The organism is Halomonas sp. EF61 (assembly GCF_040147045.1).
Classification (GTDB): Bacteria; Pseudomonadota; Gammaproteobacteria; order Pseudomonadales; family Halomonadaceae; genus Halomonas; species Halomonas litopenaei.
The window spans coordinates 1-57,671 of the sequence record NZ_JAMSHM010000004.1; the positions used below are offsets into that span (position 1 = coordinate 1).

50 protein-coding genes and 1 tRNA gene (1 of these 51 running past the window's edge) are annotated in these 57,671 nt (G+C 64.2%); 25 read left to right on the forward strand and 26 right to left on the reverse strand.

Annotated elements, in window-relative coordinates; genetic code table 11:
* Window positions 1-120: 120 nt before the first annotated feature.
* From NFI08_RS19565 to folE, 3 genes are all read right to left on the reverse strand, one after another.
* On the reverse strand, window positions 121-1,581 hold the full coding sequence (locus NFI08_RS19565) for an NAD-dependent succinate-semialdehyde dehydrogenase (protein WP_349591302.1): 1,461 nt from the start codon (window positions 1,579-1,581) through the stop codon (window positions 121-123).
* A gap of 129 nt (window positions 1,582-1,710) precedes the next feature.
* Window positions 1,711-2,130 carry a dihydroneopterin triphosphate 2'-epimerase gene (folX, locus tag NFI08_RS19570; RefSeq protein WP_045993970.1) on the reverse strand — a complete coding sequence of 140 codons (420 nt, stop codon included), beginning with the start codon at window positions 2,128-2,130 and terminating at the stop codon, window positions 1,711-1,713.
* 85 nt (window positions 2,131-2,215) lie between these two features.
* Window positions 2,216-2,773, reverse strand: a complete 558-nt coding sequence (gene folE / locus NFI08_RS19575) for a GTP cyclohydrolase I FolE (RefSeq protein ID WP_045993969.1) — start codon at window positions 2,771-2,773, stop codon at window positions 2,216-2,218.
* 445 nt (window positions 2,774-3,218) lie between these two features.
* On the opposite strand from folE, the gene NFI08_RS19580 reads away from it, so the two are divergent.
* Complete coding sequence (locus NFI08_RS19580; protein ID WP_349591303.1) at window positions 3,219-3,800, forward strand: TraB/TrbI/VirB10 family type IV secretion system protein; 582 nt, start codon at window positions 3,219-3,221, stop codon at window positions 3,798-3,800.
* A 46-nt stretch (window positions 3,801-3,846) separates the two neighbouring features.
* On the opposite strand, the gene NFI08_RS19585 is transcribed toward NFI08_RS19580, so the two are convergent.
* Both NFI08_RS19585 and NFI08_RS19590 read right to left on the reverse strand, forming a co-directional pair.
* Window positions 3,847-4,839 (reverse strand): serine/threonine protein kinase, encoded by a 993-nt coding sequence (locus NFI08_RS19585; RefSeq protein WP_349591304.1) that lies wholly within the window; start codon window positions 4,837-4,839, stop codon window positions 3,847-3,849.
* A 51-nt stretch (window positions 4,840-4,890) separates the two neighbouring features.
* A complete protein-coding gene (locus tag NFI08_RS19590; RefSeq protein ID WP_240184240.1) occupies window positions 4,891-5,691 on the reverse strand; it encodes a ComF family protein in 801 nt (266 codons plus the stop codon).
* A 60-nt stretch (window positions 5,692-5,751) separates the two neighbouring features.
* On the opposite strand from NFI08_RS19590, the gene bioB reads away from it, so the two are divergent.
* From bioB to NFI08_RS19640, 10 genes are all read left to right on the forward strand, one after another.
* On the forward strand, window positions 5,752-6,846 hold the full coding sequence (bioB, locus tag NFI08_RS19595; RefSeq protein WP_045993967.1) for a biotin synthase BioB: 1,095 nt from the start codon (window positions 5,752-5,754) through the stop codon (window positions 6,844-6,846).
* 63 nt (window positions 6,847-6,909) lie between these two features.
* On the forward strand, window positions 6,910-8,082 hold the full coding sequence (bioF, locus tag NFI08_RS19600) for an 8-amino-7-oxononanoate synthase (RefSeq protein ID WP_108448994.1): 1,173 nt from the start codon (window positions 6,910-6,912) through the stop codon (window positions 8,080-8,082).
* Window positions 8,079-9,023, forward strand: coding sequence for an alpha/beta fold hydrolase (locus NFI08_RS19605; RefSeq protein ID WP_349591305.1), 945 nt, complete (start codon window positions 8,079-8,081; stop codon window positions 9,021-9,023). The genes bioF and NFI08_RS19605 overlap by 4 nt, the downstream gene beginning before the upstream one ends.
* Complete coding sequence (locus tag NFI08_RS19610; RefSeq protein ID WP_349591306.1) at window positions 9,020-9,997, forward strand: methyltransferase domain-containing protein; 978 nt, start codon at window positions 9,020-9,022, stop codon at window positions 9,995-9,997. Before NFI08_RS19605 ends, NFI08_RS19610 begins: the two co-directional genes overlap by 4 nt.
* 84 nt (window positions 9,998-10,081) lie before the next feature.
* Window positions 10,082-10,774, forward strand: coding sequence for a dethiobiotin synthase (gene bioD, locus NFI08_RS19615; protein WP_108448991.1), 693 nt, complete (start codon window positions 10,082-10,084; stop codon window positions 10,772-10,774).
* A gap of 150 nt (window positions 10,775-10,924) precedes the next feature.
* Window positions 10,925-11,009: transfer RNA gene (locus tag NFI08_RS19620), tRNA-Leu, on the forward strand.
* A 332-nt stretch (window positions 11,010-11,341) separates the two neighbouring features.
* Entirely contained in the window at window positions 11,342-11,746 is a 405-nt protein-coding gene (locus NFI08_RS19625) for a DUF3302 domain-containing protein (RefSeq protein ID WP_108132880.1), read from the forward strand.
* The gene (locus tag NFI08_RS19630; protein ID WP_349591307.1) at window positions 11,746-12,873 is read left to right on the forward strand and encodes an HlyD family secretion protein; all 1,128 of its coding nucleotides are present in this window, start codon (window positions 11,746-11,748) and stop codon (window positions 12,871-12,873) included. Before NFI08_RS19625 ends, NFI08_RS19630 begins: the two co-directional genes overlap by 1 nt.
* A 153-nt stretch (window positions 12,874-13,026) precedes the next feature.
* Window positions 13,027-13,752, forward strand: coding sequence for a hypothetical protein (locus NFI08_RS19635; RefSeq protein WP_349591308.1), 726 nt, complete (start codon window positions 13,027-13,029; stop codon window positions 13,750-13,752).
* A 360-nt stretch (window positions 13,753-14,112) separates the two neighbouring features.
* Window positions 14,113-15,132, forward strand: coding sequence for an IS30 family transposase (locus NFI08_RS19640; RefSeq protein ID WP_349589945.1), 1,020 nt, complete (start codon window positions 14,113-14,115; stop codon window positions 15,130-15,132).
* 128 nt (window positions 15,133-15,260) lie between these two features.
* Here NFI08_RS19640 and NFI08_RS19645 read toward each other — a convergent pair whose 3' ends face one another.
* Both NFI08_RS19645 and NFI08_RS19650 read right to left on the reverse strand, forming a co-directional pair.
* Window positions 15,261-16,211: a hypothetical protein gene (locus NFI08_RS19645; protein WP_349591309.1), complete on the reverse strand. Its 951-nt coding sequence runs from the start codon at window positions 16,209-16,211 to the stop codon at window positions 15,261-15,263.
* Window positions 16,212-16,228: 17 nt separating this feature from the next.
* Window positions 16,229-16,714 (reverse strand): hypothetical protein, encoded by a 486-nt coding sequence (locus NFI08_RS19650; protein WP_349591310.1) that lies wholly within the window; start codon window positions 16,712-16,714, stop codon window positions 16,229-16,231.
* Between the two features lie 302 nt (window positions 16,715-17,016).
* Here NFI08_RS19650 and NFI08_RS19655 point away from each other — a divergent pair, with 302 nt between their 5' ends.
* A complete protein-coding gene (locus NFI08_RS19655; RefSeq protein WP_045993062.1) occupies window positions 17,017-18,603 on the forward strand; it encodes an SLC13 family permease in 1,587 nt (528 codons plus the stop codon).
* 47 nt (window positions 18,604-18,650) lie between these two features.
* On the opposite strand, the gene NFI08_RS19660 is transcribed toward NFI08_RS19655, so the two are convergent.
* A complete protein-coding gene (locus NFI08_RS19660) occupies window positions 18,651-19,250 on the reverse strand; it encodes an HD domain-containing protein (protein WP_348814452.1) in 600 nt (199 codons plus the stop codon).
* Window positions 19,251-19,423: 173 nt separating this feature from the next.
* On the opposite strand from NFI08_RS19660, the gene NFI08_RS19665 reads away from it, so the two are divergent.
* Window positions 19,424-20,698 (forward strand): O-acetylhomoserine aminocarboxypropyltransferase/cysteine synthase family protein, encoded by a 1,275-nt coding sequence (locus NFI08_RS19665; protein WP_222569749.1) that lies wholly within the window; start codon window positions 19,424-19,426, stop codon window positions 20,696-20,698.
* 152 nt (window positions 20,699-20,850) lie between these two features.
* On the opposite strand, the gene NFI08_RS19670 is transcribed toward NFI08_RS19665, so the two are convergent.
* On the reverse strand, window positions 20,851-21,909 hold the full coding sequence (locus NFI08_RS19670; RefSeq protein ID WP_349591311.1) for a DUF1214 domain-containing protein: 1,059 nt from the start codon (window positions 21,907-21,909) through the stop codon (window positions 20,851-20,853).
* A 174-nt stretch (window positions 21,910-22,083) separates the two neighbouring features.
* A complete protein-coding gene (pmbA, locus tag NFI08_RS19675) occupies window positions 22,084-23,424 on the reverse strand; it encodes a metalloprotease PmbA (protein WP_045993060.1) in 1,341 nt (446 codons plus the stop codon).
* Between the two features lie 150 nt (window positions 23,425-23,574).
* Between pmbA and yjgA the strand changes: the two genes are divergently transcribed.
* Window positions 23,575-24,078 (forward strand): ribosome biogenesis factor YjgA, encoded by a 504-nt coding sequence (gene yjgA / locus NFI08_RS19680; protein WP_045993059.1) that lies wholly within the window; start codon window positions 23,575-23,577, stop codon window positions 24,076-24,078.
* A gap of 163 nt (window positions 24,079-24,241) precedes the next feature.
* On the opposite strand, the gene tldD is transcribed toward yjgA, so the two are convergent.
* From tldD to NFI08_RS19715, 7 genes are all read right to left on the reverse strand, one after another.
* Complete coding sequence (gene tldD / locus NFI08_RS19685; protein ID WP_222569747.1) at window positions 24,242-25,693, reverse strand: metalloprotease TldD; 1,452 nt, start codon at window positions 25,691-25,693, stop codon at window positions 24,242-24,244.
* Entirely contained in the window at window positions 25,690-29,616 is a 3,927-nt protein-coding gene (locus NFI08_RS19690; RefSeq protein WP_349591312.1) for a YhdP family phospholipid transporter, read from the reverse strand. The genes tldD and NFI08_RS19690 overlap by 4 nt, the downstream gene beginning before the upstream one ends.
* A gap of 4 nt (window positions 29,617-29,620) precedes the next feature.
* On the reverse strand, window positions 29,621-31,084 hold the full coding sequence (gene rng / locus NFI08_RS19695; RefSeq protein ID WP_045993056.1) for a ribonuclease G: 1,464 nt from the start codon (window positions 31,082-31,084) through the stop codon (window positions 29,621-29,623).
* 189 nt (window positions 31,085-31,273) lie between these two features.
* Window positions 31,274-31,924: a Maf family protein gene (locus NFI08_RS19700; protein WP_349591313.1), complete on the reverse strand. Its 651-nt coding sequence runs from the start codon at window positions 31,922-31,924 to the stop codon at window positions 31,274-31,276.
* A 46-nt stretch (window positions 31,925-31,970) separates the two neighbouring features.
* On the reverse strand, window positions 31,971-32,459 hold the full coding sequence (gene mreD, locus NFI08_RS19705; protein WP_045993054.1) for a rod shape-determining protein MreD: 489 nt from the start codon (window positions 32,457-32,459) through the stop codon (window positions 31,971-31,973).
* Window positions 32,459-33,355, reverse strand: coding sequence for a rod shape-determining protein MreC (gene mreC / locus NFI08_RS19710; RefSeq protein WP_045993053.1), 897 nt, complete (start codon window positions 33,353-33,355; stop codon window positions 32,459-32,461). The genes mreD and mreC overlap by 1 nt, the downstream gene beginning before the upstream one ends.
* A 77-nt stretch (window positions 33,356-33,432) precedes the next feature.
* On the reverse strand, window positions 33,433-34,470 hold the full coding sequence (locus tag NFI08_RS19715) for a rod shape-determining protein (RefSeq protein WP_045993052.1): 1,038 nt from the start codon (window positions 34,468-34,470) through the stop codon (window positions 33,433-33,435).
* 177 nt (window positions 34,471-34,647) lie between these two features.
* On the opposite strand from NFI08_RS19715, the gene gatC reads away from it, so the two are divergent.
* The 4 genes from gatC to NFI08_RS19735 all read left to right on the forward strand — a co-directional run bounded on the left by gatC (window position 34,648) and on the right by NFI08_RS19735 (window position 38,529).
* Complete coding sequence (gene gatC / locus NFI08_RS19720; protein ID WP_045993051.1) at window positions 34,648-34,935, forward strand: Asp-tRNA(Asn)/Glu-tRNA(Gln) amidotransferase subunit GatC; 288 nt, start codon at window positions 34,648-34,650, stop codon at window positions 34,933-34,935.
* A gap of 54 nt (window positions 34,936-34,989) precedes the next feature.
* On the forward strand, window positions 34,990-36,450 hold the full coding sequence (gatA, locus tag NFI08_RS19725) for an Asp-tRNA(Asn)/Glu-tRNA(Gln) amidotransferase subunit GatA (RefSeq protein WP_349591314.1): 1,461 nt from the start codon (window positions 34,990-34,992) through the stop codon (window positions 36,448-36,450).
* Window positions 36,450-37,904, forward strand: a complete 1,455-nt coding sequence (gene gatB / locus NFI08_RS19730; RefSeq protein ID WP_349591315.1) for an Asp-tRNA(Asn)/Glu-tRNA(Gln) amidotransferase subunit GatB — start codon at window positions 36,450-36,452, stop codon at window positions 37,902-37,904. Before gatA ends, gatB begins: the two co-directional genes overlap by 1 nt.
* 73 nt (window positions 37,905-37,977) lie before the next feature.
* The gene (locus NFI08_RS19735) at window positions 37,978-38,529 is read left to right on the forward strand and encodes a cupin domain-containing protein (RefSeq protein ID WP_045993048.1); all 552 of its coding nucleotides are present in this window, start codon (window positions 37,978-37,980) and stop codon (window positions 38,527-38,529) included.
* Window positions 38,530-38,749: 220 nt separating this feature from the next.
* On the opposite strand, the gene NFI08_RS19740 is transcribed toward NFI08_RS19735, so the two are convergent.
* Window positions 38,750-40,246, reverse strand: a complete 1,497-nt coding sequence (locus tag NFI08_RS19740) for an aldehyde dehydrogenase (RefSeq protein ID WP_349591316.1) — start codon at window positions 40,244-40,246, stop codon at window positions 38,750-38,752.
* Window positions 40,243-41,646 carry an aspartate aminotransferase family protein gene (locus NFI08_RS19745; RefSeq protein WP_349591317.1) on the reverse strand — a complete coding sequence of 468 codons (1,404 nt, stop codon included), beginning with the start codon at window positions 41,644-41,646 and terminating at the stop codon, window positions 40,243-40,245. The genes NFI08_RS19740 and NFI08_RS19745 overlap by 4 nt, the downstream gene beginning before the upstream one ends.
* Before the next feature lie 319 nt (window positions 41,647-41,965).
* Between NFI08_RS19745 and NFI08_RS19750 the strand changes: the two genes are divergently transcribed.
* Window positions 41,966-43,867 carry a Na+/H+ antiporter NhaC family protein gene (locus tag NFI08_RS19750; RefSeq protein WP_349591318.1) on the forward strand — a complete coding sequence of 634 codons (1,902 nt, stop codon included), beginning with the start codon at window positions 41,966-41,968 and terminating at the stop codon, window positions 43,865-43,867.
* A 235-nt stretch (window positions 43,868-44,102) separates the two neighbouring features.
* On the opposite strand, the gene NFI08_RS19755 is transcribed toward NFI08_RS19750, so the two are convergent.
* A complete protein-coding gene (locus NFI08_RS19755) occupies window positions 44,103-44,444 on the reverse strand; it encodes a hypothetical protein (RefSeq protein WP_349591319.1) in 342 nt (113 codons plus the stop codon).
* Between the two features lie 374 nt (window positions 44,445-44,818).
* Entirely contained in the window at window positions 44,819-45,559 is a 741-nt protein-coding gene (locus NFI08_RS19760; protein ID WP_349591320.1) for a gamma-glutamyl-gamma-aminobutyrate hydrolase family protein, read from the reverse strand.
* A 249-nt stretch (window positions 45,560-45,808) separates the two neighbouring features.
* Here NFI08_RS19760 and NFI08_RS19765 point away from each other — a divergent pair, with 249 nt between their 5' ends.
* A complete protein-coding gene (locus NFI08_RS19765; RefSeq protein WP_349591321.1) occupies window positions 45,809-47,185 on the forward strand; it encodes a glutamine synthetase family protein in 1,377 nt (458 codons plus the stop codon).
* Window positions 47,186-47,548: 363 nt separating this feature from the next.
* Window positions 47,549-49,042, forward strand: coding sequence for a Na+/H+ antiporter NhaC family protein (locus NFI08_RS19770; RefSeq protein ID WP_045994500.1), 1,494 nt, complete (start codon window positions 47,549-47,551; stop codon window positions 49,040-49,042).
* 49 nt (window positions 49,043-49,091) lie between these two features.
* Here the strand turns inward: NFI08_RS19770 and NFI08_RS19775 are convergent, their stop codons facing one another.
* Genes NFI08_RS19775 through NFI08_RS19790 form a run of 4 tightly spaced genes read right to left on the reverse strand, consistent with a single transcriptional unit; the run spans window position 49,092 to window position 53,096 of the window.
* A complete protein-coding gene (locus tag NFI08_RS19775) occupies window positions 49,092-49,814 on the reverse strand; it encodes a GntR family transcriptional regulator (protein ID WP_349591322.1) in 723 nt (240 codons plus the stop codon).
* A 12-nt stretch (window positions 49,815-49,826) separates the two neighbouring features.
* Window positions 49,827-50,873, reverse strand: a complete 1,047-nt coding sequence (locus NFI08_RS19780) for a Gfo/Idh/MocA family protein (protein WP_349591323.1) — start codon at window positions 50,871-50,873, stop codon at window positions 49,827-49,829.
* A gap of 59 nt (window positions 50,874-50,932) precedes the next feature.
* Window positions 50,933-52,039, reverse strand: coding sequence for an isocitrate/isopropylmalate dehydrogenase family protein (locus NFI08_RS19785; protein ID WP_349591324.1), 1,107 nt, complete (start codon window positions 52,037-52,039; stop codon window positions 50,933-50,935).
* A 40-nt stretch (window positions 52,040-52,079) separates the two neighbouring features.
* Window positions 52,080-53,096: an SMP-30/gluconolactonase/LRE family protein gene (locus NFI08_RS19790; protein ID WP_349591325.1), complete on the reverse strand. Its 1,017-nt coding sequence runs from the start codon at window positions 53,094-53,096 to the stop codon at window positions 52,080-52,082.
* 216 nt (window positions 53,097-53,312) lie between these two features.
* Here NFI08_RS19790 and NFI08_RS19795 point away from each other — a divergent pair, with 216 nt between their 5' ends.
* The 4 genes from NFI08_RS19795 to NFI08_RS19810 all read left to right on the forward strand — a co-directional run bounded on the left by NFI08_RS19795 (window position 53,313) and on the right by NFI08_RS19810 (window position 57,203).
* The gene (locus tag NFI08_RS19795) at window positions 53,313-54,314 is read left to right on the forward strand and encodes a tripartite tricarboxylate transporter substrate binding protein (protein ID WP_124803790.1); all 1,002 of its coding nucleotides are present in this window, start codon (window positions 53,313-53,315) and stop codon (window positions 54,312-54,314) included.
* Between the two features lie 110 nt (window positions 54,315-54,424).
* Entirely contained in the window at window positions 54,425-55,228 is an 804-nt protein-coding gene (locus tag NFI08_RS19800) for a tripartite tricarboxylate transporter TctB family protein (protein WP_349591326.1), read from the forward strand.
* 12 nt (window positions 55,229-55,240) lie between these two features.
* A complete protein-coding gene (locus tag NFI08_RS19805) occupies window positions 55,241-56,803 on the forward strand; it encodes a tripartite tricarboxylate transporter permease (RefSeq protein ID WP_213227270.1) in 1,563 nt (520 codons plus the stop codon).
* Between the two features lie 112 nt (window positions 56,804-56,915).
* Window positions 56,916-57,203: a putative quinol monooxygenase gene (locus NFI08_RS19810; protein ID WP_349591327.1), complete on the forward strand. Its 288-nt coding sequence runs from the start codon at window positions 56,916-56,918 to the stop codon at window positions 57,201-57,203.
* A 29-nt stretch (window positions 57,204-57,232) separates the two neighbouring features.
* Here the strand turns inward: NFI08_RS19810 and nhaB are convergent, their stop codons facing one another.
* On the reverse strand, window positions 57,233-57,671 hold the 3' portion of the coding sequence (nhaB, locus tag NFI08_RS19815; protein ID WP_349591328.1) for a sodium/proton antiporter NhaB. Its footprint extends 1,103 nt past the window's final position; the window shows 439 of its 1,542 coding nt (coding positions 1,104-1,542); its start codon lies beyond the right edge, outside the window; it ends in the stop codon at window positions 57,233-57,235.

Sequence of the window (57,671 nt, forward strand, 5' to 3'; positions counted from 1 at the left end):
CTACGCCCCAATCTCCCCGCAAATCTACGACAGGCGCCCCGACGCATGCGTCGGGGCCCTTGTGTGTGTGCTATCGCTGAGCGGTCTGCCGCCACCTGCAGGATGGCGGCAGACAGCGACTTACTCGCCGAGATCGATGCACAGGTACTTGGTCTCGAGGAACTCGGCCAGGCCCTGGTGCCCGCCTTCGCGACCGAGGCCGGAGGCCTTGACCCCACCGAAGGGCGCCGCGGCGTTGGAGATCAGGCCGGTATTGATGCCGACCATACCGTACTCGAGGGCGTCGGCCACTCGCCACACCCGGCCCAGGTCCTTCGAGTAGAAGTAGGCCGCCAGACCGAACTCGGTGTCGTTGGCCAGTTCGATGGCGTCCTCCTCGTCATCGAACGGGAATACCGCCGCCAGCGGACCGAAGGTCTCTTCCCGGGCCACCTTCATCTCGCTGGTGGCACCGCTGACCAGGGTCGGCGTGAAGTAGTTGCCACCCAGCGGATGGGGATGGCCACCGATCCACAGCTCGGCACCCTTGTCCACCGCGTCCTGGACATGCTCGTTGACCTTGCCCACTGCCTTGTCGTCGATCAGCGGTCCGATGTTGACACCCTCGGCGGTGCCGTCGCCGACCGTCAGTTCGCTGTTCATGGCCACCGCCAGCTTCTCGCTGAAGGCGTTGATGACGCTGGACTGCACCAAAAAGCGATTGGTACACACGCAGGTCTGGCCGGCATTGCGGAACTTGGCCGCCATGGCGCCGTCCACCGCCGCGTCCAGATCGGCGTCCTCGAACACAATGAACGGTGCGTTGCCGCCAAGCTCCAGCGAGATCTTCTGGATATGCTGGGCCGCCTGGGACATCAGGGTACGCCCCACCTCGGTGGAACCGGTGAAGGTGATCTTGCGCACCACCGGTGATTCGGTCAGGGCCGCGGCGATCTCGCTGGCCGACCCCGGCACCACGTTGAACACCCCACGCGGTACCCCGGCGCGCTCGGCAAGCAGCGCAAGCGCGGTGGCCGACAGCGGGGTCTGACTGGCCGGCTTGACCACGATGGTGCAGCCTGCCGCCAGGGCCGCGCCAGCCTTGCGGGTGATCATGGCGGCGGGGAAGTTCCAGGGCGTGATGGCGCCGCAGACACCCACCGGCTGCTTGGTCACCACGATACGCTGGTTGGCCTTGGCCGCCGGAATGGTCTCACCGTAGACCCGGCGTCCTTCCTCGGCGAACCAGCGCAGGAAACTGGCGGCATAGACGATCTCGCCGGCGGCTTCCTTGAGCGGCTTGCCCTGTTCGAGGGTCATGATGGTGGCCAGCTCGTCCTGATGTTCGAGCATCAGCTCGTACCACTTCATCAGGATGTCTGCCCGCTCCTGGGCCGTCAGCGCGCGCCAGGCCGGCAAGGCGGCGTCGGCCGCGTCGATCGCCGCCTCGGTCTCGGCGCGACCCAGGCGAGGCACCTGGGCGATGGTCTCGCCACTGGCCGGATTGACGATGTCGATCTGCTCCCCGCTGTCGGCCGCCACCCAGCTTCCGTCGATATAGGCAAAGGGGCGAAACAGCGGCATGTCGTTAAGGGCTTTCATGAAGGCTCCTAGCTCGGGCTTGACGGAAAACTGCATTGACTTGCGACGACGCTTCAGCGACTGCGCGACGACCATATAGCTTTCATGCTAAGCGTTCCGCTGGCCGATCGCCAACTCGAAGCCGTCGCCTCAACTCACCGAATCCTGATCCCGCGGTGCCCTCGAGGCCGACAGCGTGATCGACACCGAGTCGGCAAAGCGCAGCGCATGGGGCTTGTCGATCTCCACCTGGGTGGTCAGCACCTGCTCGTGACTCATGATCAGGTCCAGCACTTCGCGGGTCATCCGCTCCAGCAACTGAAAGCGGTTCTCCTCCACCAGCGCGATCACCTGCTTGGTGATGGTGCGGTAGTTGAGCGCCTGTTCGATATGATTGAACGCCACCGCCTTGTCGGCGCGGTAGCGGATCACCGCATTGATCACCACGTCCTGGCGATTGAGGATCTCCTCCTCCTTGATGCCGATGAAGGTCCTCAACCGCAGGTTCTTGATGCGGATGGTGGCAAGGTCGTGATCCAGATGCTGGTCACCCAGTACATGCAGGGACATGGCCCCTCCCGTGCGTCATGCTTGAAAGCGGTAAACGAAAAGCATCGGCTTCAGCGCTTCGTGCGGCGGCCGTAGAACCGGCCCCTCAGCGGCTGTTGACCAACGTCAGGAACTCCTGACGGGTGCTCGGCTTCTCGCGGAAGGCCCCCAGCATCACCGAGGACGTCATGCTGGAATTCTGCTTTTCGACCCCTCGCATCATCATGCACAGGTGTCGCGCCTCCACCACCACGGCCACGCCCCGGGCATCGGTGACCTGCAGCACGGCATCGGCGATCTGACGGGTCAGATTCTCCTGGATCTGCATGCGGCGGGCGTACATGTCGACGATCCGGGCAAACTTGGACAGTCCCAGCACCTTGCCGTTGGGCAGGTAGGCGATATGGCACTTGCCGATGAAGGGCAGCAGGTGATGCTCGCACATGGAGTACAGCTCGATGTCCTTGACCAGCACCATCTCGTCGGTCTCGGACGAAAACACCGCACCATTGACGATCTCTTCCAGCGACTGGGTGTAGCCGCGGTTGAGAAACTGCATGGCCTTGGCAGCACGCTTGGGCGTATCCACCAACCCTTCTCGCTCCGGGTCTTCGCCCAGTTCCTCAATGATGTGTCGATAGTGATTGGCGAGTTCGTCAGTCATGATCCAGCCCTTCAGGGGAGTCGTCGGCTCGGGCGAACACCAGGCGGCCCGCCTGGCTCCACAAAACCTGTACAAAGAATTTTTGAAGTATAGCTTTTGCATTGCGTGAGCGATAGTCTACCGCAGCGTGTCGCCTTCCGCAGTTCGCCTGGCGTTTTTGCCCACCGTCACCCCCCATCATTGGCGAGAAATCGGCGCGACACCCGATCTTGCCACAGCCTGCTGCAAAAGCCCGTTGCCGAGGCCTATTGGGAGATTGCCGTCACCGTCGCGACGAGGTACGTGACAGAGTGTCGCGCAACGAGAGCGATAGCTGTCCACCCGACAGCCCTGTGCTATCGTCATCAGGTTGTCCATGTGCCAGGCGACACTGTCGGTGGCATGCCTCCATGCAGCTACCCGTCCTGTTGCCCGCATTTCGCCAGCCATATCGCGAGAATCGCCAATGCCTGCCCTTCGCCGCCTGCTTGCCCGGCCCAGCACGCCCCTCGTCGCCATTCTGACCTTCAGCGCCCTGACCAGCATGACGCCCGCTATGGCGGACAGCCTGGAGCTACCCGCCCAGGCACGCATCGATGTCAGCATTATCGAAGGCATCGACCTCGACTCCGCCGGACAGCGGCTCGATGATGTCATGCTCAAGCCCGCCGCCGATGCCGAGGGACGCACCGACCTGCCCCACTACTGCGTGCTGGTCGGCGACGCCAAGCGCGATGGCCAACGCCTGCGTATCACCACCGAGGCCCTCACCTGCGTCGAGACCGATGGCGGCGAAAGCCACATCTACTCCGGCGAACTCATCGCCGGCGCCTATGACGAGGATGGCCAGTTCGGCATCGCCGCCTGCGATGACGGCGGCTGCCGCCTGGACGCCGACCGCGTGTTTCAGCTGGAACTGACCGAACCGCTGGCCATCGAGCAGATGCCCAATCCGTCTGCGCAGCTTAACGCCGAACGTCGTGGCGAAGACGCCGACACCGAAACCAAGCAGGCCACCCCGTCGAGCCAGACCACTCCGTCCGAGTAGCGGCACCTATGGCGGACAGCACACGGCGTCCGCCAGACCCCATCTGTCAGCCACCCGCCAGCCAGCGCTCGGAATCCGCCAGGGCCAGACGTTGATGCTCCAGCTGGCGGATGTGCTCGTCCCAGTAGCCGGCGTCGGCGACCCAGGGAAACGCCCGGGGAAAGGCCGGATCGTCCCAGCGCGCCACCACCCAGGCGCTATGGCGCATCAACCTCAGGGCGCGCAGCGGTTCGATCAGGGCGAGCTGCTGGCGATCGAAATCGATCACCTGCTCGTAGCCCTCGATCACCTCCGATAGCTGCATCGCCCTTTCCTCCGGCCCCTGGGCGGTGAACAGCATCCACAGGTCCTGTACCGCCGGCGCCATCATCGCGTCGTCGAAATCGACCAGCGCAAAGCGATCCTCCCGCCCCAGCATATTGCCGATATGGCAGTCGCCGTGAACCCTCTGCATGGGTGCGCTGACACCCGCGGGTGGTGCCAGCGCCTCGATCAACTGCTGCGAGATGCGCTCGTAGGCCTTGCGCTGACGCTCGCTCAACCAGGGACTCTCGAGTACCGTGCGACGAGCCTGTTCGGCCATGGCGCGGGGCTCCTGCCGACAGCGATGGGCGAACTCGCCGCGCCGGCCCACCTCGTGCACGCGTCCTATCAGCTCACCCAGGGCGAACAGATGGTCGGGGTTCTCGAGCTCAGGCGCCTGGCCGGGCAGGTGGGGAAACAGCGCCACGCGGTAGCCCCCCGCCCGGTGCAGACTCTCGCCAGCGTCGTTGCGCCAGGGGGCCGCCACCGCCACCCCGGCATCGTCGAGCTCACGCAGGAAGGCGTGCTCCTCGCCGATGGCCTCATCGCTCAACCGGTCGGGGCGGTAGAACTTGGCCACCCAACGCTTGCGGTCATCGTCCTGCACCAGATAGACGCGGTTCTCGTAGCTGTTGAGCGCAAAGGGCTCGCCGGGCAGCCACAGGCCCAGTGATTCGATCGCCTCCACCACGCGCTGCGGAGAAAGTTCACTGAAGGGCGTGGGGGTCGTGGTCATGGGGGCTCCGGGTAAAAGCACAAATATCAAACGAGGCGAGAGGCGCCGAGCTTAACAGAGCCAGGGTGGCGGCGTCCTCGCCAGCGCCCAGGCGTCCACCCGGCGTGCCCCCGCCCGGCGACAGGCCTGCGCCAGCCGCTCAAGGGTGGCCCCGGTGGTCATGACGTCATCGACCAGCGCCACGTGCCGAGGCAGCCCTGACGCGATACCAAACATGCCCGACGCGATGCGACGGCGGGCCCGCGAACCGAGCTCATGCTGGGGGCGATCATCGCGACGCCGCCAGGCCCGCCTCACCGGCACGCCGAGCCGGCGCCCCAGCTCGCAGGCCAGCCACTGGCCCTGATCGAAGCCAAAGCGCCTGGCCCTGACGGGATGACGCGGCACCCCGATCAGAGCGTCAGGCACGCCATTCTCGCCCGCGAGTGACGCCTCGAGAAACAGTGCGACCAGCAACTGGGCGCTGGGCAGATGGGCCTCGGCCTTGAAGCGCTGGACGAGACGCCTGATCTCGTCGCGGTAGATCAGCGGCGTCCGCACCTCATGGAAGCTGAAGGGCTCCACCAGACAGCGACCGCACAGGCGTTCACCCGCCGGACGCCGCCAGCGGTGCTCGGGCAAGGGTTCGCCACAGCCCTCGCAGGGACAACGATTGAGGTCAAGCCCTCGGCGGCAGGGATCACACAGCAGGACGGACACAGGACCCGGCGCAGCAATCACCGCGAGCCCCGATCTTGACCCTGACCCTGGTCCTGGCGCCAGGGTCGCCAGGCAGAACAGGCAGCGATCCGCCATCAGTTTCGCCACGCCATGGTCAACCTTGCCGATCACGCAGGTTGACAGCTTCGCCACACCACTTATCCTTGTCGTCAACCAATCCGATTTTAAAAAGTTGACCATAGCGAGACACCCATGTCTGCCGACTCGACGTCCACAGTTTCCACCCTAGCCGCCGATGCCGCCCCCCGTCACGACTGGACGCTCGATGAGATCGAAGCGCTGTTCGCCCTGCCCTTCAATGATCTGCTGTTCAAGGCCCAGTGCGTCCACCGCCAGCACTTCGATGCCAACGCCGTTCAGGTCTCGACCCTGTTGTCGATCAAGACCGGCGCCTGCCCCGAGGACTGCAAGTACTGTCCTCAGTCTGGCCACTACAACACCGGCCTGGACAAGGAGAAGCTGCTCGAGATCGAAAAGGTGGTGGAGCAGGCGAAGTCCGCACTCGATGCCGGTGCCAGCCGTTTCTGCATGGGCGCCGCCTGGCGCAGCCCGCGCCAGCGGGATCTCGAGGTGGTCATCGAAATGGTGAAAAGGGTCAAGGCGCTGGGGCTCGAGACCTGCATGACCCTCGGCATGGTCGACGAAGCCCAGGCCCATCAGCTGGCCGATGCCGGCCTCGACTACTACAACCACAATCTGGATACCTCGCCTGAGTACTACGGCGAGATCATTACCACGCGCAGCTACGCCGATCGCCTCGACACCCTGGGCAATGTGCGCCAGGCCGGCATGAAGATCTGCTCCGGCGGCATCCTCGGCATGGGCGAGACCGCCCGTGATCGCGCAGGACTGCTCAGGCAGCTGGCCAACCTGTCACCGCACCCGGAGTCGGTACCGATCAACATGCTGGTCAAGGTCCCCGGCACGCCCCTCGAGGACGTCGAGGACCTCGACCCCATCGAGTACCTGCGCGCCATCGCGGTGGCCCGCATCATGATGCCGAAGAGCCACGTGCGACTGTCCGCCGGGCGGGAGCAAATGGACGAGTCGACCCAGGCACTGGCCTTCATGGCCGGCGCCAACTCGATCTTCTACGGCGACACCCTGCTGACCACCGGCAACCCACAGGTCGAGCGCGACCGCGCGCTGTTCGACAAGCTTGGCCTGCATCCGGAACGTCGCGACACCTGTGCCAGTGACGACGAACGCGAACAGGTCCTGGCCCGGCAGATCGAGCGCCAGGCCAGGGAAGCCAGCAGCGCCCAGTTCTATGACGCTGCGGTCTAGCCCCATGTGCGCCCGCTGCCAGCCCTGCGCTAGTGCGGCGCATCACTGCCAGGAGCCCACCCCATGAGCGCAGACTGGCATTCCCACCTGCGCCAGAGTGCCCAGGCACGCCACGAGGCGCATCGCTGGCGCCAGCGCCGTGTCCATCGGCAGGACGCGCAGCGACTCGACATGGCCGGCAATGACTATCTCGGTCTGGCCGCTGACCCGCGTCTGGCCGAGGCCGCCGCCGATGGTGCGCGGCGCTTCGGCGCCGGGGCCCGTGCCTCACATCTGGTCACCGGACACAGCACGGTGCACGAGGCGCTCGAAGAAGCCCTGGCACGCCTCACCGGACGCCCCCGGGCGCTGCTGTTCTCCACCGGCTACATGGCCAACCTGGGGGTGATACAGGCGCTCTGTGACAGCGGCGTGCATCTTCTGCAGGACCGGCTGAATCACGCCTCCCTGATCGACGGTGCCCGGCTGTCCGGCGCCCGCTCACGGCGCTATCACCACAACGACCTTGATGACCTGGCGCGCCTGCTGGATCGGGTGCCGGACGCCAGCCGCCGCCTGGTCATCAGCGACGGTGTCTTCAGCATGGACGGGGACTGCGCCGACGTCGACGGCCTTGCCGCACTCAGCCGGCGCCACGGCGCCTGGCTGATGATCGACGATGCTCACGGCATCGGCGTGCTGGGCGAAAACGGCGACGGCAGCGTCGGGCGACGACTCGGCTGCGAGCGGGTCCCCGTGCTGGTCGGCACCCTGGGCAAGGCGCTCGGCACCGCCGGTGCCTTCGTCGCCGGCGATGACGCCCTGATCGAGCATCTGATCCAGTTCGCCCGCCCTTACATCTACACCACCGCCCTGCCCCCGCCGGTGGCGGCAGCGACGCTTCAGTCTCTCGAGATACTGGCCGGCGAACCCGAGCGTCGCCGCCATCTCGATGGGCTGATCGCGCGATTCCGCCGCGAGGCCACCAGCCTGAAGCTGCCGCTGATGGCGTCGGCCACCCCCATCCAGCCGATCCTGCTCGGCGATGAGCAGCGCACCCTGGACTGGGCCGGGACCCTCGAGGACGCTGGCATCCGGGTGGGTGCCATTCGCCCGCCGACGGTCCCCGCCGGTGCCTCGAGGCTGCGTGTCACCCTGAGCGCCGCCCATGACGACCACGACATCGACCGTCTGCTCGAGGCGCTCTTGACGTGCCAGAAGCAGGAGTCGGCCACCTGCGCAGGGGCATCCCGATGATCCGGCTGGTCCTGCTGTCCGGTTGGGCCATCGACGCCAGAATCTGGTCACCGCTGGCGAGCCATTGGGGGACCTCGGTGACGGTGGAGGCCATCGACTGGCCCGGCATGGGCGGCAGGCCCGCGCTTGCAGACGCAGACGCCTCGGACGCAGACGCCTCGGACGCAAACACGGGGCTTTTCCAGCAGCAGGCACACCCGTCCTCTGGCATTCAGACGCTGGCGAAGGCCATGGGCCCTTCCCTGTCGTCCCGCGACGGCGAGCCGGTCATCTGGGTGGGCTGGTCGCTCGGTGCGTTGCAGGCCGCCGCGCTGACCCGGCACCTGCCCGCCCCCGATGGCCTGGTGCTGCTCGGCATGGGCCCGACCTTCTGTCACCCGAACGGGGTGACAACGTCCGCGCTGGCTGATTTTCGCGCCGCCTTCCGCCGCAACCCGACCAGGGCCAGAGAGCATTTCCTGCGCTGGCAGCTGTCCGGCGAGCCCTCGCCCCGTGACGCCCTGCGCCGGCTGCGCACCCTGCTGACGCCTGACATCGGCGCCGATCACGCCACCCTGGAGCAGGGCCTCGCCACCCTGGCAGGCGCCGATATCGGTGACCTGCTTGGCGGCGTGCCAGGCCATGTCTCAGGCCAAGCGCCGGATAATGCAACTCCCGTCCCCATCACGTCCCTGTGCGGTGCCACGGATCCCTTGCTGGCGCCTGCCGTACGCGCGGCCATGGACGAGCGTATCGAAGGCGCCGGGCACTGCCCGATGCTGAGCCAGCCGGCCCGTCTGGCCGAGGCGATTCAGCGACACGCCTTGCGGATGCTAGATGGAGGAAAGGCACCCACCAGCCGCCGCGGGGCTCACTATGGTGACCGCGAAGACGATGATGCCGACCGCGAAGCAACCGATGCCGACCGCGAAGTCCAGGGGTTTGACGAGGTGACGCCATGAACGCTCCGCTAGTGCAGCGCCAGCTCGAGCCCGCGCGCTCCAGCGACACGGCCACGGCCGCGCCGGACCAGAGGGGCGTCTCCGCAGCGCCCGATGCCACACCCGGTGACTGGCAGCGACGGGTCGCCCGGGCGTTCTCGCGGGCAGCCCCGCGCTACCGAGAACTGGCGCGCGCCCAGATGGCCATGGCCGAGACGCTGTGGCCCCACCTGCCAGATCACGCCGAGCGGATCCTCGATCTGGGTTGCGGGCCCGGCGACCTGACCCGAAGAGTGGCCGAGCGCTACCCTGACGCCAGCGTGCTGGGGCTGGATCTGTCCGCGGCGATGCTGGCACAGGCTCGCCAGACGCTGGTTCAACAGACACTGACCCAACAGACACCGACCCAACAGACACCGACCCGACCAGCCCAGGACCACCGAGGCACCGAGCCACGTCGACAAGAGGCATCACCTCATCCGCGCGCCACGGCGTGCGCCTGGGTCTGCGCCGACGCCCAGGCGCTGCCGCTGGCCGATGCCAGTCTCGACCTGGCGATATCCAATCTGGCCATCCAGTGGTGTCCCGACCTGAAGCAGGTGCTGGCGGAACTCCATCGCGTCCTGGCGCCTGGGGGACGGGCGGTACTCAACACCCTGCTGCCCGGCACCCTGGCAGAGATCGGCCAGGTCTGGCGTCAACCGGGCAAGGCCAGTGGAGTGCTGGACTTCGCAAGCCTCGACGACCACCGGCGTGCAGTGCTTTCCCGCCCCTGGGCCGCCACCGCCTTCGAGCAGCGTGCCGAGCGCTTCTACTACCCGGACCTGGACGCCGTGATGGCCTCGGTCAAGGGCGTCGGCGCCCAGGTCGCCCGTCCCGGCGCCCGTCTGAGCCGTCAGGATATAAGACAGGCGCGGGCCCGCTATGAACACCTGCGCAGACCCGAAGGACTACCGGTGACCTACCAGCGGCTGACCTTGATTCTCGATCGCTGACGCCTGACCACCGCGCCCCTGAGTGAGGTGCCCCATCGTCGTTTCACCGCCACCAAACTTGCAGCACAGGATCCCGCACTCGCCATGCCAAGCTACTTTGTGACCGGCACCGACACCGACGCCGGCAAGACCCTGGCAAGTTCCGGCCTGCTGGCCCTGGCACGCCGCCAGGGCCAGACCACCCTCGGCCTCAAACCGATCGCCTCGGGGTGTGAGTCCACCGCCGAGGGCCTGCGCAATATCGACGCCCTGACCCTGCAGGCCCAGAGCGTGCCGTCTGTACCCTATGACGACATCAACCCCTTCGCCTTCGCGCCCCCCATCGCGCCACACCTGGCGGCTCGCTATGCCGGCGTGGACCTGTCCCTCGACAGGCTCTGCCACACGCTGGGGGGAAGCCTTGAGCTCCCCCGTGATCTGATCCTGGTCGAGGGAGCCGGCGGCTACCGGGTCCCGCTCAACGACCAGGAGGACCTGGCGGGGCTCGCCACACGCCTTCAGCTTCCGGTGGTCCTGGTGGTGGGACTGAAACTCGGCTGCCTGAACCACGCCCTGTTGACCGCCGAAGCCCTCAAGGCAGATGGCGTCACTTGCGCCGGCTGGATCGGCAACCTTGTCGATCCCGGCTTCGCCGAAGATGAAACCCTCTACCGGGACAACCTCGATCACCTGAAAGCCAGACTGCCGGGGCCCTGCCTCGGCATCATTCCGCGCCTCGATGGCAGCGACCATCGGGCACTCGCCGATCAAGCCGCCGATCATCTTTCGCTGCCATAGCTCGAACTCACAAGCCTCAGCCCCGCCCCCGAGCCGCTCGCAGCGTCCGGGCGGATAGCGGGGCCCAGACTCGATCGAAGCGAGCGAACCTCACGGAAGTGTTTGACTTGCCAGGCCGGCAACGTAAAATATGCCCCGCCTACCCCGCGTGCGGATGTGGTGGAATTGGTAGACACGCTAGATTTAGGTTCTAGTGCCTTAGCGCGTGGGAGTTCGAGTCTCCCCATCCGCACCATCTTTTCGGACCCGTCGAGCGAGCACACTTCATTCGACCTCAGGTCCAGCATTCTTCTTGACCTTCCTCCTGTCGGCTCGGCCCCTGGCCCTTGCTTCGACACGCCCTAGCTTCGACACGCCCTAGCTTCGATACGCCCTAGCTTCGATACGCCCTAGCTTCGATACGCCCTAGCCTCGACGCGCCCTAGCTTCGACACGCCTAGCTCCCCGTTGACGCCGCCTAAGCATCCGTTGGCTTTGTCAGGGCTCGATCCTGCTATCGTTACATGCATGTTCCATGATTGAAATCGACCTCGCACGTTGCGCAGGTCCGCGAAAAAAGGTCATTGCATGCTGAACTACTTTGCCCTCGGCATCCTGTGCTTCGTGGTGTTGACCCTGTTCTACGGTGTCATCGTCATCCACGACATCCCCTACGGTATCGCCAAGAAGCGCGACCACCCGCACCAGGACGCGATCCACGTCGCCGGCTGGGTCAGCCTGTTCACCCTGCACGTGCTGTGGCCCTTCCTGTGGATCTGGGCCACCCTCTATCGGCCCGATCGCGGCTGGGGCTTCAAGCAGATCGAGGAAGAACAGGCGCGAGAGCGCAGCGAGATCGACGAGTTACGTCTCGAACTCGACCACCTGCGCCAGCGGCTCGACGCCCAGGAGGCCTCAGCGCCGTCGCTCAAGGCCGAGCAACCGGCTCGCGCCCAATATACGTCCGGCAATACCCAGGGGGGTCAGGACTGATGGATCTGCTTATCGTGCTGACCTATGCGGCGCTGTGTATCGCCGTGTTCAAGATCTTCCGCATCCCGCTCAACAAGTGGACGGTCCCCACTGCGGTACTCGGCGGCATCATCGTGGTCGCGACCCTGGTGCTGCTGATGAACTACAACCATCCCTTTACCCGCCAGGTTCGCCAGGCCTACGCGGTGACGCCGCTGGTATCCGAGGTCCGGGCCCGGGTCAGCTCCGTCGAGGTCGACCCCAACACCCTGGTCGAGGCCGGTACCCCGCTGTTCATCCTGGACGCCACCCAGTTCGAGTCCCGGGTAGAGCGGCTGACGGCGGAGCTGGAAGACGCCCTGCGCAATTCCGACAGTCGCAGCGCCGGCGTTGCCGAGGCCGAGGCCAACCTGGTGGCGGCCCAGGCCGATAGAGATCAGGCCAGTCGGACCCTGGCACGTTATCAGGCCGCCTCCTCGGCCTTCAGCCGTCAGCAGATCGACGAAGCCTCCCAGAACGCCCAGACCGCGGCTGCACGTGTCGCCCAGGCCGAGGCTGCCCTCGAACGGGCCCGCGCCGAACAGCGCCCCGACGGCGATGACGAGGACCCGCTGGTCGTCGCCAAGCGCGCCCAACTGGCCGAGGCACAATATGATCTGCAAAACACGGTCATCCGCGCACCCACGGACGGCTTTCTGACACAGCTCGCGGTGCGCCCGGGAATGATGGCGGTACCGTTGCCGCTGAAGCCACTGGGGGTCTTCGTGCATGACGAACCCGGCCGCTTTACCGGCGCCTTCCGCCAGCAGGCGCTCAACCGCATCCAGCCAGGCGACGAGGCCGAACTGACCTTCACCGCCCTGCCGGGCCAGGTGTTCGCCGCCGAAGTCATCGAGGTGCTGCCGGCCATCGCCGAGTCCCAGGTCGCCGCCGGTGATCGACTGCTGGGCGCCGACGCCTTCGCCAGGACCGACGCCCCTGCGCTGGTGACCCTGAAGCTCGCCCCGGGCCAGGATATGCCGGACATGCCGCAGGGCATCGGCGCCCAGGCAGCGGTCTACACCGAGCACTTCCACCACGTCGCCATCATGCGCAAGGTGCTGTTGCGCATGCTCGGCTGGCAGCACTATGTCTACATCGACCACTGAGTCGACAGGCGTTTCGCCGACGCTGACCCGCTGCTAGGCTGGCCCCAGTCAGGTTCGCCCAGCGTGGCGAACCAGGGAGCGACAGACAGCACCCAGCCTTTCCTGGTGTACCCGACGAAAGGCACACCAGGTGGCTGGGGGCGGGGGGCAAGGATGCACAGCAGGAAGGAATCAACGCGCACCAATACCTGGGTGGCACTGGTGATCGTCATCGCCAGCGCCGCTCTGAGCTACTGGCTGCTGGACAGTCGCGACGACGTCAATGGGGGTGCAGCGGTATCGCTGTTCTCGTTGGGTCTCGTCAGCGCGCTGGTGATCGGCTATTCCCGTTCGGTCAGTCAGATCAACGCCCTCGGCGCCCAGGTCAAGTTCAACCGCCTAAGCCAGGAAGCCGACGCCACGCGCAAATCGCTGGAGCGCGACCGCCTTCATCTCTACCGCATGCTGATACCGCTGACGCTGAAGCACCCCGAAGGCGAACACGCCATCCACGGCGTCGACCCCCGTGTACCGGCACTGCTGGAACTTGACGACAAGGTCGCTACCGAAGGCCTTCAGGCCGACCTGTCACAGGAACTCGCCCGCGCCCTCCATCGCCTGCTGCATAGCCAGTACCACCGCATCGTGGAACTGCTGCCGCAGGACGCCTCCCTGCCAGCGTCACAACGGACATCATCGGGCCACGACTTTACTCCCGCCCAGCTTGGCGAGCTGCTGGATCGGGCCGAAGCCTGTCTCGAGAGCCAAGGCGAGGCGTCGACGTCCAATGACGACAGACAGCGGCTTCACAACAATGTTCGCGTCAGCCGCCGCCTGCTGGCCAGTTACCATCGGCTCGATGACGTCACCCCAAAAGCCCCGTCTGACGCCGTTGTCTGAGGTCCGCAGACAGCCTCTCGCTTCTCGTCTCTCACCTCTCACCTCTCGCCTCTCGCCTCTCGCCTCTCGCCTCTCGCCTCTCGCCACCTGGTCCCCGCCCGAGCGAATGACCGATCAGGCTGTGCCAGTTCGCTCCATCCTGTTCCCCGACGTCGGCCCCAAACTCGGCGTCCCTGGCCCTCGTCTACGCTGAGATGGCGGTACATCACCGCAGTGTCACATCCATCTTCGCGATCGGCGGGAGGCCCCATGGCAAAGCCATGTCACACGACAACACCCTCGCGGGTTCTAGTACACAGGAGTGGGAGGGCGGTCTCAATGAGCAAGTGCAACACCTGATCGATCAGGTACGCTATCGCTATGACTCATTGCTACCACCACCTTACTGCTGAAGAACGTGCCACCATCATGCTGATGCGTGAAGGTCACTCGATACGCTCCATCGCCAAGTTCCTTGGGAGAGCTGCCAGCACGATTTCTCGAGAACTGGCTCGGCATGCGGTACCTTCTCATGCTGGCTATGACGCCAGTCTGGCGGGTTTCAGGGCCACGCTGACGCGACATCGAGCACGACGACAATCTAAGTTGCGCCTTGGTACGCCTCTCTTCGATCTGGTGACCTACCTGTTGCGCAAGTACTGGTCTCCTAGGCAGATAGCCATCACACTGAAGCGCATGTATCCAAATGACCCTACACGTCAGGTCTCCCACGAGGCCATCTACAACGCGCTCTATGTGATGCCCCGAGGCTCGCTGAAAAAAGAGCTCATTGCTTGCCTTCGGCAGGGGAAGGGAAAGCGGCGTCCACGCAGTCGTGGCAAGGATCGTCGCCGCCAAATTCCTGACTTGGTCAGTATTCATCTCCGGCCGCCTGAGATCGAAGATCGGTTGATGCCCGGGCATTGGGAAGGCGACCTCATCATGGGGGCCAGCAACCGTTCTGCCGTAGGCACGTTGGTTGAGCGCACGACACGCTTCGTCATCCTGGTGAAAATGGACGGTACGACCGCGACGGATGCGATGGTCGGCTTTAGTGACAAATTGAACCGTGTTCCACGCTCACTACGGCTGTCGATGACCTACGACCAAGGGAGCGAGATGGTCAAGCATGCCGAAATAACCCAACGTACCGGGACAGCCATCTACTTCGCCGATCCACACAGCCCGTGGCAACGTGGGTCTAACGAGAATACCAATGGTCTGCTTCGACAGTATCTGTCCAAAGGAACAGACCTATCGACCTACACCCAGGAGGAGCTCGATGAGATCGCAGACTCACTCAATACCAGGCCTAGAGAGACGTTGAACGCCAAGACGCCTCTGGAGGTATACGCGGAGGTTCTCCAGAAGTCAGTGCCCGGATCTCCGGCACTCCAATAGTGTTGCGCTTGTAGGTTGAGACCGCCGAGTTGCAGCAAAAAAACCTAAGAGAACCTAACAATTCGCCGTAGCGTATTTACCAATACGTCTGACGCTTTCCGGCAAGGAAGTAACGCTCAACCAGGCAGTTACTCCAGCCCCCACTCTCCTTCAAAAACTATTTGGGGGGTGCCTCTATAACTCTCTACTACGCCACGAACGCACAACGTATCCCCAACTCTTACAGACGACAGAAAACTAGAAAAATTTTCAGCATCCTTTCCCCATATAACAACATCCAGCCTTTCTTCGCGTGGAAACTTATTTCCCAAATTAATCCATGTAGGATGACCAGTCACATCTGGACGACTTACAATGTCCGCGACCCCTCCAGACACAAACACCATTTCTCCGAGATGATTCACACTATCCTTCCAATGTAAAGATCCGTCGCAACCCTCATTCCAAAGCCCATGATTGAAGTGACTATCTATCATCACCTTTATATCAGAAAAAACCTTAGTCGAAGACATATTAAAGATAAAATATACAAAAAAACAAAACAGCAAAGCAAACATGACGATCGATAGTATTATCTTTCTCGATTTTCTTTTTTTAGAATATCTATTACTCCATGAATTTTTCTCGAGAACACTCCCTTCGATGCGCTTATCAAACTTATCTTTATTCCTTGATTGCTCTAACAATGAAGCTAATATTAGAGCACATCGTCTGGGATGATCACGAACATCTCTATTAGCAAACCGAACGACATCCCACCCCTGACACACCAAGGCAGCATGCCTTCTTTGCCAATCAACGAATTCCTCATGCGACATACCCGAGCCAACACCACGTTTATCATAACCGTCTATTTCTATGGCAATTCTAACGTATTCCCCTTCCGTAATCGTGAAATCACAATAGCGCCGGCCCCCATCAACATCATAAAATTCAACCTGTGTAGACAAAGAGGAAAAGCTAAAATCTCTCAGCCGTGCAACAACATTTTCAACAAACATTTTCTCATATTTACTCCCCATGTTATTTTCATTTTCATTAAGCCATGCCTCAGCAGTGTCAATATTACGACTCCCCATAAATTTACAGCCTCATACTACATAATAAAAACTATATTATACTTTCCGCAACGCATCGACACTGGCAGATAACCCTTCTCCCCCTCGAACGTCAACTTAACCTCCAACAAAGAAACGCCCCAATCGCCCACAACGTACCGGACACCATTCAGTATTCTAGGACATTCATACTCGGCATTGTTCTCATTAAAACCGTCCTCCCAGCGGTACAACTCTTGATAAACCTCACTCGAGTAATCATTATCAATAGAAATTATCACACTAGAACTGAGGTTTTCGTCGTTGTGTTCGAAGGAAAAGACATTCCCACGTAGATCTCTTTTAGCCACATATATAAGTGCTTCTTCAAACCTGTCCCAATCGATTAAGCGTCGCGGACTTTCCTTTTCATCGCCGAAAGAGAAGATCCGCTCCATCGACATAGCCAACGCCAGCACAGCCACAACAAACAAAATAGGGCCCCATCCAAACCTCCCTAGGCCAACAACAATTTTTTTTCTCACCCGTCACCCCGCGTCGCAATAGGCCACACACCAATGAAACGTTTAAATAACGTCCTCTATTCATGAGACCGAAATTATATTTTGTTACTTAAGGATATATGAATATGGATTGCCAGTGAATTTTTTCCGCAGGCAGCCTCTCGCCCCCGCCCGATCGAATGACCAATCAGGCTGTGCCGGTTCGCTCCGTCCTGTTCCCCGACGTCGGCCCCCAAACTCGGCGTCCCTGGCCCTCGTCTACGCTGAGATGGCGGTACATCACCGCAGTGTCACATCCATCTTCGCGATCGGCGGGAGGCCCCATGGCAGAGTCACTTACACAACAACAGGACGTTGACAGCGACAGCGGCGGACGCTCGCCTCGGCTGATCTGGTCGTTGCGGGCCTTCGGGCTGGCCGGTGCGGCCATGGTCTGGGTGGCCCTTGGGGGTGCCGAGTCGATGTCGCCAGATGCCCGCTGGGTGGCCGCCATCGGCACCCTGATGGCGATCTGGTGGATGACCGAGGCGATCCCGCTGTCGGTCACCTCGCTGCTGCCCATCGTGTTGATTCCCATGCTGACCGAACGCTCGGTGTCCGAGGCCACCGCTCCCTACGCCAGCTCCATCGTGTTTCTATTTCTCGGTGGCTTTCTGATCGCCATCGCCATGGAAAAGTGGCAACTGCACCGGCGTATCGCCCTGACCACCCTGCATCGCGTCGGGGTCGAACCTCGTCGTATCGTGCTCGGCATGATGCTGGCCACCGGTTTTCTGTCCATGTGGGTGTCCAACACCGCCACCACCCTGATGATGCTGCCGATTGCGCTGTCGGTGCTGACCCTGGTGGTGGAACGCTCGAGCTCACAGGACAGTGACGCGGTCGGAGAAGACCTGCACAAGGGCGGCCGCGTCTCGGACATCATCAAGGATGACAACATCCGCAGCTTCGGTGTCTGCCTGGTACTGGCCATCGCCTGGTCGGCTTCCATGGGCGGGCTTGGCACCCTGCTGGGCTCTCCCCCCAACGCCATCGTCGCCGGCTACGCCGCCGACGAACTGGGCCGGGACATCGGGTTCCTGCAGTGGATGATGGTCGGTCTGCCCCTGGCGCTGACCTTTATCCTGATCGGCTGGGTACTCATGACCCGGGTGCTCTATCGCTTCAAGCTCGATGAGATTCCCGGCGGCAAGGCGATGATCGAAGACCAGCTCGATCACCTGGGACCGCTCGGCCAGGGCGAACGCATGGTGATGTTCGTGTTCGCCGGCGCGGCCTTTCTGTGGGTGGTGCCGGGGCTGATCGCCAGCCTGCCGCTGATCGGCGACTGGTTTTCGTTCCTTGACGCCTTGAATGACACCGCCATCGCCATCGGCGCCGGTATCGTGCTGTTTTTCCTGCCGGGCAACGCCAAGGGCGACATGGTGCTGGACTGGCAGGACGCCGAGGATGGCCTGCCCTGGGGCGTACTGTTGCTGTTCGGCGGCGGCCTGTCGCTGGCCAGCGCGGTGGCAGCGTCAGGGCTCGACGGCTGGTTCGGCGAACAGGTCAGCGCGCTGGGAGCGCTGCCGATGGTGGCGCTGGTGGTGGCGGTGACGACGATCGTGCTGTTTCTTACCGAGATCACCTCCAACACTGCCACCGCCGCGACCTTCATCCCGGTGCTGGGCGGGGTCGCCGTCGGCATTGGCGCCGACGCCATGACGCTGCTGATACCTGCCGCCTTCGCCGCGACCTGCGCCTTCATGCTGCCGGTGGGCACGCCGCCCAACGCCATCGTGTTCGGCTCCGGCGCCGTCACCATCTCGCAGATGGCCCGTGGCGGGATCGTGCTCAACGTGATCGGCGTCGCCCTGATCACCCTGTTCTGCTACGTACTCGGGGGGCTGGCCCTGGGTCTGCGTTTCTAGGCCGGTCCGAAAGGGCTCGGATTGAAGGGCGGGATAAACCAGGAGCCTCACCTGCCGGTGGGGCTCTCTCCCGGTTGTCGGCGCTGTCGAAGACGGGCCTCGGCCTGCTCAAGCACCTCCCAGGCCAAGCGACGAAGGCCGACCTCCCCCTCGGTCATGGCCTCGAGCAGGGCTCGCTTTTCCTTCAGATAGAGGCGTGCAAATCCCGGGTCATGCTCGACGATAGAGCCGGTGTTGTGGATCAGGTCGGCGTACTTGATGGTCTGGGCGCGGGCGCCGGCTTGTGCCAGACGCTCCAGCGCCAAGCGCTTGCGCACGGCGCGATTGCCCACCTCAGGCCCTTCGAGATCGCTTAGCGCCAACACCAGCGCGGTCACCTCTTCCCCGAAGTTGTCACCCAGTGTCTGGGCCGTCACCTGGGTGTCCTCCAGTACATCGTGCAACCAGGCGGCGGCAACCATGGCGGGGTCGCCGGGGCAGTGGCGGCTGACCAGCGCGGCCACAGCGGCGGGATGCTCGATATAGGGGGTGTCCAGGTACTTGCGCCGCTGACCGATGGCGCCGTGAGCCGCCGTGGCGAAGAGCCGCGCCGCCTCCACGGTGTCGATGCCCGAGATCTCGCTTGCGTCGCTGGAGGGTGTGTCCACGCTGTCGCTCCCGTGTCGTGTCTTTATCGTGCGCCCCGGTCGGGCCCATTGCCGGTCCAGCACCTTTTGCTGATTGAGGCCTCGGCCGCCGCGGCTTAGGCTGACAGACCCGACCTCAAGACGACATCAGGCGCTCCCCTGGCCGACCAGGAACCGCCATCAAAGGAACTGCCATGAAACGCGAAACCCTCGCCCTGCACCACGGCTACGCCCCTGACGACCAGCACTCTGTCGCGGTCCCGATCCACCAGACCACCTCGTTTTCCTTCGATGATGCCCAGCATGCCGCCGACCTGTTCGATCTCAAGGTCGAGGGCAACATCTATTCGCGCATCATGAACCCCACCTGCGCGGTGCTGGAAAATCGCGTGGCCGCCCTGGAAGGTGGTATCGCTGGCCTGGCGGTGGCCTCCGGCATGGCCGCCATTACCTATACCATCCAGACGCTTGCCGAAAGCGGCGACAATATCGTCTCGATCAGCGAACTCTACGGCGGTACCTACAACCTCTTTGCCCACACCCTGCCGCGCCAGGGCATCGAGGTCCGCTTCGCCGACAAGGACGACCTCGCCGGCATCGCCGAGCGCATCGATGAGCGTACCAAGGCGGTGTTCTGCGAAAGTATCGGCAACCCTTCGGGCAGTGTGGTGGACATCGCCGCACTCGCCCAGGTGGCCCACGACAACGGTGTCCCGCTGATCGTCGACAACACCGTGGCCACGCCCTTCCTGTGGCGACCGATCGAACACGGCGCCGATATCGTGGTGCACTCCGCGACCAAGTATATCGGTGGCCACGGCACCACCGTGGGTGGCGTGATCGTCGATTCCGGTCGCTTCCCCTGGGCCAGCCATGCCGAACGCTTTGCGCTGCTCAACGAGCCCGACCCCTCCTATCACGGCATCAGCTATACCCGAGACGTCGGCGACGCGGCCTTTATCGCCCGCGCCCGGGTCGTGCCACTGCGCAACATGGGGGCGGCCCTCAGCGCCCAGGCCGCCTGGAATCTGCTGCAGGGTCTCGAGACACTGGCGCTGCGTATCGAGCGCATCTGTGCCAACACCCAGACTATCGCCGAGTACCTCGAGGGCCACGAGGCGGTGTCCTGGGTCAAGTACGCTGGCCTTTCACATCACAAGGACCACGAGCTGGCCAAGCGCTACATGAACGGCCAGGCCTCCGGCATCTTGAGCTTCGGCATCAAGGGCGGACGAGACGCCGGGGTGCGCTTCTACGACGCGCTCGGGCTGATCCTTCGACTGGTCAATATCGGTGACGCCAAGACCTGCTCGGCGATTCCGGCGGTGACCACCCATCGCCAGCTCAATGACGAGGAACTGGCCGCCGCCGGGGTCACCGCGGACATGGTGCGCCTGTCTGTCGGCATCGAGCATGTCGACGATCTGATGGCGGACCTGGACCAGGCGCTCAAGGCGTCTCAGGGCTAGCCCGAGCCCGGCACCGGCAATCCCACCGGGGTCGGCGACGATGGCAGCCAATCGCCCTTGATCAGGGCTAGCCCGGGCGGTAGAAGCGCAGCAGGTGTTGGTGACAGCGTCCATCCACGGGGATGGACGTTCAACTTTGGCTTACCTTTTTCCTAGCCAGAGCCTGGCACAGGTAGCCCCACCGGGGTCGGCGACGGTGGCAGCCAATCGCCCTTGATCAGGGCTTCTGCCGGGCGGTAGAAGCGCAGCGTGTACGTCCAACCCGGGGCGATCGCCAGATGGTTGGGTGCCTGGGGGTCGCCGCCAAAGTGGAGGGTTACCGAACCATCCTCGTTGGCGTCGGCCTCGACACTGGTCAAGGAGTGCGCCCCGTCGGCGCCCTCGATCAGACGCCCTCTGGCATCGTAGACGGTCACCGACCAGAACCCGGTGACCGGCACGTCCACCGGCAGAATCAGCACCTGAGGCGTCTCGCCATCATTGTGAAGCGGGCTGACAGTGACGTAGTAGGCGTCCTCGATGGGCTGGCCCAGCCAACCCGCGGCCGTCCCCCACAGATGCCGCACCGGGTCGACGCTGTCCTCGGCGCCAAACATGCCGTGGCTGCCGGAGATAAAGGGCGACAGACCAAGCACCGCCTCTCTTACCTCGCTCAGTCGCTCCATATCCCACTCGGGCAATGACAGCTCTCCCGCGTCATCCTGGGACCACTCGATGGCATCCTGCAGCGCGTTGGCTTCGGCGATGTCCGCGTTCGAGTCGGCGTCCACCTGGGTACGGAACATGACCAGGGCATAGCGCGAACCGACGCTCTCTTCATCCAGCACGATCTCGCGTCCGCCGTAGGACATCATCGGGGTGTAGTGGTCCTGGTTGACCACCTGCATGGACTGCAGTCGGGTGGCGCTGGCCGGGGCGGTGAAGGTCACCGGTGAGGCCAGATCGAAGACGCCGACGCTGTGCAGGATATCCCGATTGACCCGAACCACCTCGGCGTCCACCGGCAACGGCGCGCGGTCATGGCGCAGGCTGCCAAAATAGCCATCATCGGCATAGTTCTGGAAGTGGGTGTCGGTCTGCGCCCGCACATAGGTATCCAGATTGACCGCACCGTCCGAGCTGGATGGCTCGGTGGCCTCTGCGGTCGCTGCCACTGCGTTCGAGACCAGGCCGCTTGCCATTGCCAGCAGCAGCCAGGAAAACCGCTTCATTGTCATCCCCGCACCCCGATTGTCGGTCGCGAGCCCTGGCGGCCAGAGCCCTGCCTCTGGCTCAGCATAGCGTCTTCGCGGCACGAAGGACTCAACGGCATGAAAACGGCGGCCCCGAGGGCCGCCGCAGGTCTCACTACTCAGTAAGCAGTGAATTGACGTTTCCAGAGACTGTCAGCTACCGGCGATGGTCATCTCATCGATCAACCAGCTACCGCTGTGGATGCTGCCACGGGTATCGATATCATCCCCCAGTCCCACCAGACCCTGGAACATGCCTGCCAGGTTGCCGGCGATGGTGAACTCCTCGACGGGATGCTGAATCTGGCCGTTCTCGACCCAGAAACCGGCCGCACCGCGGGAATAGTCACCGGTGACGCCGTTGACGCCCTGCCCCATCAGCTCCGTGACCAGTACGCCCCGATCCATCTTCGAGAGCAGCGCCTCGCGGCTTTCCAGCGGCGCCTCGAGGCGCAGGTTGCGTGCCCCGCCGGCGTTGGCGGTGGTCTGCATGCCGAGCCGACGCGCGCTGTAGGCCGACAGCATGTAGCTGGCCAGACGCCCCTGCTCGATAAAGCGATTGTTGCGGGTCTGGACGCCGTCGCCGTCGAACGGACTGCTGGCCATGCCACCCACCAGCATCGGCTGCTCGGCGAGGCTGAACCACTCGGGAAACAGAGTCTCACCCAGGCGGCCACACAGGAAGGAGGCGTCGCGGTAGATGGCGCCGCCGGCCAGGGCCGACATCAGGTGGCCGATCAGGCCGCTTGCCAGGGTCGGGTCGAACATCACAGGAAAACGCCCGGTCTGGGGGCGTTGCCCCCCGAGGCGCTGTAGCGTACGCTCGGCGGCGCTGCGGCCGACCTCCGCCGGGTCACGCAGCGCCCGTGGATCCCGGGCGCTGGTGTAGTCGTAGTCCCGCTGCATGCCGGATGCGTCCTCGGCGATCAGCAGGCAGGAAAGCGAGTGACGGCTGCCGCGCTGGCTGCCGAGAAAACCATGGCTGTTGGCGTAGACGCGAACGCCCTCGCCGCTCGACAGGCTGGCACCGTCGGAGCTGCGGATACCCGGCTCGGCCAGGCCCGCCGCCTCGCAGGCAAGCGCCAGCTCTATCGCCTTGTCGGTGTCCAGCGCCCAGGGGTGATGGACGTCGAGATCCGGCAACTCGGTCGCCATCAGCTCGGCGTCGGCAAGCCCGGAGGCAGGATCCTCGCCGGTGTAGCGGGCGATGGCGATGGCCTTCTCGACCACGCTCTTGATCGAGGCGTCGCTGGCATCGGTGGACGAGGCGCTGCCCTTGCGCTTGCCCAGATAGACGGTGACGGCGATGCCCTGATCACGGGACAGCTCCACCGACTCCACATCGCCCTCGCGCACGCTTACACCGGTGCCCTGATCGACGCTGGCGCCGACCTCGCAGGCATCCGCACCCAGTCGCCGAGCAAGCTCGAGCGCGGTCTCGGCACGACTTTCCAGCACCGCTTGCTGGGCTCTGGCATCAAACGCCTGTGTCATCTTGTACTCCTTGTCCGACCATAGGGGTCGGCTGAGACTGTCATCCTGCGGCGCCTCGGGCGCCACAGGCTGGTATACTTTCGCGGACGTCGCGCCCGGCGCGACCACCGCCTTTTCGATTTTCCCCGATGCCTTCACCAGGGACCCGGTATGACCCAGGATGACCTTTCCCCCGACGACCGCCCCAGCAAGTCCCAGCTCAAGCGGGAGATGCACGAGCTGCAGGCGCTGGGCGAGCGCTTCATCGCGATGAAGCCCGAGGAGCGCGCCCGCTTCCCGCTGTCGGACGATCTGCTTCGCGCCATCGACGAGACCGACCGCATTCGTGCCCGCGAGGCCAGACGCCGCCATATGCAGTACGTCGGCAAGCTGATGCGCAAGGAAGACCTGGAGGCCATCCAGGCGGTCTTCGACGACATCGAGAAGGCTCAGGTCCAGCGCGACCATGCCTTCCTGCGCCTGGAAAAGTGGCGTGATCGCCTGATCGAAGAAGGTGATGACGCCGTCGAACCCTTCCTCGAAGACTATCCCCAGGCCGATCGCCAGGCGCTGCGTCAGCTGATCCGCAACGCCCGCAAGGAGCGCGAGCAGAACAAGCCCCCCACCAACGCCAAGCGGCTTTACAAGCTATTGCGTGATACCGCAGGGATCTAACCACCGGGCTCGAGGGCCAGTCTGACGAGTGACTGCGCTCGACGGCGTTACCGCCACCGCCCTAGGGCTTTTCTGAAAAGCGCCTAGGTCCTGCAGGCTCCGCCTTGGCGCCGACACCTCCGTCGGCGCCGCCTTGTCGCTCAGCCAGCTTGCCTCGGCTGTATCAGGATTGGGTGCCACCCACGGTCAACTCGTCGAGCTTGAGGGTCGGCTGACCGACGCCCACCGGCACCCCCTGTCCTTCCTTGCCGCACACTCCGATACCGGTGTCCAGTTCCATGTCGTGGCCGATCATCGAGACCTGGCCCATCGCTTCGGGGCCATTGCCGATCAGCGTCGCCCCCTTGACCGGCGCGGTGATCCGACCGTCCTCGATCAGGTAGGCTTCGCTGGCCGAGAACACGAACTTGCCCGAGGTGATGTCCACCTGACCGCCGCCGAAGCTGACCGCGTAAAGCCCGCGCGAGACGCTCTTGATGATGTCCTGGGGGTCGTCCATGCCGGCGCGCATGTAGGTATTGGTCATGCGCGGCATCGGCATATGGGCGAAGGATTCGCGACGGGCGTTACCGGTGGGCGCCATGCCCATCAGGCGGGCGTTCAGCTTGTCCTGCATGTAGCCGGTAAGGATGCCGTCCTCGATCAGGGTGGTGCATTGGCTGGGGGTGCCCTCGTCGTCCACCGACATCGAACCACGGCGATCCATCAGGGTGCCGTCGTCGACCACGGTGACGCCGGGCGACGCCACGCGCTCGCCGATACGACCGGCGAAGGCCGAGCTGCCCTTGCGATTGAAGTCGCCCTCGAGGCCATGGCCCACCGCCTCGTGCAGCAGGATGCCGGGCCAGCCGGCCCCCAGCACCACCGGCATCTGTCCGGCGGGGGCATCGGTCGCCTCCAGGTTGACCAGCGCCTGACGCACCGCTTCCTTGGCGTAGGTCTCGGCGACGCCTTCGTCGCGCAGTCTTGCCATGGGGTAGCGGCCGCCACCACCGGCGCTGCCGCGCTCACGCCGGCCGTTCTTGACCGCAATGACACTGACATTGAGCCTCACCAGCGGGCGCACGTCGGCGGCGACGGTGCCGTCACTGGCGCTGACCAGTACCACTTCGTAGACGCCGGACAGCGAGGCGCTGACCTGGGACACGCTGGGGTCGGCGGCGCGGGCCACCCGGTCGGCCAGCTTGAGCATGGCGACCTTGTCTTCGGCCGACAGCCCTGACAGCGGGTCGATGCCCGCGTAGCGCGGCTCGGCACTGACCTGGATGCGTGGCGCCTGGGTCAGGGTGGCGCCGCTGCGCACGATGCCAGAAGCGGTGCGGCCCGTCTCGGCCAGGGCATCGGCGTTGATCTGGTTGGAGTAGGCGAAGCCGGTCTTCTCGCCGGCCATGGCGCGCACCCCGACGCCACCGTCGATGTTGTAGCTGGCTTCCTTGACCTCGCCGTCCTCCAGCACCCAGCCCTCTTGCCAGGTCCGCTGAAAGTACAGATCGGCGTAGTCGATGCCAGGGCCCAGGGCGTGCCGGAGCCCCGTGTCGAGACCGCCGAGATCGAGGCCTCCCGGGGTCAACAGGGTGGCCACGGCCTCATCGAAGGATGCAGCTTGAGATGTCATTGAGCACTTTCCAGAGTGATCCGGGGCGAGGTCCAGGGACCCTGCACCAGATAGTGAATTCGCGTCACCCGGTCGATGACGTCGCCGAACAGCTTGTCGGCCACAAACAGGGCACCGCCCACGACGGGCGCCCCTACGGCCACGGCTGCCAGCGGCAGGTTGTTGCTGACCGGCACGGTCACACCGAGCATCAGGTCGAGCTGACGTCGCGCCAGGTCGGCGGAGCCGTCCAGGGTAAAGTCGGTGGCGGGGCCATCGATACGAATCGGCCCTTCGGTTTCCAACACTCCACCATACAGGGTCGCGGCACCACTGACACGGTCGAAGGCGGTACCCTCACCGGTGACGTCCGAGAAATCCAGACGCAGGCGCCGCAGCAGGTTGTCGACGTTGAGTAGTCCCACCACCTTGGCCGAGGGCGAGCTGATATTGGCGAAGGTTCCGTCGACCATATCGACGTTCAGGCTACCGCGTGATCGGGCCAGCGCAAACTGCCAGGGGGCCCCCGGCCAGGCCAGCTGACTGTCCACATCGAGTCTTTCGGCGCGTACCGCCACGTCCTGCCCGAGCGCCGCCAGCGCGGTCCCGGGATCGCCCCCGGTGAGCGCCAGTCGCGAGCGCGTCAGGCTGGCCTGACTACCGGAGGCTTCCCATACCAGCGACCCCTCTGCCGTGACCTCGCCCAGGGTGAGGGATACCGGCTCGACCGACAGCCGATCACTGCTGGAACGCCATGCGCCGTTGAAGGGCCCGACCCGATTGCCCTGGTACACGATATCGTCGATGGTGAGACGTCCGTCGGGCAGCTCGCGCACTCGCTGCGGGAAGGCCGCAGGCGCGCTGGCGACTTCAAGCTCACCGAACAAAGAGCCGGACTCGGCACCCTGAACCGCCGTTTGCCCGCTCTCGGGAATCAAGTTGTCCAGCACCAGTCGATCGAGATCGAGGACCAATGGCTGGGTAGTGCCCGGGCGGTAGGTCACCTGGCCGTCGACCAGGCTTCCGCCGAGCGCCGCCTTCCACTGCCTGGCACCTTGGCTGAAGCGGGGACTGGCGTCGATGGTCAGCGTGCCGAGACAACGATCGCCGTCGCTCAGGCAGTCGGTGCGGGCCTCCAGGCGTGACAGTCCCGCCCCGCCGCCGCCACTGGAGCCGCCTTCCGGCATGGCACCGGCCAAGGGCTTCAGGGCGTCGGCCCAGGCGCCCAGATCGAGTCGCTGCAGATAGGCCAGCACCGACCAGCCCGGCTCACCGGGCCAAGCGCCAGGTGCCGCCCGACCGACCCACAGCTGACCCTGGCTGCCGCCGGGCCCGGCGGCGCGCCAACGGGCGCCGACATCGCGCCCGTACTGGCCGCTCAACACCGGTGAATCGCCGAGGCTCAGGTCCAGCTTGAGCGGTACCGTCTGGGAGGCACGCTTGCCCAGCGGTGCCGGTAGTGCGATCGACAGCCCCTCCAGGGTGCTTTCCAGCGACAGACGCTGGGCATCGAGCTCAAGCCGGCCTTGCCAGGGGAAGGAGCCCGACAGCAGTACCCCAGGCTCGAGTCCCGCCCAGTCCAGCAGCGCCGGCGCTTCGGCGCGTCCTGACAGCGCCACGCTATCGTTGCGGCCCTGAAGGTCGGCCGCCACGCTACCACCGAGCACCTGGCCCTCAAGACGACCGGACAATCCACCTTCTTCGCCCTGCTGGGACCAGGTCAGGGGGCCGCTGACGTTCTCGAACTCGAGCTCGGTGCCCTGATGCACGACCCTCGACGCCCGGGCGTCGGCCTCGACCTTCAGGTCCAGGGCGTCCGGGTCGGCCATCGGCAGCGACAGCGACAACTGGCCAGTCACACTACCCTCGCCGCGCCAGTTACTGGCGGCCTCGGCGCCCTCCACCGGCATCTCTTCGAGAAATGCCAGCAACTGCGTCAGCGACGCCGACAGCGGCCCTTCGACGCTGAGTACCTCGTCGGCCAGTTTGACGCTGGCGCCTTCGGTCTTCACGCCCTGGCTCTCGGCATGGTCGACGCGCGCCTCCAGACTGTCATCCTCGACGGACAGGTGGCCGCTGACGTTGCTAAGCGCCGGCCAGCCTTCGGCGTAGGGCACCCGCCCCTCGACGATATCCAGATCCAGGCTGAGACTGCTGTCGAGCTTCTCGCTGTCGAGGTCGTCCTGCTCACGCAGCGGCACGTGCAGGCGCAGCTGCCCCTGGGGCACCCGCCCGGCCAGACCACTGGCCAGCCAGTCCGCGAGTTCGGCGTCCACATCGTTGCGCAACAGCGGCATCGGCAACCACTCGCTCAAGGCGATATCCCGGGCGTTGACGTCGCGCATGTCCAGCTCAAGACCGAAGCCCCCGCGACGATCGGCGGCGATGGCCAGACCAAAGCCCCCTTCCACCTGGGCGTCGCGCCAGCCGACCTTGAGGTCGCGTCCACTGACGAAGCTGCGCGGCCCGTCGTAGGACCAGATCACCTCGCCGGTGGCGTAGTCGAGCTGCATGGGGGCGGCAAACAGCTCAGGGAAATGCATCGATGCCTGGCCAGCGTCGACGAAGTCCACTCGACCACGGGTGCCGTCGGCTTCCACCCAGACATCCAGCGGGCCGCCGCCGGGCGCACTCTCCCAGGGGTCGACCTCGACCCCCAGCGCGCTGACCCGGGCACGCCATTCGTCATCGAGCCTGCCAAAGCCCAGCCCGGTCACCTGACCGCGGGGCTTCAAGGCGTCCACCGCCCGGGCCAGGCCCTCAGGCAGGCGCAGACGCTCACGCCACTGCGCCAGTGCACCCAGCTCGAAGCCGCTGGCGTTGGCCCACCAGCCGTTTTCGCGGCTGGCCACGTGCCAGTACTGAGGCAAGGCGCCACCTTCCGGCGCGGTTTCGCCGTCGTTGCCGGTCCAGCTCACGTCTTCGGCGTCACCCTCGAACCAGGCCTCCCAGTCATCGACGTCGCGTCTCAGCCACTGACCGCGCAATTCGGCCCCGTTGAGCACGATGCCACCAGGCGAGCCCTCGCCCATCTCCTCGGCGACCGCTGTCGCCATCGCGTCGCGCTGATTGAGCGCCAGGCGCGGTGCCAGTACATCGAGGCGCACATCCGCCAGGCGTCCGTTATCCCAGCGCGCCCAGACGGTGGCGTCCCCGCTGGCCTCGTCGAAGCGCAGCACGTCCTCGATGCCGATCAGTCGTGACAAGCCGGTCAGGCTGTCGAGTTGCATGGTGCCCTGCAGGGCGGCGCTGAAATTGCTCGCCTCGCGACTGCCCGGCGTCAAGGCCATGACGATCTCCATGGCCTCGGCGTCGCGATCCTCGATGAATACCTCACCCTCGATATGGGTGCGCATCTCATCGCCGGTCATCAACAGCCGCGGCGCATGCAGGGTGGTCACCTCGCGGCGCCCGTGCAGCACCACGCGCAGGTCATCGACCCAGGCACGTTGGCGCAGCATGACGCCGACCCAGAAGTCCAGACGCTCGAGGTCAAACTGCCCTTCGGGCATCAGTTCGGGGGGGATACGCGCCGGCTGTGGCCACAGCCAACGACGTTCGCGGTCCTGATAAAGGTGGAGGGTGACGCCCTGGAAGTGGGCCTTGTCGACCACCGGCAGCCCCTCGTCAAGGCTCGCCAGGGTGTCCAGGCGCACTTCACCGCGCTCGACCTGCAACAACGGATAGCTGCCCGTGGCGTCTTCGGCCTCGAGTCGCAGCCCGTCCAGGGTCAAGCCGGGGTCGAGGCCGTGCAGACTGCCTTCGAGACTCACCAAATGGGTCTCCGCCTCGAAGCGCGACGCTATCATCTCGACCAGTCGATCCTCGAGGCGATCGACCTGGCCCAGCGACACGCGCAGCACCAGCGACAGCAGCGCGGCCATCGCCAGCACTACCGCCACCAGCGTCAACAACCAGCGAGTCAGCAGGCGGATCGGCCTCATCGGATCACATCAGCACGATGTCGTACTGCTCCTGGGAATAGTGGGTCTCGACCTGAAAACGAATGGTCTTGCCGATAAATTCCTCGAGATCGGCGACCGCGGCCGACTCCTCGTCGAGCAGTCGGTCCACCACCGCCTGGGAGGCCAGCACCGCATAGGTTTCGGCGTTGTAGGCGCGCTCTTCACGCAGGATCTCGCGAAATATCTCGTAGCACACCGATTCCGGCGTCTTGAGAGTGCCCCTGCCCTGGCAGGAAGGACACGGCTCGCACAGGGTCTGCTCGAGGCTTTCACGGGTGCGTTTGCGGGTCAGCTGTACCAGCCCGAGCTCAGTGACGCCGGTGCATTTGGTCTTGGCGTGATCCCGTTCCAGCGACTTCTCGAGCATCCTCAGCACCTGGCGCTGGTGCTCGGTGTCCACCATGTCGATGAAGTCGATGATGATGATGCCGCCGAGATTGCGCAGACGCAGTTGACGAGCGATGGCGGTGGCCGCCTCGAGGTTGGTCTTGAAGATGGTTTCTTCGAGGTTGCGGTGACCAACGTAGGCGCCGGTGTTGACGTCGATGGTGGTCATCGCCTCGGTGGGGTCGATCACCAGGTAGCCGCCGGACTTGAGCTGGACCTTGCGCGCCAGCGCCTTCTGGATCTCGTCCTCGACGCTGTACAGGTCGAAGATCGGTCGCTCGCCGGCGTAATGTTCGATGCGTCCCACCGCCGAGGGCATGAACTCTTCGGCGAACTCGACCAGCTTGACGTGGTTTTCGCGGGAGTCGATGCGCACCTTCTCGATATCGTCGCGCATGACGTCGCGCAGGGTGCGCATGAACAATGGCAGATCGTCGTAGATGACGCTGGGCGCCGGCGCGGTCAGCCGACGTTCGCTGACCTTGCGCCACAGCCGCAGCAGGAAGTGCATGTCGGCGACCATCTCCTCGAGCGTCACGCCCTCGGCGGCGGTGCGCACGATAAAGCCACCGGAGACCTCGATCTGCTGCTCGGCCGCGGCTTCCTCGACCAGACCGCGCAGGCGCTCGCGCTCGGTCTCGTCCTCGATGCGCTGGGACACGCCGTTGTGAGGCGAGTCCGGCATGTACACCAGGTAGCGCGACGGTACCGACAAGTGGGTGGTCAGGCGAGCGCCCTTGGAGCCGATGGGGTCCTTGGTGACCTGAACCACCAGCGACTGGCCTTCATGCAAGAGCTGCGAGATGGACGGCTGGTCATCACCGTTGGCGCTGTGCTCACCGACATCGTGGGCGTGAATGAAGGCTGCACGAGACAGGCCAATATCGACAAAGGCCGCCTGCATGCCGGGCAGTACCCTCACCACCTTGCCCTGGTAGATATTGCCGACGATGCCACGACGCCTGGCCCTCTCGATGAAGGCCTCCTGCAGCACGCCGTTCTCCACCACGGCCACGCGGGTTTCCATGGGCGTCAGGTTGATGAGTACTTCACCACTCATTCGGCAGTCCTTGTCCTTTGATGTCTCGCGCCATTATGACATAGCCGCCGGCGGTTGCGATGGCGCTGGCGCCGGACCTCCCGTCCGGCTCGACTGAAGCAGCACACGCCTGCCGGTGGCCCAGCGGGCGGCTCGCCGTCTCGTCGAGCGGCGGCGCCACTACACCCTCACGCCACCCTCACGACAGCCTCACAATAAAGCGCCGTTCCACACAGGCACGCGCTGTCGGCGCAGCAGGCTCGCCGTCTCGTAGAGCGGCAGCCCCACCACCGCGGAATAGCTGCCTTCGACGCGCTCGACAAAGACCGAGGCGAGCCCCTGGATGGCGTAACCGCCTGCCTTGTCGGCAGGCTCACCGGTGCGCCAGTAGGCGCGAATCTCGTCGTCCTGGAGCTCACGCATCAGCACATCGCTGACGACCGTTGCCTCGAGCACCCCGGCGGGTCCGCTGACCGCCACCGAGGTCATCACCTGATGCCAGCGCCCGGACAGCGAGCGCAGCATGACAAAGGCGTCCTCGGCGTCGACAGGCTTGCCGAGAATCTCGCCGTCGCGCACTACCGACGTGTCGGAGCCCAGCACCGGCAAGTCGAGGCCCGTCTCACGCCTGGACCTGGACTCAGACCCGGTCTCGGCTTCTGCCCCAGCCACGGCCTTGGCCCGGGCCAGGCGGGCGACGTAGTCCTGGGCCGCTTCACCAGGATGCGGCGTCTCGTCGACATCCACCGGCGCGATCTCCACCGCCACACCGATGCTCGCCAGCAGCTCACGCCGCCGGGGCGAGGCAGAGGCCAGGCGCAGCACCGGGGAATTCACATCAGCATCGAGGGGCTCACTCATCGCTTGCGTCTCCAACGCTTTCGTGGGGGCTCAGGTCATGAGGGATTCAGGTCTTGGCGGAACGCCGGCCGATGGCCTTGAACAGGGTCGCCAGCCAGGGCCACAGCGCCGCCCCGATCAACGATGGCATCAGAAACGACAGGTGCATGGAAAACGGGCCGAACAGGGTACGCAGCCACTGTTCCACCAACTGCACCAGTCCCAGCAAGACGAAGATCAGCACCGCCTGCTGGAGCAGCGAGTAGGTCCTGAAGCGGGGGTACACCAGCGCCGAGAGGAAGGCCAGCAACGACAGCGTCAGCGCGCTCTGCCCGAGCGGCGCCCCTTCGATGAGGTCCAGCAGCAGGCCCAGCACGAAACCATGAAAGACGCCCACCCGGTCGGGCTGTGCCATGCACCAGTACAACAGCATCAGGCCCAGCCAGTCGGGCCGCCAGACCTGCCAGCCGTCGGCCATGGGCATGACCTGCAGACACAGCGCCAGAGACAGGGTCAACCATACCCACACCAGGCTGACGCGAGGGGTAGCGGCCATCAGTCGTCCTCCTCGTCTTGCTCGGGGGGCGTCAACAGCTCACCCAGGCGGCGGGCTGCCTCGACGGCCTCGGGGTCCAGCTCCGGGTGCCAGCGTCCTCGCGAGACGTCGAGCGCAGGCTCCGGCGGAAACAGCAGAAGGAAGTGACGCGAGCGCTGCAACTGGGCGACGGGAGCGGCGCTGACCGTGGCGAAGGGCTCGCCAGGATCGTGACTGACGTCGCTGACCCTGGCCACCGGATAACCCGCAGGAAAGCGTCCGGCCAGGCCGGAGCTCATCAGCAGGTCACCGACGCGAATGTCGGCGGTATCCGGAACGTGCAGCACCTTCAGCGCGTCGTAGCTGCCGGTACCCTGGATAATGAAGCGAAGCCCGTTGCGATTGACCTGGATCGGCAAGGCGTGACTGGCATCGGTAAGCATCAGCACGCGGCTCGAGTAGGCGGAAAGCTCGCTGACCTGACCGGCGATACCGGAGGAGTCCATCACCGGCTGGCCGACATAGACGCCATCGCGGCGGCCACGATCGATCACCATCTGGTGGGTGAAGGGGTCGGGATCCAGCGACAGCAGTTCGGCGGTGAGGTAAGGCACCTCGTGATCCCGGGCGGCGTCGAGCAGCTCGCGCAGGCGCACGTTCTCGGCGGTCAGGCTGGCCATGCGCTGTACCCGATGGGACAGGGTCAGCAGCTGCTCGCGCAGTCGCGCGTTCTCTTCCACCAGCGAGCGTTGCTCGGACAGCGCCAGGGCGCCCCAGTTGAGCACGTCACTGGGCAGACTGACGGCCCACTGGATCGGCGCCACCAGCGTCGACAGCTGGGCACGCACCGATTCCATTCGGGTGAAGTGGGTATCGACAAACATCAGCCCGCCCGCGAGCACCGCACACAACAGCATGCGGTACCCGGGCACGGAGCCATGCGAGAACAGCGGTTTGATAGGCCGACTCCCTGGAGGTCCTGGGCCAGACGTCGTCAGTCGCTGGAGAGCAGCTCGAAGGTGTGCTGATCGATCATCTCCAGCGCCTTGCCGCCACCACGTGCCACGCAAGTGAGCGGGTCATCGGCGACCACTACCGGCAGGCCGGTCTCCTCGGCGATCAGTTTGTCCAGATCACGCAGCAGCGCGCCACCACCGGTCAGCACCAGGCCGCGCTCGGCGATGTCTGATGCAAGCTCGGGCGGTGACTGTTCCAGGGCGCTCTTGACCGCCGACACGATGGAGCCCAGCGGCTCCTGCAGGGCGTCGAGGATCTCGTGGGAATTGAGGGTGAAGCTGCGCGGAATGCCCTCGGCCAGGTTGCGACCGCGCACGTCGATTTCGCGCAGCTCGCCGCCCGGATAGGCACAGCCGATCTCTTCCTTGATGCGCTCGGCGGTGGCTTCGCCGATCAGGCTGCCATAGTGGCGCCGTACATAGGAACTGATGGCCTCGTCGAAACGATCGCCGCCGATGCGGATGGACTCGGAATAGACCACGCCATTGAGCGAGATGATGGCGATCTCGGAGGTACCACCACCGATGTCGACAACCATCGAACCCTGCGCCTCTTCCACCGGCAGCCCGGCCCCGATGGCCGCGGCCATGGGTTCCTCGATCAGGAAGACTTCACGGGCACCGGCGCCCTCGGCGGATTCCTTGATGGCGCGACGCTCTACCTGCGTGGACATGCAGGGAACGCACACCAGGACCCGGGGGCTCGGCGTCAGGAAGGTGCTCTGATGCACCTTGCGGATAAAGTACTGGAGCATCTGCTCGGTCACGGTGAAGTCGGCGATGACGCCGTCCTTCATCGGACGAATGGCGGTGATGTTTCCGGGGGTGCGGCCCAGCATGCGCTTGGCATCGGCGCCGACCGCAGCAACGCTGCGCATGTTGCCGGACTGCCGAATCGCGACCACGGAGGGTTCATCCAGGACGATCCCGCGATGACGCACATAGATGAGCGTATTGGCCGTCCCCAGGTCGATCGACAGATCGCTGGAAAACACACCTCGTAAACGTTTGAACATGGATAAAGATACCTAGTGCAGACCGGAAACCCTGTGCGGACGCAAACGGTATCACTGACCCCCCCTAGCGGCAAGCGTGATGCGCGTCTCCCTTGACCGGCAAGACCTGCCCGACGACGCGCGAATGTGGTACCTTCTGCGGTCATTTCATGGACCCCTTCCGTCGAGGAATTGATCATGGCGCTTGAACACGCCGAGGTCCTCCGTGCCGCTCACCTGGCCCGGATCGACCTTTCTGAGAATGACGCAGCCCACTATCACGACGATCTCGGCCGGATCCTGGAGATGGTCGATCAGCTCCAGGCGCTCGACACCGAAGGCGTCGCCCCGCTGGCTCACCCCCTCGATGCCACCCAGCGCCTGCGCGCCGACGAGGTCACCGAGAACGACCAGCGCGAGCACTTCCAGCGCTGCGCTCCCCAGGTCGAGAATGGCCTGTACCTGGTGCCGCGGGTCGTCGAGTGACCCCGCGCCCCACCCTTCTCGACATTGGATTCACGCATACAGGGAGCCAGGCCCATGCATGACAGGACACTGACCGAGATCAGCCAGGCGCTCGACGCCGGCGAGATCTCCAGTCGCGAGCTGACCCAGGATCTGCTCGGACGCATCGACCGCCTCGACGGCACACTCAACAGCTTCGTCAGCGTCACCGCCGACCAGGCGCTCGAGGCCGCCGAGGCCGCCGACCGGGCCCGCGCCCGCGGCGAAGCCGGCCGCCTGACCGGCGTGCCGCTGGCACTCAAGGACATCTTCTGCACCCAGGGGGTCAAGACCAGCTGCGGCTCGAAGATGCTCGACAACTTCGTCGCCCCCTACGACGCCACCGTGGTGGAAAAGCTCAAGGCCGCCGGCACGGTCAGCCTGGGCAAGACCAACATGGACGAATTCGCCATGGGCTCCTCCAACGAGTCGAGCTTCTATGGCCCGGTCAAGAACCCCTGGGATCTTGACGCCGTCCCCGGCGGCTCCTCCGGCGGCAGCGCCGCCGCTGTCGCCGCGGGCCTGGTGCCGGCGGCGCTGGGTACCGATACCGGCGGCTCGATCCGCCAGCCGGCAGCCTTCTGCGGCATCACCGGGCTCAAGCCGACCTATGGCCGGGTCTCGCGCTACGGCATGATCGCCTACGCCTCGAGCCTCGATCAGGGCGGCCCCATGGCCCGCAGCGCCGAAGACTGCGCCCACCTGCTCAACGTCATCGCCGGCCACGACGTGCGCGACTCCACCAGCGTGGCCCGCGGTGTTCCTGACTACACCGAGGAGCTCAGCGCGCCGCTGTCCGGCCTCAAGATCGGCCTGCCCAAGGAATACTTCGGCGACGGCCTCGATGCCGGCGTCAACCAGGCCATCGGCGAAGCGATCAAGGTCTACGAATCGCTCGGCGCCAGCGTGCGCGAGGTCAGCCTGCCCCACACCGCCTACGCCATCCCGGCCTACTACGTGATCGCACCGGCGGAGGCCTCCTCCAACCTGTCGCGCTACGACGGCGTGCGCTTCGGCCATCGCTGCGACAACCCCGAAGACCTCATCGATCTGTACAAGCGCTCCCGCGCGGAGGGCTTCGGCGAGGAGGTCAAGCGACGCATCCTGATCGGCACCCACACCCTGTCCGAAGGCTTCTTCGACGCCTACTACAAGAAGGCCCAGCAGGTTCGCCGACTGATTCGACAGGACTTCCTCGATGCCTTCGAAGAGGTCGATGTGCTGATGGGCCCCGCCGCGCCGACCCCGGCCTTCGACCTGGGCGCCCAGAAGGACCCGGTCTCGATGTACCTGCAGGACATCTACACCATCGCCGTCAACCTGGCGGGCATCCCCGGCATCAGCGTTCCGGCGGGCTTTGCCGGCAAGCGCCCGGTGGGCCTGCAGATCCTCGGCACCCACTTCGCCGAGACCCGTCTGCTCAACGTGGCACACCAGTTCCAGCAGGCCACCGACTGGCATTTGAAGCGTCCCGAGATGACCGAGGAGAACTCCTGATGCAGTGGGAAACCGTCATTGGTCTCGAGGTGCACGTCCAGCTCGCGACCCGCTCCAAGATCTTTTCCGGCTCCTCCACCGCCTTCGGTGCCGAGCCCAACACCCAGGCCAATGCCGTTGACCTGGGCCTGCCCGGCGTGCTGCCCGTGCTAAACGAGCAGGCGGTGGCGATGGCGTTGAAATTCGGCCTCGGCATCCACGCCGAGATCCCCGAGGTATCGGTGTTCGATCGCAAGAACTACTTCTACGCCGACCTGCCCAAGGGCTACCAGACCAGCCAGATGTACCATCCCATCGTCGGCGCCGGCGAAGTGGAAATCTGCCTGGAGGACGGCGAGAACAAGATCATCCGGGTGCACCACGCCCACCTCGAGGAAGACGCCGGCAAGTCGCTGCACGAGGACTTCCACGGCATGACCGGCATCGACCTGAACCGGGCCGGCACGCCGCTGCTGGAGATCGTCTCGGAGCCGGACATGCGCTCGACCAAGGAGGCGGCGGCCTACCTCAAGGCGATCCACTCCATCGTCACCTATCTCGGCATCTCCGACGGCAACATGGCCGAAGGCTCGATGCGCTGTGACGTCAACGTCTCGGTCAGACCCAAGGGACAGCAGGAATTCGGCACCCGTGCCGAGATCAAGAACGTCAACTCCTTCCGCTTTGTCGAGCGCGCCATCGCCTACGAGGTCGAGCGTCAGATCGAGCTGATCGAGGACGGCGGCAAGGTGGTGCAGGAAACCCGCCTTTACGACCCCGAGGCCGACGAGACCCGCAGCATGCGGACCAAGGAAGAAGCCAACGACTATCGCTACTTCCCCTGCCCCGACCTGCTTCCGGTGGTGCTCGACTGCGCCTACGTCGAGCACCTGCGCGAGAGTCTTCCCGAGCTGCCCGCCGAGAAGCGCGCGCGCTTCCAGAGCGAGCTGGGACTGTCCGCCTACGACGCTGGCGTGCTGTCGGCCAGCCGCGAGATGGCCGAGTACTTCGAGCAGGTCAAGGACATCTGTGGCGACGCCAAGCAGGCCGCCAACTGGGTCCAGGGCGAGCTGTCCGGCGCGCTCAACCGTGACGGACTGGACATCTCCGATAGCCCGGTCAGCGCCGAGCAGCTCGGCGGCCTGGTCAAGCGAGTGATCGACTCGACCATCAACGGCAAGGCCGCCAAGCAGGTGTTCCAGGCGCTGTGGAACGGCGAAGGCGAAAGCGCCGACGCCATCATCGAGGCCAAGGGCCTGAAGCAGGTCACCGACACCGGCGCCATCGAGGCCATGGTCGACCAGGTGATCAGCGACAGCCCCGCCCAGGTGGCCCAGTACCGTGACGCCGAGCCCGACAAGCGCGGCAAGATGATCGGCTACTTCGTCGGCCAGGTGATGAAGGCCTCACGCGGCACCGCCAACCCCCAGCAGGTCAACGCCCTGCTCAAGGAAAAGCTCGACGCCCTGTGCTGATGGGCGCTACGGCGACCACCGGCGATGGCAGCGCCATCGCCGGCTTCCACTGGCTTTACCCAAGGAACCCGCGATGTCGGACGATGTCGGTACCCGCCTGAGGGCCCTGCGAAACCTGCGCAACATCTCCCAGCGCGAGCTGGCCAAGCGCTGCGGGGTGACCCATTCCAGCCTGTCGCTGATCGAACAGGGCAAGGTCAGCCCCTCGGTCAGCTCGCTGAAAAAGATCCTCGACGCCATCCCGATGAGCGTCGGCGACTTCTTCACCATGGATCTGGAGAGCAAGAACCAGGTGTTCTACAGCGCCGACGAACTGACCGACATGGGCAGCGGCGACGTGGTGTTCAAGCTGGTGGGCGCCAACCGCGAGTCACGCGCCCTGTCGTTTCTGATCGAGACCTACCCCCCGGGTACCGATACCGGCCGCGAGATGATCACCCACCAGGGCGAGGAAGCCGGGGTGGTGCTCGAGGGCGAGATCGAGATCACCATCGGTGCCGAGACCCGGGTGCTGGGTGCCGGCGAGGCGTACTACTTCGACACCAACGTGCCCCACCGCTTTCGCAACCCCAGCGAGACCCTCTGTCGGCTGGTCAGCTGCACCACCCCAGCGCGAGCCTTCTAGCGAGCGGCGAATACCGTGGCGTCGGCTTAGCGGCGCCCGCCCAGTTCCTGCCATCTGGTCAGTTGCACCACGCCTACGCGAGCCTTCCAGCGTCGATCGGACACCGGCGTCGACTCATAGGCACGGCCCGTCCCGAAAACCACAAAAAAGGCCACGCAAGGCGTGGCCAATCAGGGAGTCATCTCCCATCAGTGCGCGTTGATGACATCGGACCGGAAGTCTAGCTCAAAGCGATCCAGACGCTCTTGAGTTCGGTGTATTCGGCCAGCGAGTGGTGCGACTTGTCGCGGCCATTGCCGGACTGTTTGACCCCGCCGAAGGGCACGCTCTGATCCCCGCCTGCCCAGTTGTTGACGAACACCTGGCCCGACTGCAGACGACGACTGACCCGCATGATGCGGTCGACGTCCTGACTCCACACCCCGGCGGCCAGCCCATAGACCGAGTCGTTGGCCAGGGCGATGGCCTGCTCTTCGCTGTCGAAGCCGAACACCGACAGCACCGGGCCAAAGATCTCTTCACGCCCGATCGTCATGTCCTCGGTGACACCGTCGAACACCGTCGGCTGGATGAACAGCCCCGGCCCGTCGAGCGCCTCGCCGCCGGCACGCAGCCGTCCGCCTTCTTCCTGCCCCTGGCGAATGAAGTCGAGGATGCGGCGGTGCTGGGTCGCATCGACAATCGCCCCCATGAAGCTCGACGGGTCCAGCGGATCCCCCGGCTGCATCGACTCGGCCGCCGCCAGCAGGTGCTCGATAAAGGCCTCGCGCACACTGTTCTCGACCAGCAGCCGCGAACCGGCGATACACACCTCCCCCTGGTTATGGAAGATCGCCTCGGCGGCGTGGTGCGCCACCTGCGCGAGATTCCTGCAGTCGGCGAACACCAGATTGGGGCTCTTGCCACCGCACTCCAGATAGACCCGCTTGAGGTTGGACTGCCCGGCGTACTGCATCAGCTGCTTGCCGACCGCGGTGGAGCCGGTGAAGGCCAGACAGTCGACGTCCATCGACAGCGCCAGCGCCTTGCCCACGGTGTGACCATAGCCCGGCAACACCTGCAGCACGCCGCGTGGCAGGCCGGCCTCCTGGGCCAGAGCAGCCAGACGAAGCGCCGACAGTGGCGACTTCTCCGATGGCTTGAGGATGACGCTATTGCCGGCGGCCAGGGCCGGTGCGATCTTCCAGGCGGTCATCATCATCGGGAAGTTCCAGGGCACGATGGACGCCACCACCCCGATCGGCTCGCGCAGCACCAGCGCGAGCGCCTCTTCGCCGGTGGGCGCGACCTCGCCATAGAGCTTGTCGATGGATTCGGCCTGGTGACGCATCGCACCGATGGCGCCGGCCATGTCACCCAGCGCGCTGGTGATCGGCTTGCCCATGTCCAGGGTATCGAGCAGCGCCAGTTCGTCGCGGTGGGCCTCCATCAGCTCGGCCAGCCGCAGCAGCACCCGCTTGCGCCGGGTCGGCGCCAGGCGCGACCATTCACCACCATCGAAGGCGCGCCGGGCGTGGGCAACCGCCAGCTCGGCATCGGCCTGATCACAGCTTGCGACCCGCGCCAGTACTTCCCCCGTGGCGGGGTTGATGGTCTCGAAGGTCTCGCCGCTGGCGGCGTCGACGAAGCGATCATCGATATAGGCGCGGGTTTCCAGCCGCGCCGTCAGGGTGTCGGCCAGGGCCTGCCAGCCAGCCTTGTCGAGGGGACGACTCATGCATCAGCCTCCTCGGCGGCGGTGATCTCGACGCCCTGGGCGGTCAGCCGGCGCAGCGTCTCGTCCAGCGCCTCCCGGGCCAGACGCACCAGTTCGTCGATTTCATCGTGGCTGATCACCAGGGGCGGTGAAATGACCATGGTGTCTCCCACCGAGCGCATCACCAGGCCTGTCTCGAAGCAGATATCGCGACACAGGTTGCCCACCGCCAGCGACTTGTCGAAGCGCTTGCCGCTGTCCTTGTCGGCGACGATCTCCAGGGCGCCGATCAGACCCAGCGAGCGCGCCTCGCCGATCAGAGGGTGGGACTCCAGGGACTTCCAGCGCGTCGCCAGGTAAGGCCCCAGATCATCACGCACCCGCTCGACCACGCCTTCGGCCTGCATCAACTCAAGGTTCTTGAGCGCTACCGCGGCGCACACCGGATGCCCCGAGTAGGTGAAGCCGTGGTAGAACTCGCCGCCCTCGTCGATCAGGGTGTCGGCGACACGATCACCGACCAGCACCCCACCGATCGGCAGGTAGCCAGAGGACAGCCCCTTGGCGATCGGCATCAGGTCGGGCTTGAGGTCGTAGTGGACGCTGCCGAACCACTCGCCCAGACGGCCGAAACCACAGATCACCTCGTCGACCACCAGCAGAATCTGGTGGCGCTCGAGCACCTCCTTGATCGCCGGCCAGTAGCTGTCCGGGGGAATGATGGCGCCGCCGGCACCCTGTACCGGCTCGGCGATAAAGGCCGCGACCTTGTCGGACCCCAGCTCCTGGATACGCGCCTCGAGCGCCTCGGCGCAGGCACGACCGAAGGCCTCCGGGGTCTGATCACGCCCTTCGCCGAACCAGTAAGGCTGACGGATGTGGGTAATACCCGGCACACAGGGACCACCCTGTTCATGCATCGGCGCCATGCCGCCCAGGCTCATGCCGGCCACGGTGGAGCCGTGATAGCCGTTTTCGCGACCGATGATCCACTGCTTTTCTGGCTGGCCCTTGAGCGCCCAGTAGCGACGCACCATCCGCAGCACGGTGTCGTTGGCCTCGGAGCCGGAACCGGTGAAGAACACCCGGTTCATGTGCGCCGGTGCCAGTCGACACAGGGTCTCGGCAAGCTCCACCGCCGGTGGATGAGTGGTCTTGAAGAAATTGTTGTAGTAAGGCAGCTGTGTGAGCTGCTCGCTGGCGGCGTCCACCAACTCCTGACGCCCATAGCCGAGGTTGACGCACCAGAGCCCCGCCATGCCATCGAGGATGCGATGCCCATCCGCGTCCTGGATGTAGACCCCCTCGGCGTCAACGATGATACGACTGCCTTCCTCCCCGAGCGCCTTGAAGTCGGTGAAGGGGTGCAGATGGTGTTCGCGATCGAGCTCTTTGAGCCGTGCGGCGCCTGGCGAGGTCATGGCCAAGTCTCCCGATATTGGTGAGTTGCTTTGTTATGGTTTACTCAACATAACCACCCTTCTCATGAAAGCCAAGCCCAGCGCAGCATTTCCTTAGAAAAAAACCATAAGTAACTGATTATCGGTTTACTACCATCGTACAATGTCGATATTTTTTATTTTTAGCCACAAAAAAAATTGACAACCACCGACCAAACGACCAACTTTCATTGACGCCAAACGGCGCTCTCCACACCTTCCAACAACAACCGGGGCCACCATGAAACCACCATGTCCTTCGCCGACGGGCCGGCGAAAAACCCGATGCGCGCCTTTGCTCTTGCTGTCGCTCTTGCTGCTGTGGGCGAGCCTTTCCACCGTCCAAGCAGCACCCCAGCTGAGCGGCCCGGACATCCTGCTCGAAGGGGTCGCCACCGACGTCCAGGCCAGCGGGCTTGATCCCGACCGCCCCTGGCACATCGACGACGGCACTCGCCGCCATCCGCTCGAGGTCGACGCAGACGGGGTCGCGACGCTCAGCCTGACCGTCACCGACGGCCCACGCACCCTGTCGCTTTACGACGCCTCCAACACCCCCGCCGCCACCCTCGAACTCGACCCTGTTCCCGCCTGGCTCTCGCTACTGCCTGCCCTGACCGCCATCACCCTGGCGCTGGCCTTCCGCCAGGTCATCCTGGCGCTGTTTGCCGGGCTGTTGCTCGGCGGCTGGGTGCTCCACGGCATGAACGCCGGCGCCCTGCTCGGCGCCTTCGGTGACTCGGTCAACGTCCACGTGCTGTCCGCCGCCAGCGACAGCGACCATATGTCGATCGTGTTGTTCTGCCTGCTGATCGGCGGCATGGTCGGCATCATCTCGCGCAACGGCGGCACCCGCGGCATCGCCGAGCGCATCGCGCGAGTGATCCGTGGACGACGCCAGGCGCAGAATTCCACCGCACTTTTGGGTCTGGCCATCTTCTTCGACGACTACGCCAATGCCCTGATCGTCGGCAACACCATGCGCCATATCACCGACCGCGTGAGGATCTCGCGAGCCAAGCTGGCCTACCTGGTGGACAGTACCGCCGCACCGGTGTCCGCGATCATGCTGGTGACCACCTGGATCGGCTTTCAGGTCGGGCTGATCAGCGAGGCGATGGATGCCATCGATGACTGGAACGAGTCCGCCTACTCGGTGTTCGTCAACGCCATTCCCTACAACGCCTACCCGATCCTGGCGCTCGCCTTCGTCTTCCTGGTGGCCTGGAGCGGTCGTGACTTCGGCCCCATGCTCACCGCCGAGCGCAAGGCACTGTCCGAGCCCGGCGCCCGCCAGGCAATGAGCAGCCGGGAAGCCATCGTCGAGGAAGCCGACATCCCCACCAAGGAAGGCATTCCCACCCGGGCGCTGAACGCGGTGATACCAATGATCGTGCTGGTGGCGATCACCCTGGGCGGGATCTACGCCACCGGTCTCGCTGCCCTCGGCGCCGGCGACCATCAGCTGCGCGACATCTTCGGCGAGGGCGACTCCTTCAGCGCCATGATGTGGGGTTCGCTGGCGGCCTGCGTGACGGCGGTGATCATGACCCAGGCGCAGCGACTGATGAGCATGACCGAAACCGCCCACTACTGGTTCGAGGGCGTCAAGTCGATGCTGCTGCCGATCACCATCCTGATGATGGCCTGGGCCCTGGCCAGCGTGAACGAGGACCTGCACACCAGTGACTTTCTGGTCACGGTGCTGGGCGATAGCCTGTCACCGCAGTGGATGCCGGCGGTGATCTTTGGCCTGGCCGGCTTCACCGCCTTCGCCACCGGTTCGTCATGGGGTGTCATGGGCATCATGATGCCGCTGGTGGTACCGCTGGCCTGGGCCGTACTCGAGCACAATGGCATGGCCGGCACCGCCGAAGGCATGCCGCTGCTGTACGCCTCGGTGGCGGGAGTACTGGCCGGCGCGGTGTGGGGCGATCATTGCTCGCCGCTGGCCGAGACCACCCTGCTTGCGGCCATGGCCAGCGGCTGTGATCTGATCGACCACGTCAGGACGCAGCTACCCTACGCCATGCTGGTCGGCATCGTGGCGCTGCTGTTCGGCGCACTCGGCACCGGTTTCGGCCTGCCCTGGTGGCTGGGCCTGGCGGGAGGCGTCGCCACCCTGACCGCGGTGCTGTTCACCCTGGGCCAGCGCGCGACCGCGGCAACGAAGGTAGCGACGTCCAGCGACGCCAGCTCCTGAGCGCCTCCGGGCGCTGGCTCGCCAGCGCCCGCTCCGTCCAGCGTGACGAATTACTACCATCACAACGACAGCGCCGCCCTCCTGGGGCGGCGCTTTCGTTGGGACGACTTGAGGTGTTGTGACGACGTTGACAAAGGGTGCCAGCACGACGTGGTGACCCTGTGACTACGGCACCGCTGCCATCTGCTAAGTGATGGGTCGCCAGGAGGCCTGGGGCGATGACCCCGTCGCAGGCTTACTCCTGCTCTTTCATCATCTCCTGACGTTTTTCGGTGGCGGCCGCACTGCCTTCGAGCAGTTCGGCGTTGTAGCCATCCATCTTGCCCTCGGCATTGCCCGGGTCCGAGGAGCCCTCGAGCATTTCCTGACGCTTCTCGGTAGCCGCGGCGGACCCTTCCAGCAAGGTCTCGTTGGTCTGATCCATCATGCCTTCACCGGGCTGAGAAGTGGCCGCCTGCTCTTCCATTTCCTGGCGATGCTCATCCTGGGCACTAGACTCCGCCAGGGCCGTCGCCGCGCTCAGAGACAGCAGCGAACCCGCAAGCACCAGCATCAAAGACGAACGCTTGATCACCATGGTCTTCTCCTTCGATTCCTTGAGAGGGGGCATCCAACTGCGAGCATCAGGGGCGATCCTCACCGTTTGAGCATAGAAGGATCTCTATGCCTGTCGAGGCAGCGGACAGCTTTTCCCCTCCGACAGTGGTAAGTCGGCACAGTATTCATCGAAGCAGGCAGAACACAGCGTCAAACACACCGCCTGGCTGACGTCATTGCCCAACTCGGCACGACGCCGACGCCCAGGACATTAGGCGCTGTCCGAAAAGTCGACGAGCGAAGGTTAGACAAGGCAAAAATCGGTGAGAAAGCGCAGTTTACGGGGTGTAAATGAGCATTTTGATCCGATTTTTAACGCCGTATTACCGAGTGCAGGCACTTTTCAGACAAGCCCTAGTGCGTCGCACAGGCAGCAGCAAAGCCCTTGAAGATGGCGTCATACAGCGGATGGGACTGGGGCTCCCACTCCGGATGCCACTGCACCGCCAGGGTGAACCCCGGCGCGTCAGCCACCGAGATGGCCTCCACCAGCCCGTCCGGCGCCAGCGCCTCGACGCGCAGCCCCTCACCAAGTCGATCGACACCCTGCTGATGCAGCGAGTTGACCCGGGCGCTGGCCTCGGGGTAAAGCGCGGCCAGACGGCCGCCTGGCTGAATCTCGAGGTCGTGTACCGGCGCATACTGCTCGGCCTTTTTACCCTCCGGCTCGCGGTGATCGAGCCGCCCCGGCACCCGCTGCACCGCCTGGTGCAGGCTGCCGCCGAAGGCCACGTTGAGCTCCTGAAATCCTCGACAGATGCCCAGGAGCGGCAATTGCTGCTCCAGCGCCAGCGGCACCCAGCTCATGGCGGCGGCGTCGCGATCCACGTCGTCCCGGGTATTCTCCGGTTCGCGTTCAGCACCGTAGCGCTCGGGCAGTACGTTGGTGTAGCTGCCGGTCAGCACCAGTCCATCGAGGCGCGCCAGCAGCGCCCGGGCATCTTCCTGACCCTGCCCTTGCCACACCGGCAGCATGATCGGTTCAAGACCGTAGTCACGCAGGGCGCGCAGATACTTGTCGGTCACCATGTGGGCCGGGTGACCCTCGACCTCTCGACGGCAGGCGATGACGCCAACCAGCGGACGATTGTTCATCGAACTCCTCGCAGCTCTATCCGTTGTTATGGTTTCCTCAACATACCTTGGTCGGATTTTCTTGCCAAGCCCGACGCGGAAAATCTTGACAGAAAGACTAACAACAATTTGTTTTTATTGCCTTTTATAAAACTAAAGACCGCTCGACTCCTCGACATGCCCCTCACCTCTACGCGTAAATAATTTGACACCATGGCCCGGTCAGCGAAACACTAGCCACATCACAACGAACCAACAAAAGGTGACAGCATGGGCACCCCCAGCGTCGACGAAGCTCGCGACTTTCTGGCCCGACATCCCGAGGTCGACAGCGTAGACCTGCTGATCAGCGACATGAACGGAGTGCTGCGCGGCAAGCGCATCCCCCGTGACAACCTCGAAAAGGCCTACGTAAGCGGCATCCAGCTCCCCGGCTCGGTGTTCGCCCTCGACATCACCGGCAATACCGTCGAGGAAACCGGGCTGGGGCTCGACATCGGCGATCGCGATCAGGTCTGCCGCCCCATTCCCGGCACCCTGATGGTCACGCCCTGGCAGCGCAAGGGACGCCAGGCGCAACTGCTGATGAACATGCGCGATGACCAGGACGGCCCCTTCTTCGCCGATCCCCGCAACGTGCTGGCGCGCCAGGTCGAGCGACTGGCCGAGCGCGGCCTCAAGGCGGTGGTCGCGCTGGAGCTCGAATTCTATCTGGTCGATCGCCAACGCGACGAGATGGGTATGGCCCAGCCCTGCCGTTCCCCGGCCAGCGGCGAGCGGGCGAGCGATAGCCAGCTATATTCGATCAACGAACTCGACGAGTACGCCGACTTCCTCGAGGAGGTGCACGCCGCCGCCCAGCTACAGCAACTGCCGCTGGACACCGCGCTCAAGGAGTGCGCCCCGGGGCAGTTCGAGATCAACCTGATCCACGGCGATGACGTGATGAAGGCCTGCGACAGCGCGGTGCTGCTCAAGCGCCTGATCAAGGGCGTGGCACTGCGCCACGGCTTCGAGGCCACCTTCATGGCCAAGCTGTACGGCGGCGAGGCCGGCAACGGCATGCACGTCCACATGAGCCTGATCGACGAAAGCGGCGACAATGTCTTCGCCGACAGCGATGGTGACCCGCTGGGGACCCCTGCCTTGCGTCATGCCATCGGTGGCCTGATGGAGCTGATGCCTGCTTCGATGGCGCTGTTTGCGCCCAATCTGAACTCCTTCCGACGTTTCCAGCCCGGCCTCTATGTGCCGATGACGCCGACCTGGGGCTACGATAACCGCTCGGTGGCACTGAGAATCCCCTCTGGAGCCAACGCCGCCCGCCGGGTAGAACATCGAGTAGCCGGAGCCGATGCCAACCCCTATCTGCTGCTGGCCACCCTGCTGGCCTCGGTCTGTCACGGTCTGGAAACCGCTGCCTCGCCGGGGGAGCCCGTCACTGGTAACGCCTACCGCCAGTACGAGCCCACCCTGACCAACAGCTGGTCAAAGGCCCTCGACCTGCTGGAGCACAGCGAACCACTCGGGGAAGCCTTCGGCCAGGCGTTTCTCAAGGTGTTTCTGGCCAACCGTCGCGCCGAGCGCGAACTGGCCATGCAAAGCGTCAGTCGCCTGGAGTACGACTGGTACCTGCGCCACGTCTGAGCGCGGGAAATCACGACGCTATCGCCCCGGACTCCCGTACCGGGCAGGGACGCCCTGTGCGCTCGCCCGGCACGAACGCAAGACCGCAAGACCGCAAGACCGCAAGACCGCAAGACCACTGGGCCCCGTCCGAAAAGTCGGCGAGCGAAGGTTAGACAAGGCAAAAATCGGTGAGACAGCGCAGTTTACTAGCAGTAAATGAGCATGTTGATCCGGTTTTTAACGCCGTATTACCGAGCGCAGGCACTTTTCAGACACGCCCTGAGCCACACCCGATATAACTCACAGCAATCACGGGTACCCTCTCATGACAACCACAACGCCCCTTGTCATCGATCCAGGCCTCGCACTGGAGGTGACGCCATGACCCAGACCAACGCACCGTCCACCCATCCCTTCGCCCCCGGCAAGCCCAGCCAGAAGGGCAAGGGTCGCACCTTTGCCATGGTCGCAGGACTTATTGCCCTGGTGGCCGGCCTGACCGTCCACCACGAAGCCGGCACCCCCTTCGGCTGGATCAGCCTGGTGCCTTCGCTGATCGTGCTGGTGGTGGCGATTGCCACCCACAGGACCCTGGAGGCCCTGGCCATCGGCGCGCTGTCCGGACTTATCCTGATCGAGCCGAGCGACTATATCGGTGCCCTGGCCGACGTCTCGCTGTCGGTCATGATGAACGAGACCATCGCCTGGCTGATCCTGGTATGCGGCCTGATGGGTGGCTTTATCGCCATGCTCGAGAAGTCCGGCTGTACCCTGAGCTTCAGCCACTTCATGAGCCGCCTGGTCAAGACCCGCCGTCAGTCACTGCTGTGCACTGCGGTACTGGGACTCCTGATCTTCATCGACGACTACCTCAATGCGCTGGCGACCTCGGCGGCGATGAAGCGGTTGACCGACCGTTTCGGCGTATCGCGGGAAAAGCTTGCCTATATCGTCGACTCCACCGCCGCCCCGATCTGCGTCCTGGTGCCGATCTCGACCTGGGCGGTGTACTTTGCCGAACTGCTGGAAACCAACGGCGCCACCGATGGCCCCGGCATGTGGCTGTACATCCAGTCGATTCCCTACATGCTGTATGGCTGGGTCGCCATGGGCCTGGTCTTTCTGGTGGCCATGAGCATCGTGCCTGACCTTGGCCCGATGAAGACCGCCGAGGCCCGCGCCCGCGCCGGTCAGACGATTCCCGACGGCGCCCCGGATGAGCCGCTTGGCGACGACACCCCGCGTGGCAACCCCTGGCTTGGCCTGTTCAACTTCGTCGCCCCGATGGCGGTGCTGATCGGCGCCAGCGCCTACTTCGAGATCGACCTGCTCAAGGGCGTAATCGCCGCCACCCTGTTCACCATCGTGCTGTTCCTGGTGCAGCGCCTGTCCACCTTCTCGAGCCTGATGGACTCGATCATGGACGGCTTTCGCACCATGATGCTGCCGCTGGCCATCGTCGCCGTTGGCTTCGTGCTCAAGGAGGTCAACGACCAGCTCGGCATGACCCAGTTCATGATCGACGCCCTGGCGCCCTACATCACCCCGGCGCTGCTGCCGGCCATCGTCTTCATCTCCATGGCGGTGGTGGTGTTCGCCACCGGATCGTCCTGGGGCGTGTTCGTGATCTCGATCCCCATCGTGATCCCGATGGCCGCCCATATGGAGGTGTCGATGCCGCTGGTGGTGGGCGCCCTGCTGTCGGCCTCGAGCTTCGGCAGCCACGCCTGCTTCTTCTCGGACTCCTCGGTACTGTCATCCCAGGGCAGCGGCGTCCTGCCGATGCAGCACGCCCTGACCCAACTGCCCTACACCCTGATCGGGGCAACCGTCACCAGCCTCGGCTTCGTGGCGCTGGGCTACGCGCTGGTGTAACGAAACCGGGAGCGCAATGCGCTCCCGGTTTTCGTATCGCGACACACGCCTAGATCGAAGAAAGACCGTACTTGTCGAGTAGCTCCACCAGCATCCTGCCGCTATTTACCCGGTGCTCCCGGTGGTGGTCCCTGGCGGCGATGACGTCACCATTCTGAATGGCCTGGACAACGGCCCGATGGTCGTTGTTCGATGACGTCGGCCGTGGCCGTAGTCCCAGGGTCAACATGCGCACACGGTGGGACTGATCCCAATAGGTGTTGACGATGGTGGCGATGCGGCGATTGCCGCACAACTCCACCAGCAGCAGATGGAATCGCTCGTCCGCCGCTGCCCAGCGGGTCAGGTCGTCATCGGCCAGGGCGTCGTCCATCTCATCCACAGAATCCATCAACTGGCCGAGCTCTTGGTCGGATAATCCACGTCGTGCCAGCAACTCGACCGCCTGGGTCTCGAGCGCCGTCAACACATCGTATATCTCGACCATATCCTCGGCCGATACCGGCAACACTCGCATTCCGTGGCGCGGCCTGATTTCCACCAGCCCTTCATTGGCCAGCCGAATCATTGCCTCTCGAACGGGCGTCCGGCTCATGTCGAGCAGTTCCGCCAACTCCTTCTCGAGGCGGAAGGATCCCGAGGAAAACTCGTTGTCGAGTATCCGACGCTTTATCTCGTAGTACGCCTTTTCCGGCAGCGACAGCTTGTCCCCCGGAGGCCCCTCGCCCCTGCTCGCCGGCATGGATCGAGAAGACGTGTCTCTTGAGTTCATCGCTGCAAATCCTCAGCTTCCACAGACGTCACTGGACACACGAAGCCGCCTGCCTTCTCTGGCAGAGGTGTAGACAGCCTCTTCGATGTTCATGTTGGCGAGATAGTCAGACGCGGTATTTGCCAACCTCGACCGCCCCATCAGGCCATCCACCACATGGCGGCTGAACCGATAGACGCAGTCCCCGCCAAAACCGTGATCCACCCACTCATAGTCGATATCCTGCCACAGATTCTCCCCGTGCCTTCTGTAACCCAGGGTGCCATCGCCTCTCAGCACCAGCACACCCTCGCTTCCTTCGATGGTCATTTCGCCCATGGTCAGCCGCTGGTTTTCGGCGCAGTGATCGGACAGGCGGTTGCCATCCAGAACGGCGCGAACGCCACCGGCACACTCCATGATGACATGCCCCGCATCCTCACCGGCGATAGCCGGGTTGAGGCGCCTCAGTTCGGCATAGACAGCGGACACCTCGCCGAAGAGATAGCGAAAGGTGTCGATCCAATGTATCCCGGTCTCGTGGATCAGAAACCGCTCCATCTTCTGAAAGTACGGCTGCCTCTCCAGATAGGCCTGCGGCCCCTGTCCATCTCCAGGGCGCAGCCGGAACGTCGCCTGATAGATCTGCCCCAGCCTGCCCGCGGCGATCTGCCGCTGGATCTCTTCGTACCAGGGCTGAAACCGGACGTTTTCATGAACGATCAGTTCGATCCCGCTTTGCTCGGCCAGGGCGGCGGCTTGGCGCGCCTCCTCCAGGCTTTTGCAGAACGGCTTCTGGCAGATCACGTTCACCCCGCGCTCCGCCGCCAGGCGGATCAAGGCCAGGTGTGAAGAGGGCGGCGTGATGATATCCAGCACGTCGGCGCGCGCTTCCTCCAGCATCGCCAGGACATCCGAGTAGACCTCCCAGCCCCCATGACGCTTGGCCACCTCCCGAGCACGAGAGGTGTCCTGATCACACACGCCCACCACCTGAACCTCGGGGATGCGTGACCAGGCATCATATTGAAACTGGCTGAAGTATCCGGCGCCAACCGCCGCCACCCTTAGCTTTTCCATCAACAACCTACCTCCTGCGACCTGCCATTGTGAGCGGCGCACCACCCAACCATCAAAAGCTACTGGGTCGGAAGCTCGACCAGCTGGGCCATGACCGCCTCGAACACAGCGGTCGTACCGGCATCCCCACCCAGCTCACAGGTCACCAGGGTGCCAGTGGCAAAGGCAGCGTCCACGGCTTCTCGCAGCAACTTGCCTGCCTTCAGCGCCGGTTCACAGTCGTGCTTCTCTCCCAGCCACTCCAGCATCATCACACCGGACAGCACCATGGCCGTTGGATTGGCGAGGCCCTTGCCAGCGATATCCGGCGCACTGCCATGGCATGGCTGAAAGACCGCGTGATCATCGCCGATGTCCGCGGAAGGCGCGTAACCCATGCCACCGATCAGACCGGCGCCCAGGTCGGACAGTATGTCGCCGAACATGTTCTCGGTGACCATCACGTCGAGATCCCAGGGCCTGGTGACCATGTTGAGCGCCGCCGCGTCCACGTACATGTGGTCGCAGTCGAGCTGCGGATGCGCCTTGGCCCTCTCGTCGAAGATCTTGCGGAAGAAGGCAAATGACTTGAACACATTGGCCTTGTCGACACAGGTCACCCTGCCCATCCCCCCCTGGGCCTGGCGGCTTTGTCCCAGCGCCAGGGTGAAGTCGAACAGTCGCTGACTCACATCCCGGGTGATGACCAGGGTATCGCGCGCTTCCTCGTCGCCCTTGATCTCGCCCCTGCCGTGAGACGCAAACAGGCCCTCGGTGGACTCGCGCACGATCACGAAATCGAGTTCGTGGGCGCTGGGGTTATTGAGCATCGGCTGAAGCCCGGCGATGGTGCGCACCGGCCTGACCCCGGCGTACAGGCCGAAACGGAAGCGGAAGTCGATCTGTGGCGAGATCTCGGTGCCATCCGGATAGCGAACGTCCGGCAGCCCCATGGCACCCAGCAGGATCGCATCGGCTTCATCGGCACGCTTCAACGAGGCCTCGGGAAGCGACTCCCCCGTATCCCTGAAGTGGGCGGCACCGGCAGGCAGCTCCTCGAAGCTCGCCGATACGCCCCCGACCCGCGCCATGGCTGCCTCCAGCAGCGTGACGCACGGCTTCATGATTTCCTGGCCAATGCCGTCACCGGGAAAGACAGCGATGGAAAAGTGGGTCTTGTTGGTCATTTGACAGCCTCTCGCTATTGTTGGTTGTTACTTGAAGAAGTCAGGCATCGGCGCCGGCGAGTGCCGAACGCAATCGGGTCAAGGGAGCACGCCAATGTATCGGCGCCACGCCGCGCACTGGCGCCTGAAACGAGGCAAGGCGGTCCCCCAGCAGGCAGCCAAGGTAAGCCCGATCGAGGTCACTGCCGCCAAATGCCAGGCTCGATACGTGACCGAGTCGACGACTGACGACGCCATCCAGGTGAGGGCGCCCCATCCGACCGGCGTCAAACGCCTCCTCCACTTGCTCGAGATAGGCCTCGTCGCTGTCTTCCAGCACGACACTCTGCTCCCCGGTCGGCGAGACCCGGATGACACGGTTGCTGACGATACTGGTGATCCAGGCCCCGCCTTCGACATCGAAGGTCACCCCATCGGGGAAGGTGCCAGGGCCGAACTCACAGACGGTCTGGCGCTCGCCGAGTCGTCCCTTTTCCTCCACGGAAAAACGGCTCAGCCGGCGGGCAAAGGTTTCATTGACGTAGAGCCACTGCCCATCGGGGTGCAAGGCGCACTCGTTGGTGTAACCCAGGCCATCGGCGACGATTCTGGCGTCACTGCCATCGGCGTTGGCCAGAGCAATAAAACCGTCGGCCACCGCCGCGCTGTATCCCTTGGCGCGGGGCTGCTGACGGGTACTGACGGTGATCCAGAGGCGGCCGGCGCCGTCTCGATGAACGAAGTTGGTGGGAGGCAGGGCGACACCGTCGATCTCGGTCACCAATGGCTCCAGGACGCCATCGACATGCAGCCGGAAGACGCCCCCCTGGTCTTCGCCCAGATGGGTCGCGATCACACCGCCGTCGTCTTCCAGAGCAATACCGTTGGGACGAAGCTGGAAGCCCTGCTGGTTCGACAGGATGCGAAGGGCCGGCGTGCGATCTGCATGACGGAAGATCGCCACGCCACCGCTGTCGGTCCAGTCTGCGGTCATCAGCAGGCCACTCGAATGTGTCAGCACGCACTCGGGCCGACTCAAGTCGCCACCGCTATAGTCCAGCGCTTCGAGTTCGATCATGTTGTTCCTGGGTCTCGTTGTTCTGTTCTTGCGTTGGTCAGCTTTCTTGTTGTTCCGGGATTTCGATGTTCCGGGGGACCGTATCCGTGGCCCTTTCACCAGCGTTTGACGACCAACTCGTTAACGTATACATTAACACATGCACAAAGCCGGTCAAGACCAGACCGCGTCAGCCACCCGGGCGACCGGCACAACAACAAGCGACGAGGAAGCCAAATGAAACGTCATGTCACGCCAGCCATCGCCCTGCTCATGGGGCTCTCCTTTCACGCAGCCGCCGCGGACTACCCCGAACGCGACATCACCAATGTGGTCGTGTGGTCGGCCGGCGGCGGCACCGATGTCGCAAACCGGGTCGTCAGTGCTGAAATGAATGCCTTCCTTCCCAGGCGCATCAACGTGGTCAACAAACCGGGCGGTGTCGCTGGCTCCATCGGCATGAGCCATGTCAGCAACCAGCCCGCCGACGGCTATACGTTGGCAGGTCTGTCCGAATCCAATGTCGCCGCGGCGGTCCAGGGCGGCTGGGAAAATACCTTCGACAGCTGGTACCCCTTCATCATCGGGGGATCACCGGATCTGATCTCCGTGGGCAGCAATTCGTCCTATACCACCCTGGAAGAACTGGTGGAGGCGGCCTCCAGCGGCGACGTCACCATCAAGGCAGCCGCGGGGGGCTCGGGCTCCGTTCATCACCTCAATCTGCTCGCCTTCGAGAAAGGCACAGGGGCAGATCTCAACTTCATTCCCTACCCGGGTTCCGCGCCGGGCCAGAACGCCGCCATCACGGGTGAAGTCAGCGTGGTCATCACCTCGCTTGCCGAGCAGCAGCAACTGATTGCGGCCAATCGACTTCGGCCCCTGGCGGTGCTGACCGATAGCCCGGTCGACATCGAGGGAACCGGTGAAATCCCCTCTGCCTTCGACAGCTATCCGCAGTTGAAGGAATATCTGCCTATTCGACAGACGATCGGTTTTGCCGTCCGCGACGATGCCCCGGAGGAGGTCAAGGAGACCCTTGAACAGGCGTTCGAGCAGGCACTGGAAACCGACGCGGTGAAACAGTGGGCAGAGGACAACTACTTCCAGTTGTCCGGCAAGACGGGAGAAGAAGCCTCGGAGGAATTCTCTCGACTCGAATCCCTCTTCTCATGGACGCTGTATGACCTCGAGTCTGCTTCCATCAATCCGGAGGAATTGAATATTCCAAGGCCCTGATCGCGACTTCTTCGTTCCCGATAACCGAAGGCCCGGAGGCAATCGTTGCCTCCGGGCATTTTCCGGGCCACGTCAATACCTCGTAGAACATCAGGTTCACTGGACACATCATGATTGACAGCAAACAGCTCCCTGAACCCGAGAATCAGGCAGGCGCCGCTTTCTCGGAGAACGACGAACTCATCCAGCGGCGACGCCGCGATTTCTTCACGAGCCTGGCACTGCTGCTGCTGGCATTCGCCATGCTCGCAAAATCCCTCACCTTCCCCATGACCGACAGCTACGGCGGTGTCACCAACGCCTGGTACGTTTCCCCCGCGCTGTTCCCCCTGTCGATCGCCGTCACCCTGGGGTTGGTGTCGCTGCTGTTGCTGCGACGCGCCATCCTCGATGGCGGCGCCAGACGCAGAGAGAGCGCCTCGAAGGGCCGATCGAAGGCGTCCTTTCCAGCATCTGCTTCCTGTCGTGTGGCCGTGATCATGGCCTTTATCGGTCTGTACGTTTACTCGTTCGTTCCCAGCGTCGATTTTGCACTGGCCAGCGCCCTCTTCCTCTTTCTCTTCATCACACCTTTCTATATCGAAAAGGTGGCTCTCATTCCCCTGACACTGGTCGGCGCCGTCATCGCTTGCGTGCTCATCACACTACTGAGCCATCGGCCAACATCTCAGCAGTACGCCCTGGATCTGGTAGCTATCGCCACGCTTCTGACAGTCGCCACCATCGCCTGGTGGTTGCTGCGCCATTCGCCTAGCGAATGCAGGAAACTGCGCACCGTCGTGCTGGTCAGCATTGCCGTTCCCCTGGTGCTGGTACCGATCTTCCGTTTCTTCCTGCTGGTACCACTCCCGGTGGAAGGTCTGGTGATAGACACCATGCAAGCCCTCGTCAGCCGCCTGACGGCCCAAGGTTAAGGAGACACTCGCATGGACTTTATCGCGCAGCTTTCGGTATTCGCGCATGCCATCTGGCAGATCCTTACCAACCCCGCGATGGTGGCGCTACTGCTGGGGTCGAGCTTCCTGGGTATCATCTTCGGGGCGCTTCCCGGCCTGACCGCGACGCTCGGGGTCGCCCTGCTGACCACGCTGACCTATTCGATGGACCTTCAGACGGCACTGATCTCGCTGATCGCCATGTACGTGGGGGCGGTCTACGGTGGGTCCTACCCGGCCATTCTCATCAATATCCCCGGCACCGCGGCGGGCGCCGCCACCGCCATGGACGGCTACCCCATGGCCCAACGGGGGGAAGGCGGCAAGGCGCTCGGCATGACCACCACCGCGTCCTTTATCGGCACCCTGATCGGCATGGTCGCGCTGATCGCCCTGGCACCGCTGATCTCCGAGGCTGCGCTGCAGTTCACCTCCTATGAATTCTTTCTTCTGGCGCTCTTCGGCATCATCATCAGCGGCACCCTGACGAGCAAGGACCTGGTCTACAAGGGATGGATCGCCGGACTGCTGGGCCTTGCGCTATCGACGATCGGTCGTGACCAGCTTCAGTTCTTCCCCAGGTTCACCTTCGGCCTGCCGGAGCTGGACGGTGGCATCGAGGTCGTTCCGGTGTTGATCGGCGCCTTTGCGATCCCGCAGATCATTCGCACCCTGCGCGACAGGGTAGCCCTCGGCAGTCCCCAGCCCGTCAAGCGCGTGCTGCCCGAATTCCGTGCGGTCTTCCGCAATCTGCGCCACGTCATCCGCTCGGCGTTCATCGGCGTGGGTATCGGTGCCGTCCCCGGCGTCGGCGAGGATATCGCCGGCTGGGTGTCCTACGGCACCGCCCAGAACTCCTCTGCCCACCCTGAACGCTTCGGCAAGGGCGAACCTGCCGGCCTGGTCTCGTCGGAAACGGCCAACAATGCCTGTATTGGTGGTGCGCTCATTCCTCTGACGACCCTCGGCATTCCAGGTAGCCCGCCGGCGGTGATGCTGCTTGGCGCGTTGATGCTGCACGGCCTGAACCCGGGTCCGATGATCGCCATCACCCAGCCCAACTTCCTGGTCGAGCTCACCGCCATTATCGCCCTCGCCTCCCTGGCCATGTGGATCAACGGCATGTTTCTGGCCAAGCACGTCATCAAGGTGCTGCGGGTACCCTCGTCAATCTTTCTGCCGATTGTCGCGGTGCTGTCGGTCATCGGGTCCTACGCGCTGGGCCTCAGCCTGCTGAATCTCTACCTGATGGTGCCGATCGGCATCGCCGCCTACGTCCTGGGAGAGATGGACTATCCCATTTCGCCTCTGGTCATCGGCGTCATTCTGGGCCCGATGGCGGATGAAAACCTGCGCCGCGCCCTGATGGTGTCCGAGGGCAGCCTGATGGGATTCTTCGAACGACCGGTGTCGCTACTGCTGATCGCCGTGATCGTGCTGACCATCGCGTCTCAGATCCCGGCCTGGAAGCGCTATCGCAGCCGCCTTTGGAAGAAATTCAGAGGGCGTGCGCTAGCTGGCAAGCCAGCGCATGGCGCCGACGACCCTCAGTAGCGTCACATCGACAAGGGGACGGGTGTCGGCACCGAGCTGCCGACACCAACGCTCATCCACCCCACTCTCATCAGTCACCGCTCTCATCCACCCCAGACAGGAGACATTCACCGTGCACGCCGTCATCGTCAGTTTTACCCCGCAGCAAGGGTGTGCCGATCGCCTCGAGGCACTACTGCTGCGCCAAGCCTCGGATAGCCTGGAAAAGGAACGTCACTGCCAGCGCTTCGATGTGATTCGACTACGGAACGAGAACACCTTCGTCCTCTACGAGCTCTACCGCGACGAAGACGCCTTCAGATGGCATCTGGAGACCGACCACTTTCATGCCTTCGATCAGAAGAGCGCACCGCTGGTGGCGGAGAAGAAGGTTCTTCAAGGAGACCTGCGCCAGGCTTGACGCAACCTGGATCTGCGAGCACACCAACCCTACAGCCACCCCATGGCCTGCATCGCCTGATTGGCAGGCACCAGCACGTAGCGTACGCACACAAACCCCACCAGGCTGAGTGCGAGGGTATAGGGTGCGGCCATCCACACCATGCGGCCGTAGGAAAGGCGAATCAGCGGTGCCACCGCCGAGGTCAGCAGAAACAGGAAGGCAGCCTGACCATTGGGCATCGCCACCGACGGCAGGTTGGTTCCGCAGGCCACCGCCACGGCCAGCAGGTCGAACTGCTCGGCGCCGATGCGCGCAGCGCTTAAGGCAGAGTGGATTTCGCTGATGTAGACGGTGCCGACGAAGACGTTGTCCGAGACCATCGACAGCAGACCATTGGTCACGTACACCAGGCCCAGCTGCTCACTGCCTTGGCGTGACAGCACCAGCTCGATCACCGGTGCAAACAGATCCTGCTCGATGATCACC

Bases quoted from the DNA above. Each gene is read 5' to 3' on its own strand.
- NFI08_RS19565 (WP_349591302.1), bottom strand. From the start codon at position 1,581: ATGAAAGCCCTTAACGACATGCCGCTGTTTCGCCCCTTTGCCTATATC.
- folX (WP_045993970.1), bottom strand. From the start codon at position 2,130: ATGTCCCTGCATGTACTGGGTGACCAGCATCTGGATCACGACCTTGCC.
- folE (WP_045993969.1), bottom strand. From the start codon at position 2,773: ATGACTGACGAACTCGCCAATCACTATCGACACATCATTGAGGAACTG.
- NFI08_RS19580 (WP_349591303.1), top strand. From the start codon at position 3,219: ATGCCTGCCCTTCGCCGCCTGCTTGCCCGGCCCAGCACGCCCCTCGTC.
- NFI08_RS19585 (WP_349591304.1), bottom strand. From the start codon at position 4,839: ATGACCACGACCCCCACGCCCTTCAGTGAACTTTCTCCGCAGCGCGTG.
- bioB (WP_045993967.1), top strand. From the start codon at position 5,752: ATGTCTGCCGACTCGACGTCCACAGTTTCCACCCTAGCCGCCGATGCC.
- bioF (WP_108448994.1), top strand. From the start codon at position 6,910: ATGAGCGCAGACTGGCATTCCCACCTGCGCCAGAGTGCCCAGGCACGC.
- NFI08_RS19605 (WP_349591305.1), top strand. From the start codon at position 8,079: ATGATCCGGCTGGTCCTGCTGTCCGGTTGGGCCATCGACGCCAGAATC.
- NFI08_RS19610 (WP_349591306.1), top strand. From the start codon at position 9,020: ATGAACGCTCCGCTAGTGCAGCGCCAGCTCGAGCCCGCGCGCTCCAGC.
- bioD (WP_108448991.1), top strand. From the start codon at position 10,082: ATGCCAAGCTACTTTGTGACCGGCACCGACACCGACGCCGGCAAGACC.
- NFI08_RS19625 (WP_108132880.1), top strand. From the start codon at position 11,342: ATGCTGAACTACTTTGCCCTCGGCATCCTGTGCTTCGTGGTGTTGACC.
- NFI08_RS19630 (WP_349591307.1), top strand. From the start codon at position 11,746: ATGGATCTGCTTATCGTGCTGACCTATGCGGCGCTGTGTATCGCCGTG.
- NFI08_RS19635 (WP_349591308.1), top strand. From the start codon at position 13,027: ATGCACAGCAGGAAGGAATCAACGCGCACCAATACCTGGGTGGCACTG.
- NFI08_RS19640 (WP_349589945.1), top strand. From the start codon at position 14,113: ATGACTCATTGCTACCACCACCTTACTGCTGAAGAACGTGCCACCATC.
- NFI08_RS19645 (WP_349591309.1), bottom strand. From the start codon at position 16,211: ATGGGGAGTCGTAATATTGACACTGCTGAGGCATGGCTTAATGAAAAT.
- NFI08_RS19655 (WP_045993062.1), top strand. From the start codon at position 17,017: ATGGCAGAGTCACTTACACAACAACAGGACGTTGACAGCGACAGCGGC.
- NFI08_RS19665 (WP_222569749.1), top strand. From the start codon at position 19,424: ATGAAACGCGAAACCCTCGCCCTGCACCACGGCTACGCCCCTGACGAC.
- NFI08_RS19670 (WP_349591311.1), bottom strand. From the start codon at position 21,909: ATGAAGCGGTTTTCCTGGCTGCTGCTGGCAATGGCAAGCGGCCTGGTC.
- pmbA (WP_045993060.1), bottom strand. From the start codon at position 23,424: ATGACACAGGCGTTTGATGCCAGAGCCCAGCAAGCGGTGCTGGAAAGT.
- yjgA (WP_045993059.1), top strand. From the start codon at position 23,575: ATGACCCAGGATGACCTTTCCCCCGACGACCGCCCCAGCAAGTCCCAG.
- tldD (WP_222569747.1), bottom strand. From the start codon at position 25,693: ATGACATCTCAAGCTGCATCCTTCGATGAGGCCGTGGCCACCCTGTTG.
- NFI08_RS19690 (WP_349591312.1), bottom strand. From the start codon at position 29,616: ATGAGGCCGATCCGCCTGCTGACTCGCTGGTTGTTGACGCTGGTGGCG.
- rng (WP_045993056.1), bottom strand. From the start codon at position 31,084: ATGAGTGGTGAAGTACTCATCAACCTGACGCCCATGGAAACCCGCGTG.
- NFI08_RS19700 (WP_349591313.1), bottom strand. From the start codon at position 31,924: ATGAGTGAGCCCCTCGATGCTGATGTGAATTCCCCGGTGCTGCGCCTG.
- mreD (WP_045993054.1), bottom strand. From the start codon at position 32,459: ATGGCCGCTACCCCTCGCGTCAGCCTGGTGTGGGTATGGTTGACCCTG.
- mreC (WP_045993053.1), bottom strand. From the start codon at position 33,355: ATGCTGTTGTGTGCGGTGCTCGCGGGCGGGCTGATGTTTGTCGATACC.
- NFI08_RS19715 (WP_045993052.1), bottom strand. From the start codon at position 34,470: ATGTTCAAACGTTTACGAGGTGTGTTTTCCAGCGATCTGTCGATCGAC.
- gatC (WP_045993051.1), top strand. From the start codon at position 34,648: ATGGCGCTTGAACACGCCGAGGTCCTCCGTGCCGCTCACCTGGCCCGG.
- gatA (WP_349591314.1), top strand. From the start codon at position 34,990: ATGCATGACAGGACACTGACCGAGATCAGCCAGGCGCTCGACGCCGGC.
- gatB (WP_349591315.1), top strand. From the start codon at position 36,450: ATGCAGTGGGAAACCGTCATTGGTCTCGAGGTGCACGTCCAGCTCGCG.
- NFI08_RS19735 (WP_045993048.1), top strand. From the start codon at position 37,978: ATGTCGGACGATGTCGGTACCCGCCTGAGGGCCCTGCGAAACCTGCGC.
- NFI08_RS19740 (WP_349591316.1), bottom strand. From the start codon at position 40,246: ATGAGTCGTCCCCTCGACAAGGCTGGCTGGCAGGCCCTGGCCGACACC.
- NFI08_RS19745 (WP_349591317.1), bottom strand. From the start codon at position 41,646: ATGACCTCGCCAGGCGCCGCACGGCTCAAAGAGCTCGATCGCGAACAC.
- NFI08_RS19755 (WP_349591319.1), bottom strand. From the start codon at position 44,444: ATGGTGATCAAGCGTTCGTCTTTGATGCTGGTGCTTGCGGGTTCGCTG.
- NFI08_RS19760 (WP_349591320.1), bottom strand. From the start codon at position 45,559: ATGAACAATCGTCCGCTGGTTGGCGTCATCGCCTGCCGTCGAGAGGTC.
- NFI08_RS19765 (WP_349591321.1), top strand. From the start codon at position 45,809: ATGGGCACCCCCAGCGTCGACGAAGCTCGCGACTTTCTGGCCCGACAT.
- NFI08_RS19770 (WP_045994500.1), top strand. From the start codon at position 47,549: ATGACCCAGACCAACGCACCGTCCACCCATCCCTTCGCCCCCGGCAAG.
- NFI08_RS19775 (WP_349591322.1), bottom strand. From the start codon at position 49,814: ATGAACTCAAGAGACACGTCTTCTCGATCCATGCCGGCGAGCAGGGGC.
- NFI08_RS19780 (WP_349591323.1), bottom strand. From the start codon at position 50,873: ATGGAAAAGCTAAGGGTGGCGGCGGTTGGCGCCGGATACTTCAGCCAG.
- NFI08_RS19785 (WP_349591324.1), bottom strand. From the start codon at position 52,039: ATGACCAACAAGACCCACTTTTCCATCGCTGTCTTTCCCGGTGACGGC.
- NFI08_RS19790 (WP_349591325.1), bottom strand. From the start codon at position 53,096: ATGATCGAACTCGAAGCGCTGGACTATAGCGGTGGCGACTTGAGTCGG.
- NFI08_RS19795 (WP_124803790.1), top strand. From the start codon at position 53,313: ATGAAACGTCATGTCACGCCAGCCATCGCCCTGCTCATGGGGCTCTCC.
- NFI08_RS19800 (WP_349591326.1), top strand. From the start codon at position 54,425: ATGATTGACAGCAAACAGCTCCCTGAACCCGAGAATCAGGCAGGCGCC.
- NFI08_RS19805 (WP_213227270.1), top strand. From the start codon at position 55,241: ATGGACTTTATCGCGCAGCTTTCGGTATTCGCGCATGCCATCTGGCAG.